Below are 57,671 nucleotides of genomic sequence, written 5' to 3' on the forward strand. Positions count from 1 at the left end.
CATCGACTTGCCGGTTTCTTCAGACACAGCGGCGAACGCGTCGAGCAGGGCGTTCTGGCCGCCGAGCAGTTCGAGCGTGGCGGTGGAGCAGGTTTCGCCGACCAGCTGGACCACGTCGCCGACCACGGCCACGATCAGATCGGACTGGGGAGCGTTGGCCACGGCTTCGTCGATCATTGCTTGATCAACGGCGGCGGAAACGCCGATTTTCGGGCGGGGCTGGCCGTCCGGATAGAACTCGCCGGTAGGGTCAGGCACGAGGTCGATGACGTTCGCGCCGCGCGAGTAGACCACTTCGCAATCGTCGGCGGTGAGCTGGGTCAGGCCGTCGAGCACGGTGGTAATCATGTCTCGAGGCTGTCCGTCTATCCGCATTCTCCCCACTCCCATGCGCAACCACATCCAATATCCTTGGCCGGATATGCAAAACGGCGCCAAAACAAAACATTCTGTCATGCCTTCGACACCGATATCGCGCAATAGATTTTTCTGTATATGCTTCTTCGCTTACTCCTGGAACACGTCGGGGTGCTTCAGATCGCCGGGAATGTCGGACAAAAGGCCTTCGAGCCCCAGGAATTCCTTCCAGAAATCGAGCGGCTGGCCGTATGGCGAAGCCTCGCGACCGTGGGCCTGGATGTTGGCCTTGGCTTCGAACACCTCTTCCTCGCTGATGCCCTCGAAGTAGCTTTCCAGACGTTCACGGTGCTCAGGCACGTAGAACAGAGAGGACACAATCTCCGTCAGACGTTCGGCACGCTCGATAGGCAAGGAATCCCAGTGGCGAAGCTCGATGAAGTTCTTCAGACGTACGTCATTGAAGTGCGTGGAGATGATGTGGTTGATCTCGTACGGGTTGAGTTCGCGGTCCGGGTACACCTCCCCCGCGTTCTCACGGAAGGCCGGGCGATGCAGTTCCTTGGGGCTTGCTCCAGAAGCCACAGCTTCAGGGGTATGGGTCAGGTCAGCGAACATAAGCGGCGTGGACAACACGTCGATGGCGTAATCCTCCCAACCATAGCGAGCATCGAACAGACCGGGCAGCACATTGGTGCGCTGGAAGTCCAGATAATCCCACATACGCTGGCGCACCAGCGGCCATGGGTTCGTCTCGCCCTCGAAATACGGGGCGTTACGGAAGAAGTAGGCCAGAATCGGGCCGATAACCGTGCCCAGACGCAACTTTTCGATGGAGTCGCGCTCATCCACATAATCAATGCTGACCTGAGTGGAGGCGGAGCAACGCATCATGCAGGGGCCAAACTGACCCACGCGGCCGAGGTAGTCGGTCATTGCATCGTAGCGATCCTTGGGGTTGACCGGCACATCCGCAAAGCTGGACTTGGGCTGGTAACCATAGTTGACCAAGCGGAAGTCGAGATCGTCAAGAATCGGGTCGAGCTCGCGACGAAACTTGGAGTACAGCGTACTTAGGTCGCTCGGCTTCTTCAAAATGCCGATTGAGGTTTCCACCTGTCCGCCGGGCTCGAGAGAAACGGCGACGCCGGGACGGCCGAGACCCACCAGATGGCCGTTCTCCCAGTATTCCTTCTCCTCGTCGTAGTACGGAGCCAGGCGTTTGAGCAATGCCTCGATGCCATTCGGCTCGTAGTAGCTTACGGCAGTGTCGTCGCTGTTGTGCACGGGCAGGTGCTCGATCTCCACACCGAAGCCACCGGTGCCACGCTGGGAGCGACCGTTCTCAAAGAACTTGAGTAGGCTTTCGACGTGCTTGGGGTTCGGCTTGGCGAGCAGGTGCGCGTAACTGATTCGGGGAGTAACCATGCTTTGTATCGTATTCGAGCCGGCCGGCGCGCGTGCCCGAAAGCCCGCAATACGCTATACGAAAAACCGATAGCAGGCTCCGGCCCGGTTTCTCGCTCTAGAGACTCCCCTCAGTCGCTGCGCGACAGCTCCCCTCACAACGGGAGCTTAGTGTATGCGCGTTCAGTCCGCGGAGGTGAAGCCCTGCGGCTCGCCGGCCTCGGCGAACTTGGCGTTGTGGGCCTTCTTGGCAGCGGCGATCATCAGCTTGATACGGTTGAGCTGATTGGCCTCGGAGGCACCCGGATCGTAATCGATGGAGACGATGTTGGCTTCCGGATGCAGGCGGCGAATCTTGCCGAACATGCCACGGCCGGTCACATGGTTGGGCAGGCAGGCGAACGGCTGCGCGCAGATCACATTCGGGCAACCCTGTTCGATAAGCTCCAGAATCTCGGCCGTCAGCAGCCAGCCCTCACCGGCCTGCACGCCGATGGAAGTGACCTCGGCAGCCTTCTTGACCAGTTCGGGCATCGGCTCGTCCTGCTTGAACTTGCCGTGCGAGGTGACCAGTGCGGCCTTGATAGGAGCGTTGTACAGGTCAAGACCCTTGCGCATCAAGGCGTAGAGCGTCTTGTTGCCGCCCATGCCGAGGTTCTTCTCGTTCCAGTCGGTGATGTAGGGGCGGGTGGTCATGAATTCCATGATGCCGGGCACTACGGCCTCGCAATCCTGGGATTCGATGACGTCGACCACGTGGTTGTTCGCGTCCGGCTGGTACTTGACGAGGATCTCGCCGACCACGCCGACTCGCACCTTGCGCGGAATATCACGCAGCGGCAGATTGTCGAAGGACTTCACGATCTCCTTGGCCAGCACGTTATACGGCAGATAGCCCTTCTTGATGCTCGGCGTCTTGGCTGCGGTCTTGGAATAGCCGTGATGCTCGATGGTCTCACGCACGATGGCGTCCCACAGCTCGTACAGCTTGTTGGCCGAACCTTTCTCCACCTCATACGGGCGTACGCGGTAGAGGCACTTCATGAGCAAGTCGCCCAGAATCAGCGCCTTGATGGCACGGTGCAGCAGGGGCAGGGTGGCCTTGAAGCCGGGGTTGTCTTCGAGGCCCTGGGTAGAAATGGCGATGACCGGAATCTGCGGGTAGCCGGCATCGACCAAGGCCTTGCGGATCAGGCCGAAGTAGTTGGTCGCACGGCACATGCCGCCGGTCTGGGTGATGGCGAGCGCTACATGTTCGGGATCGTATTTGCCTTCCAGAATCGCGTCGATGAGCTGGCCGACGACCATGATGGCCGGGTAGCAGGCGTCATTGTTCACGTATTTGAGGCCGGTTTCCACATCGCCACGGCTCGCATGCTTCAGGATGTCGAACTTGTACCCACCGGAACGAATCACCGCTTCGACCAAGGACATATGAATCGGGCTCATCTGAGGGCCAACAATCGTATAGTTCTTCTTCATGTCCTTGACGAACTTCTCACGATGCGCGTATCGGGACATGGTGGCGTTGTTGTGGCCGGACTTCTTGGCATTCTTGGCGTTCGTCACGCCGGTGGTGCCGTCCGAAGTGCCGTTCTTGTTGGCGGCTGCGGCCTGCAGGTCGCGTTCGGCGGCACGCTTGGAGGCCTCGCGCATGGCCTTGGTGAGCTTCGGATTGGCGGCCATGGTGCTGTCGAGCAGAATCTGGCGGCCGGGGGTGGGAGCGGTGGGGCCGGTCTTGCGGAAGCCGGTGGGCTTGGGACCTTGCACGGCCTTCGCAGTGCTGGCCTGAGATGCCTTGGCGGCATCGTGTACGGCCTGCGCTTCGGCGTCGACCTTCTTCTGAGCGGCTTCGACGGCGGCCTGAGCCTCGGCAAGCGCGGCCTTGGCAGCTTCCAAATCGGACTCGGCCTTGACCTTGGCTTCCTCGGCGGCGCGTTCGGCGGCGGCCTGCTGGTCTTCCATGGCCTTGGCCGCGGCGGCTTCGCGGGCCTTGTTGGCTTCGCGTTCCTCGACGGCGGCCTTGAGCGAGCGCAGTCGAATCTTGGCGGCACCCAGGTTGGAGACCTCGTCAATCTTCAGCAGCGTGTACACGTCCGCCTTGTCTGCCAGGATTTCGGCCACCTGATCGGTGGTGATGGCGTCAAGGCCACAGCCGAAGGAATTGAGCTGCACAAGTTCGAGGCCCGGGTAGGAGGCCACGAAGTGTGCGGCCGCGTACAGACGGGAGTGGTAGGCCCACTGGTTGGTGACGCGCAACGGCATCTTGGTGACCGTGCGGTCGCCTACATGGCGGAATCTGGCGGCGTTCTTGGAACGCGGGTCGGCTTCGCCTTCCGAGCGGAATTCGGTGAGGTTGAGCTTCTCCCCCGGATGCAGTTCGCAGATGGAATCCTCGGAGAGTACCACCATGCCCAGCGAGCAGATGGTTTCGGGGATGCCGTGGTTGATTTCGGGGTCGATGTGGTAGGGACGGCCGGCGAGCACGATGCCTCGGCAGTTGTGCTCTTTCATATAGGCGAGCGCGGTCAAACCTTCCTGCTGCACGTCATGCTTGAAGACCTTGTCTTCGGCATAGGCGGCCTTGACCGCGGTTTCGGCCTCTTCGCGGGTCACGTTGGCCCACGCAAACTCTTCGACGATGCGGTCAACCATGAGCTCATGGTTGGCGAGGTTGAAGTACGGGTGCATGTAGCGCACGCCGTCTTCACGCAGCTCAGGCACGTTGGCGCCGACGACGAGCGGATAGTTGGCCACAACCGGGCAGTTGTAATGATTGTCCGTGTTGGGCACGAGGTTCTCCTCGTAGCTCACGCACGGGTAGAAGATGGTCTTGATGCCCTTGTTGATCAGCCACTTGATATGGCCGTGCACCAGCTTGGCCGGGTAGCAGATGTTTTCGGAGGCGATGGATTCGATGCCGGTCTCGAACAGCTCGTGGGAGCTGCGGCCGGAGATCATCACCTTGAAGCCCAGCGTGGTGAGCAGCGTGAACCAGAACGGGTAGTTCTCGTACATATTGAGGGCGCGCGGAATGCCGATCTCGCCACGAGTGGCCTTCTTGTCGGTCAAACGGCGGTAGGCGAAGCAACGCTTGTACTTGTAGTCGTACAGGTTCGGACGGTCGGAACGCTTCTTCTTGGCGTCGCCGCCGCGTTCGCAGCGGTTGCCGGTCACGAAGCGCGAGCCGTCGGAGAATGTGGTAATGGTGAGCTTGCAGTGGTTCTGGCACAGCTTGCACACGTCACGCTCGGCGGTCATGCTCATGTTGTCGAGCGCTTCGCCGGTCAGAATGGAGCTGGCGGTGTGAGTCACACCGTCCACGACAACGACATGGGCTTCGGGCTTGGCCGGCTCGGTCTTCTTGAAGGCTGCGGCCTTGGGCTCGGACTTGGGTGCGGGCTCGGCCTCGGACTGTTCCTCGGACCCATCGGCCTTAACCACCACGTCCAAGTGGTCGGCCTCATCCTGATAGTGCATGCGGGCGGTCAGGGCGGCGCCGAACGCGCCCATGAGGCCGGCGATGTTCGGGCGGGTGACCTGACGTTCGGTGAGCAGCTCGAAGGCGCGCAGCACGGCGTCGTTGAGGAACGTACCGCCCTGGACCACCACAGTGTCGCCGAGTTCGCCGGAATCACGCAACTTGATGACCTTGTACAGGGCGTTGCGCACCACGGAGTAGCATAGGCCGGCAGCGATGTCCTCGATGGAGGCGCCTTCCTTCTGCGCCTGCTTGACCGAGGAGTTCATGAACACGGTGCAGCGCGAACCGAGGTCCACCGGATGGGTGGAAGCCAGAGCCTTTTGCGTGAATTCCTGAATCGTCAGGCCCATGGACATGGCGAAGGTCTGCAGGAACGAGCCGCAGCCGGACGAGCAGGCTTCGTTGACGGCGATCGAGTCGATGACGCCGTCAGTGATGGCCAGATATTTCATATCCTGGCCGCCGATGTCGATGACGGCGGTGACGCCGGGGCTGACCATTTCGGCCCCACGATAGTGGGCCATGGTCTCCACCACGCCCTCGTCCAGGTGCAGGCCGGTGGTGATGAGGCCTTCGCCGTAACCGGTGGCGCAGGAGCGTGCGATCCATGCGCCTTCGGGCAGCTCGGATTGGATCTTCTTGACGATGTTGATGGCGGCGGTCAGCGGGCTGCCTTCGTTGTTGGCGTAGCTGGACCAGACGATTTCACGGTCGTCATTGACGAGCGTGGCCTTGATGGTGGTGGAACCGGCGTCGATGCCCAGGAAGTGCGGGCCATGCGCGCCTTCGAGGGTGCCGATGTGGATGTGTTCCTTGTGGTGGCGCTTGTTGAAGTCCTCGCGGTCGGCCTCGGTGGGGAACAGCGGCGGCATGGTGGGCGTGTTGGAGGGCAGGTTCTTCAGCTCGTCCAGACGCTTGAGGATCTCATCGCAGGTGTGGGCCTCGAAATGGTGGCCCTGATCGTCGGAATCCATGTCGGCCTGCAATGCCGAACCGTAGGCCACATACAGGTGGGCGTCGGTCGGCACGATGAACTCGTCGACCTTGCCTTCAAGGGCACGCTGGAAGGCGGCGCGCAGTTCGGACATGAAGAACAGCGGGCCACCGAGGAAGATGACGGTACCGTGGATCGGGCGGCCAGCAGCCAGGCCGGCAATGGTCTGCGTGGCCACTGCGGTGAAGATGGAGGCGGCGAGATCAGGCTTGGCCGCGCCGTCGTTGATCAGCGGCTGCAGATCGGTTTTGGCGAACACGCCGCAACGCGAGGCGATCGGATACAGGTTCTCGTAGCTCTTGGCCATCTCGTTGAGGCCTGCGGCGTCGGTGTCAAGCAGCGTGGACATCTGGTCGATGAACGCGCCGGTGCCGCCTGCGCACGAACCATTCATACGCTGTTCGGGCGTGGGCTTCAGGTAGGTGATCTTGGCGTCCTCGCCGCCGAGCTCGATGATGACGTCGGCCTGCGGGTATTCCTTGTCGATCGCCTCGGTTTCGGCGATGACCTCCTGGATGAAGGGCACATGCAGGTTATCGGCGAGCGCCAAGCCGCCGGAACCGGTGATGGACAGGCGAATCGGCTCGTCGCCTCGACCTAGTTCCACGAGCTCTTTATGAATGTCCACGAGCAGACCGGCAACGGTGGCACGCACATTGGCATGGTGACGTCGGTAATCGGAAAATAGGGTGTCTTTCAGGGAATCGGACTGATCAAGCACCACGGCCTTGACGGTGGTGGAGCCGATATCCAATCCCACACGCAGCGGCTTCAGTTGTGAGGCGGGCGTTGCGCTCGCGTCAGTGACGATGTCAACCATGTGTTCCTCTTAATTCCGACTTCCGGGAGTGCACGCCACGAGGCATCAGAAACCGTTTCGGGACGGCTGGCAGATACCCTGCGGACGGCTTCGACCGGCTACTTCTTCTGGAATATTAGTCCGACTACCTGTCCAACATGGCACGAGGCGAAGTGATTTCGCTCACGGGAAGGCCTTTCCCCCAACAGTTCCAACGATATTGCTGAGTGCGGCATTCCAGAACTGCTACTACGAGGCCTGTTGGCCTTCGCCGGCTTCGCGGTCTTTCAAATAGATTTCGGGGATATCTCGTTCTTGATCGTGGAGCTTGGCCCAGATGACCGGTTCGCCGGCTTCCAGAGACTTGGGCACATCGAGGATGCGCTGGTTTCTGGAGCCGCGGAATTGCAGCAGCGAGTCCTTCTGGTCTCTGAGGTAGCGGCCGTCGACGAGAATGTCGATGAGATGTAGCAATTCAAGCTTGTCTGGGGTTTCTCCGGGGCGCATGAGTTCTTCCCATGTGTAGCCGGTCCACGACCAGATATCTTTGGTATGACCGAATTCCTGGCGGATACGTTGTGCGAGCGGCACCAGCACGGGAGTGTTGAGGAACGGCTCGCCGCCAAGGAACGTAATGCCTTGCACCCATGAGGCTTTCAGATCTTCGATGATTTTGTCTTCAAGTTTTTGCGTGTATTCGTGGCCGGCTTGGAAATCCCAGATGGAGGCGTTGAAGCAGTCGACGCAGTGGAAGGGGCACCCGGAGACGTAAAGGGAGTTGCGCACGCCTTCTCCGTCGGTGACAATGAAGGTTTTGTAGTCGGCGATCATCCGCTTGGACATGCGCCGGCCATCCCATTGACCGGCTTTCGGATCGTTGGCAAGACCGTTGGAGGGTACGGAGGGGCCACGCCCGGTCTCGCCGGCCGCAAAGTCATGGCGCTTGGGTTCGGGCTTGGTCGTATGCAACTCCGGCATGATTCCCTCCTTGCGGAAAGCATTAGCTCCCCTCTTTGAGGGGGAGCTGTCGTCGTAGGCGACTGAGGGGAGCTTCGGAATAGCTCCTCGGACTCCCCTCAGTCAGCTTTGCTGACAGCTCCCCTCAGAGAGGGGAGCCTACTCACGAATAACCCTACTTGGCCTCTTCGAACCACTCGCGAGTGGTGCCGTCATCCAGCGTCACACGACCGGTTTCGCCGCTCATGTGCTTGACTCGGTGGGCAATCTCCTCGTGACGGCCATGCACCATCGGGCGCTGGACCGGGCTGCCGAGGTAGCCGCAGGTGCGCTTGGTGACGTTGCACTTGTCCGGGTTGGAGTTACCGCACTCCGGGCACTTGAAGCCTTCCTCGGTCGGCTCGAAGTCGCCCTGGAAGCCACACACGAAGCAGTGGTCGATCGGGGTGTTGGTGCCCAGGTAGCCGATGCCGATATTGTAGGCGTAATCCCACACGGCTTCGAGCGCCTTCGGGTTGTCCTGCAGGCACGGGTACTCGCAGTAGTTGATGAAGCCGCCGGAGGCATAGTACGGGAAGTCCTTCTCGTAGCTGAGCTTCTCCATCGGGGTGGGCTGCAACCACACCGGGTAGTGGAAGGAGTTGGTGTAGAAGTCGTGGTCAGTCACGCCTTCGATACGGCCGAACTTTTCACGGTCCATGCGGTTGAAGCGGTCGGTCAGGGATTCAGCCGGAGTGGAGTACACGGAATAGTGGTAGCCCTCCGCTTTGCTCCACTGCTTGCACAGCTCGTTCATGCGCTTGACGATGGACAGCGCGAACTCCTTGCCTTCCGGATCCCAGCCGTGGTCGCGAATCCAGTTCTTGCCGTAGAAGACCGCAGTGGTCTCGGCAAGGCCGATGTAGCCGAGCGACACGGTGGCACGCTCGTTCTTGAACAGCTGGTCCACGTTGTCGTTGGCACCAAGACGACCAAACGCACCGAAGCGGAACAGGGTCGGGGCGTTGACCGGGGTGGCTTCCTTGCAGCGCATGATGCGGAACTGCAACGCCTGATGGGCCACTTCCATGCGCTCCTCGAACAGCTTCCAGAAGCGGGCCTTGTCGCCGTGGGATTCGATGGCGATACGCGGCACGTTGACGGTGACCACGCCGAGGTTCATACGGCCATCTTCTTCATCCTTGCCGGTCTCCGGGTTGATCCAACCCTGCAGGAAGGAGCGGCAACCCATCGGAGCCTTGAAGGAGCCTGTGATCTTGACGATGTTCTCGTAGAACACCACATCCGGGTACATGCGCTTGGTGGCGGACTCGAGGGCGAGCTGCTTCAGATCGTAGTTCGGGTCACCCGGGTCGGCGTTCACGCCGTGCTGCACAGTAAAGACGAGCTTCGGGAAGATGGCGGTGTGGTGTTCCTTGCCGAGGCCGCGGATGCGGTTGAGCAGGATTGCGCGCTGCACTTCACGAGAGAACCAGTCGGTGCCGAGACCAAAGCCGACAGTCACGAACGGGGTCTGGCCGTTGGACACGCGGTTGGAGTTGATCTGGTATTCCATGGTCTGCATGGCATCATAGATGGCCTTGCGGGTACGAATCTTGGCGAGGATTTCACGCTCCTGCTCAAGTTCGTCAACGTCGGTGTGGAACGGGGTGTCCATCGGCAGCGGTTCGCGGGAACCGAAATGCAGCTTGGCGGGCTCGTTCCTCTTGGCGCTCTCGACCTGACGACGGGCGAATTCAACCGGCATGCCGTCGGGGATGGTCTCACGAGCTTCCTCGAGGAACTTCTCGTAATCCTTCTTGGCATACTGGGCAAGATGCTCGTCGGCACGGTTGGCGGTCTGGCCACCATACTGGCTGGAGGCCACGTCCTTCATGATCTGGGTAATCTGGGTGGCCGCAATGGCGATGGACTTCGGGGAAGCCATCGGAGCGTTGCCAAGAGTGAAGCCATTGGCCAACATGTCCCAGAAGTTCGGCAAGGAGCAGTTGGACTGGGCAGTGAACGGCGAGTAGTCGGCATCGTGGAAGTGAATGTCGCCCTTCATGTGGGCGTTGGACACCGCCGGCGGCAGCATGTTGAACGCGGCGGCCTTGGACACGGCACCGGCCAGCAGATCACGCTGGGTGGAGTAGACGTTGGAATCCTTGTTCGCGTTCTCGTGAATCAGGGTCGGGTCGTGGTTGATGAAGCGGGAAACGGCCTCGTTGACATCAGTGGCCTTGGCACGCTGAATGTCCTTGTCGAGACGGTAGTTGGTGTAGGCGCGAGCCACATCGTACAGGTGGGCGTCAATGAGGGCGTGCTCCACGAGGTTCTGGATGTCCTCGATCTTGGCGGGGCCGGCGTAACGCCCCTTGATTTCGCCTTCGACTTGGTTGGCGAAACCACGGATCATGGCATCTTCTTCGGGGCCGACTTCCTTGTTCAGGTCACCGAAAGCAGACTTGACCGCAGAGATGATGTTGATGGGGTCGAAGTCGACCACACGACCATCACGCTTCTCAACGAGCACGGTGGAGGCCTTGGCGGCCACCTTGGTCTCGTTATCGGTGACGATTTCCTCCAACACCTGTGCGCCCATCGGGCACTCCTTTCCTATAAGGCGAACACTCTCCTGAGTTCCGCATTTTGGCCGCACTCGACGTGGGCCACACGAAATTACATTGATGTCGTTTTCTTGAACCTCTAGCAGAATACGGCATCCCCACCACTATATCTAGTGCTCAACAGTGGTGTGTCGAACTATTTATAGGGTTTTCGGCTATTTTCCGCCAAAACCACAAGTGTGTGATTAGCGTAACTGTTTTCTGCTCGCGTGTCGCACAGCGAGCTCACTGACGACTCTCAATCGTCAGCGCAACGCATATCTCACTCCTCTTCATGGCACCCGTTTCTTCGCCATAATGACTCCTTTCTTCTGATGCACCAGACCATCTCCATCATCGGCTGATACATCGCTTCGTACGGTTCTCGCATTCATCATCACACCGTTTTCAGGCGACGGTAAATATTTACCGTCATCAACCAACGCACTTATAGTGGAGTGCATGACTACTGCAATGGGCTACCCATCTACCGGCCGTCCACCGACCGCCGCTTCACTGGCCTCGGCTGGCTTTGAGCCGGGTCAAGGCACTTTCGCGCCTGATCAGGGCACCATCAATCTGCCGAATGAGCCTCGCCCTATCGATCAGCTGCCTGCACGCGCCGCTGAAACCAGCGCGCAAAATCCGTGGCCGGTAAGTGTGCTGAGCCAGAAGTTCTACGGTGCCGTGGAACGATGGCCGTCCGCGTGGGTCACCGGCCAGATCACGCAGATCAATACCCGTCGCGCCGGCTCGGCCTACATCACGCTGCGCGACGACTTCGAGGATATCGCCATGGAAGTCAATGGCTTCGGCAGGTTCGCGGCCGCGGCCAGCCAATTCGTTCAGGGCGACCGCGTGGTGATTCACGGCAAACCGAACCTGTGGATGAAGCGCACTTCGCTGTCGTTGCGCGGGGACACGATTCTCAAGGTCGGAGCCGGTGGCAGCCTCAAGGCCATGATCGACGAATTGCGCAAGCAGCTTAAGGGCGAGGGCCTGTTCGACGCCGATCACAAACTGCCTCTCCCGGAGTTTCCGAAGACTATTGGCCTGATTTGCGCACCTCAGGCACGTGCGGAAGGCGATGTGATCACCAATGTGAACCTTCGTTGGCCTTCCGTAACCTTCAAGGTGGTCCATGTGCATGTTCAGGGCGAGCAATGCCCGGCCGAAGTGGTTCAGGCCATTGCACAACTCGATGCCGACCCGAGCGTGGATGTGATCATCGTGGCCCGTGGCGGCGGCTCGTTTGAGGATCTCATCGGTTTCTCGGATGAGCGTGTGGTTCGTGCGGCGTATGCCTGCACCACACCATTAATCTCCTCCATCGGGCATGAGGATGACTGGACGTTGCTGGATCTGGTCGCCGATCTTAGAGCCTCCACCCCCACCGATGCGGCCAAGCGCGTGGTGCCGGATGTGCGTGAGCAGTCGCAGCTCATCGAAGGTGCCATCGACCGTATGCGACTGCGGGTCCGTTCGCGCGTGGAGAACGAGATTCGACTTATCGAGGGATATGCGAACCGGCCAAGCCTGACCCAACCGCATACCATGCTCGAACCGCATCAGCGGCTAATCGACGATTCCCTGCAGCGGCTTGACATCGGCCTGCGACGCATCGTGGACGATGCCCAGCTCACCGTCGAGCGAGCTCACGCCTCACTGACCGCACTCAGCCCGCAATCCACATTGAATCGAGGCTATGCGGTGGTGCAGTCCTCCGATGGCCACGTACTAGACGATGCTTCGCAGGTAAGCCCCGGGGATGACATCACCGTCACCTTGAAGAAGGGTGTCATTACCGCAACCACCACATCCGCAACCGCGTGACACGCCATACGCAGCCACGCATATATACCGTATATATAAGGAGAACATCATGACCGAAAACGCCACATCCACCGACAAGAACACCCCCGCCTCGTCCCTGGCGGACAAGGAACGCGAGCTCATCGCCCAGATGCCATATGAAGAGGCGCGCGACAAGCTGATTCAGGCTGTCCAGGCACTGGAAACCGGCGGCCTCAATCTTGACCAGTCGATGCGTCAATGGGAAATCGGCGAGGCCTTGGCCAAGCGCGCCCAGGGTCTGCTCAACGACGTCCGCGCCAAGCTCGACCAGGCACAAGCCGAGCAAGCCGCCAACGAAGCCACCGCAGGCACGCAGTCCAACCTCGACTGAGTTGCCTCCCGGCGCGGCATCATCGTGCAAGCTTGCGGATGATGCCGATGCGCTCCTGCATGGCGGAGCAGATGGCGTCAATCACATCAGCGGACAGCCGGCGGTTGGTGGCGAGCTGTGCCCGTATCAGTTCAGGCACCTCGTCGAGCATCCCCAAATCATAACGGTCCCAATCGTCGATAAGTCCCAACTGCCAGTAGGCGTTGTCCGCATCGCCGTAGTCGTCGAGCCAGAACGGCTTCGCCGGGTAGTCTTCGTTGGTGATGGCTTCGGGGTCCATGCCGTTCCACAGGCTGGCGCCGCTGTCAAAAATCGGGGCCGGGCGAATCTCGAATGATTCGACGTCACGGATGAGACCGAAGTTGTTGTAATGCCGGTCGGTGTTGCGCAGAAGAAAATCCAGGAACAGAAAATCGTTGGTCGCCGCATTTGCCGTATCACGACTTACGCCGAGTTGCTGACATGCGTCCAGCCATATCATCTTGCGTTCGGTGTTGTCGCCGCTTCGGAAGATGCGCATAACCTGCCCTGCGGGAATCAGCTCTTGCGTGTCTTCGAGCATTTCATCGCAGACGGAGGCCCGGATGCCCTTGGCGCGGCCGATGCGGTATTCGACATGGTCGATGCCGAACAGTCGTGCCGTCTGCCAGGCGATGCGCTCGTTGTCCGGCTCCTGACCGGTGCGCCCTCCCTTGATCAGGCTGTGGACGCCATCGGGACCGATAATCCAACGTTTCGGCAGGTCACCGGCACTGGTGACATCCGGGGTGTTCACGTTGCCGATGCGCGACGAATTACCGAAGAATAAGGCCTGCCCAAGTCGTTCGTCAAAATCGTTGTGGAAAAAGTTCAGTTTTTCCCACGTCAGATCGGGCCGGTCGAGAGGCCGCACCCAATACTGGTCCGACAGGCTGAGTCCCAAGGAACGGTCCAGCAGATCGTTCGTCGAGGCGATACCCGAACCGGCAAATACGGAACGCATGCCGTCACGGGTCATGGGAATGCCGCGAGAACGCCACCACCCGGTAATCGACTCACCGGTGGGCTCAGGTTTGCCGTCCACATACATGCCGATCGGGATTCGGGACTCGTCGTAGATCTCCCCTGCCCTCAGGGAGTATCCGCCGCGTTCGAAATACTCGAACTCCATTACCGGATGGGTACGGCACATCAGCATGCGGTTCATGGTCATGTGCGCCTCCCGTTATTCAGTCCACCGACGATATCCGCGTCATATCCCATCCTATCCGCTTTAGGACTCGTATATGCGGCCCACTGAAGCTTCAGCGCCAAATCATCAGTCAGCATCCTTTCCCGCGTCAATTACTCATCCGCGGCATCCCGCGGCTCGCACCTGAGTCCAGACTGGACTGAGTTCTGCTTCCCGGCATACGATAGTGGTGATTAGGCCACATTGGCAGCAGTTTATAGAAGGGAAATCCCATGTCAACGTTGATTCTTGTATTCCATCCGCACCTGAAGGACGGCTCGCGAGTGAACGCCCGCCTGCTTGCCGAACTCGCCGCACAAGGCGAGGACGACATCATCGTGCGCGACGAATACGCCGAATACCCGAACTTCTCCGTCAACGCCGACACGGAGCACGAGCTGCTGGAGGCCGCCGACCGCGTAATCCTTCAGTTCCCGTTCTACTGGTACTCCTCCCCCGCGCTACTCAAGGAATGGGAAGACGAGGTCATCACCGCAGGCTGGGCCTACGGTGGAGGCCACGCACTCAAGGGCAAGGAGCTCAAGCTGGTGGTCACCACTGGTTCCGACGCCTCCAAGTACCGCAGGGATGGCGAGTACAACCACACCATGGAGGAGCTGCTAAGCCCATTCGCAGTCGTGGCCTACAAGGTAGGCATGAACTATGCCGAACCATTCCTGGTGCAGGGCACCGCCACCATCAGCGATGCGGAGCTGGATCAGGCCGCCGCTGATTATGTTTCGGCGATTTTGGACTGAATAAGCTGAGGCCGGGTGCAAGTCGCACCCGGCCCTGTTGTTTTTTCGCGGGCAAGCCGCGGGGTCTCTCCCTCAGTCAGCTTCGCTGACAGCTCCCTCGTCAGAGAGAGCTTATTTTTTGGATCAGAGGGAGTTGATGGTTACTTCTTCAGCGGGACGTAGATCACGTTGTCAATGAGCTCTTGGTAGTGCTTGACGATTTGCGCGCGGCGGGTCTTCAGGCTCGGGGTCAGCATGCCGTTGGCCTCGGTGAATTCGTCGGGCAGAATCTCGAACTTACGAATCGACTCGGCGCGGGAAACGCCCTCGTTGGTGGCGTTCACCGCACGCTCCACCTCAGCGTGAACGATGGCGTTCTTGGCCAGCGAGGCCAGATCGGGTTCCGGCTTGGCACCCTGGGATTCCAGCCAATTGTTGGCATCTGCCAGATCCAGCGTGACCAGAGCGGCCACGAACGGCTTCTTATCACCAATAACCAAGCACTGGTTGACCACAGGCGAGGTCATCACGGAAGCCTCAAGCAGACCCGGCGACACATTCTTGCCACCAGCGGTGATGATGAGGTCTTTCTTACGGCCGGTGATGGAGATGAAGCCATCTTCGGAGATATCGCCCAGATCGCCGGTGTGCAGCCAGCCATCAGTGATCTGCTGGGTAGTGACCTCAGGGTTGTTGTGGTAGCCCTTGCACACCAGCGGTCCTTTGACCACCAGCTCGCCGTCCTCGGCGATGCCCGCAGTGATACCGCACATCGGCATGCCGATGGTGCCGATGCGGTTGTCTTCCGGCAAGCTCACACACACCGGGCCGCAGGTTTCGGTCATGCCATAGCCCTCAAGCACCGGCATGCCGATGCCGTTGAAGAAGTGGGAAAGCTCGGAGTCCATCGGAGCGCCGCCGGTAATGGCGAAGTCGGCGTTCGGACCGAAAATTGTGCGAATCTTCTTGTACACCACCTGCTCGTAGAAGGCGTGGGCGATACGTCCGGCAATCGGCAACTGCTCACCCTTCTGCTCGGCCTTGGACCATTCGCGCGCGTTTTCGGCGGCGCGCATGAACATCTTGCCAGCGAATCCGGTGCCGGCGCGCTGGGAGGCGGCGTTGTAGACCTTCTCGTACACACGCGGCACGGCAAGCAGCAGCGTGGGGCCGAAGGTTTCGAAGTCCTTGACCATCGTCTTCATATTGGAGCTCAAGGCCAGCGAAATCGTGCCGCCGAAGCTGAAGAATTCCATGAATCGGGCGAACACGTGGCTCAACGGCAGGAACAGCAGCAGGCGGCGGTTAGGCCATGCGCCGGCGCGCGGCATGTACTGCAGCGCGGAAAACACCAGGAAGGCGAAGTTGCGGTGGGTCAGTTCCACGCCCTTCGGGGTGCCTGTAGAGCCGGATGTGTAGACGATGGTGGCGCGGTCGTCGCCGTGGGAGGCTTCCTTGTATTCCCAGAATTCGGCATCGGTGACGCTTTCGCCATAGGTCTTGATGGCGTTCAGGCCGCCGGCCTCGATTACGAACACGTTGCGCAGGGTGGGTACCTCGCTGCGCACGGATTCGATCTTGTCGCGCTGTCCGTCATCTTCGGCGATGGTGAGCGTGACTTTGGAATCGTTGAAGATCCAGCTGACCTGGCTGGCGGAGTTGGTCTCGTACACCGGCACGGTGACCGCGCCGATGGACATGATCGCCACGTCCAGCGCCGTCCATTCCCAGCGGGTGCGTGAGACGATAGCGACTGAATCGCCCTTATTGACGCCAAGTCCGATCAGGCCCTTGGCCAGATCGATGACCATGTCACGGAATACTTGGGCACTGTACGGGTGCCAAGTGCCATCATCGCCCTTGTATTCGATCATGGCACCTTCGGGATCGCGCTTGGCGCGGTTATCGAGCAGATCGAACAGGTTGACGTCGCTGTCAATCGGTTCCTTGACGGGATTGGTGAACTGCTTGACGATACGAGTATCGTTTATGGCCTTATCAGCGATGTTTTCAGTCATACCCCCCATGTAACTCCACGGATGCTACAAAACACGCGCGAAACAACGGATTGTCCAGACCAAATGGCCCCGGCAATCCGTCTAGTTTTCCCACGACTCCATTATGCCGCTTGTTGGAATATCCCTATACCACTGCGGCGTTCTCGTACATGACAATGTACGAGAACGCCGCCAACCCTGCTTGCAGAGAACCTGTTAGAGCTGTTTAGAACTGAATGTAATCGACTTCCGTATGTTCGCCGGTTTCCAAGTATTTCGCCACATCATCAGGACCGGCGAAAACCAGTTCAACCGATTGCGCAATCATCAGATTGACACGATCCATTGGCGTAAGGTTCTCGAAATAGCCGTACACCGGGATTCCCAGCGCATGCGCATATCCGATTTCGAACATCGTGCCTGGGTCCTCGTCCATAAGATTGGCGACCACGGCCTTAGCAGCATTAATGCCACGGATATCGTCCGCAAAGCATCCTTCAGGGCCTGCTTCTTCGATCTGGCTGGCAAACCGCGGCTTGAACAGTACCTTGCCATGGTCTTCCAGTATCTTTTCCAAACGTTCCATACTTGCCGTCTGTTCAGGATCGAAGAACGGACCGGCCACATAGAAGTCATACTGCTTATCTTCACTCATGGTTTCTAGTCATAGCGCAGCCGCGTCGAACACCAGCCGTTATTTTCACTTTATGGACAAGGGGTCGTATTGTGAATATTACTACGGGATAACCGTCAATGACTACGCACGTTGCCCCCTAATTGACGCACTCCGCCACTTTCGCTCCCGCCCGCACTGCCAGCCTGTCAGCCGCGATTGACAATTTGCATGGCGCGGCCATCGTCCATTACGTTGCGCCTCATCACCGATAGATAGAGATTGAGGTACCGCCACACTTCCAAAGACAAGTGCCCGAGATCGGATTCGAACCGACGACACCCGCTTTAGGAGAGCGGTGCTCTATCCACTGAGCTACTCGGGCAACGACGTTTTATTGTACACGGCCACACGCCCAGTCGCATCATGTTCGCGTGGCAGCCTGCGTAAGCCGCATGGCAGTCTATGCAAGCCACCCGGCAGAACCCGACCCCAAGGCATGGCCGGTTTTCGTGCCGGTTTGGTGCGAACTGCTCTTGCGCATGGCGAAAAGACACCGAAAGACAAGCCGCACACGGTACAGTGGCAAATCGCACGAAAAGCAAGGTAACGACAGGCGAGCCAAAAGAAAGGGCAGTATGGCAAAGGCACGGAGCACGACCACAGGCGCAAGCGTACGAGCCCGCGCCACTTCCAAGCCACGCTCTGCCAAAGCCACGGCGCGCCCAGTATCCAAGTCCGCAGTAAGGCCACGTAAACGGCACCATCTGCTTGGTTTTCTTGCCGCGATATTCGCCCTTCTTGCCTTTGCCGGTACTGCCGCCCGCGCGCTACCTGCCGATTTGCAGGAACTGCCGTTTGTGCCGATTGCGGTATCGGCAACGCCCTGGTTCATGTTGCTTGGTTTGATCGCCCTACTGTTGGCCATCGTGTCGCGACGTATCCTTGCCGCATTGATCGCCGCTGCCACAATCGCATGCAATGGCTATTGGCAGTATCCGTTCTTCCACTCAGCCGATCCGCTTTCCCAAGCCGCGCAGAACGCCGTGGCCGTAGCCTCCCCCAACACCAGCGACGCCTATGCGCGCGTCATGACCTTCAATGTGTACAAGGGGCAGGCCGATCCGCAAGCCATCGTCGAGCTGGTCCGCGATCAGCGCGTCGAAGTGCTTGCTTTGCAGGAGACCACCGAGGATTTCGTCAAAAAACTCAACGAGGCTGGTATTGAGCACTATCTGCCGTATGCGCAGGTCTCATCGTCTGACGGCGTATTCGGTAACGGCCTCTGGTCGGCCACGCCACTTGCCGATCCGGCCGACGATGACGTGAATTCCAGCGCCTCATTCATGCCCGGCGGCACGGTGGATATGGGTGGCCAGCAGATTCGATTCATATCCGTGCACACCACTGCACCTGTACCGGGCTATTGGCGGCAGTGGAAGCGATCTCTGGATGAGTTGGGTCTGATGCGCGGGCATACGGATACACGGTATATTTTCATGGGCGATTTCAACGCCACTTACGATCACACACCATTCCGTGATTTTCTTGGCGACCGGTTCGTGGATGCCGCACGTGAATCCGGACATGGGTTTACGTTCTCATGGCCCACGAACCGTGCGACTGTGCCAATGTTCGCCGGTATTGACCACGTGGTGCTTGATCAGGGCATGAAGGCCGGGCAATGCAAGGTGGTCAAAGTCGAGGGCTCCGATCATGCGGCGTTGTTGGTGACTGTGGCGGTTGGGTGATTTCGTATTCCTCGGCCAACCGCATGCACTGGGACACGGCTTCCAGAATCGCCTCGATGCCGGACTTCTTGATTGAGCCGTCGTCCTTTAAATACTTCATCAGGCGCACTGTGGATTTGGTGCTGGCCTCGGGGTCAGGGCGAGCGCCGGGGCGGCGTCGACGATAAGCATGTGGATAGTGTTCGAACCGATATCAAGCACACCAAGTCGCGTGGTGTGCGAACGCAGATTGACCATGATCCCTATTCCTGACCTTACCTAACCCGTGATGGCCGAACAACGGGCCGGCCATCGCAATCAGCCAGCCGTGCGCCACCATGGCGAGTCGTTCGGCCGGCAACCAACACCGCGAGGCCAGCCGGGCATCACACAAACTCGACTACTGTACAACAATCACACCGGCTGCCGCGCCGTTCACAACGATTCGACGAACGTTCCGAGACGTTCCAGCCCCTCGGTCAGGGCCTCACGTGAGGCGGCATAGCTCAGGCGCACATGCGTATCCGCTGTGGCCGCACCGAAGTCGCGGCCAGGAGTCAGAGCCACATGGGCTTCATCCAGCGCGCGTTCGCAGAACGTCCAGGCATCCAGACCAGTACGGGAGATGTTGAAGTAGGCGTAGAACGCGCCATTCGGCTCCACCTCAACCGGCAAACCGATGCGCTTGAGCCCGTCAATCACAATGCGGCGACGGGCAAGCAATTCCTGACGACGAGCTTCGCATTCCGCCAAGCTTTCCGGCATGAAGCAGGCGAGCGCCGCATGTTGCGTGGGCGTGTGGGCACACAGGTAGTAGTTGGTGGCCAGATCGTCAACCGCTTCCAGCACGGTGGGGTCGTCCGGCAGAATCGCCCAGCCGAGGCGCCAGCCGGTCATGCCGAAGAACTTGGAGAAGCTGTTGCATACGATGGCATCGGGGTCGCAGGCCAGTACGGATTTGACTTCGGTGCCGTCCGGCTCACGGTCTGCCAAATCGAGGTAGGTTTCGTCCACGATGCGCCATGCGCCGCGGCTGGCGGCCAGCTTGCACACCTCGTCCAATACGGTGAAATCGATGGTGGTGCCGGTGGGGTTGGACGGCGACGTGATCATCACGGCCTTGGTCTTGCTCGTCCAGTACTGGCTGCACAGGTCGGCGGTCAGGTGGAAGCGGGTGGCGGCCGAGGTCGGAACGTCGATGACCCGGCCTTCAAAGGAGCGCACGAGTTCGCGGTTGCACGGGTAGGAGGGGTCGGCCACAATCACATCGTCACCGGGGTCCACGGTCAGCGCGGTGGCCAACAGCAGGGCGGCCGAACCGCCGGCTGTTACACAAATGCGCTTGGGGTCAATGTCAAGGTCGTGACGTTCATGGTAGAAGTCGGAGATGGCTTGGCGCAGTTCAGGTAGGCCCATGGCGGCGGTGTACGGCAGGGCCCGGCCGTCGTACTGTTCGCGCATGGCGTCGCGTACGGCGGGCGGCGCGCCGAAATCGGGCTCGCCAAGGCTTAATTTGATGACGCTGATACCTTGGGCGATCATCTTGTCTGCTTGTTCGCCGAATACCATGGCACGGAAGGGATTGGCCTCACGCGCTCGGCGGGACATGACTGGAGACGCGGCCGGAGATTGGGGCTGCTGCGCTGCTTCGTTTTCCATATTCCGGTTCTATCCGCCTCACGGGACAAGGTCTCTTCTTCTATAATCACTGTAGGTCGATTGAGTGTACCAGCCCGTATTCAAGGAGGAATAATGAGTCGATTCAATGGCAAGCGCGCCGAGTTCGAGGCCAGCGGCGAAAAAATCAACGTCGCGATTCTGGGTGCGGGCCGCATAGCTCACACCATGGCCGATACCCTGACCCAGATGGCTGAAGATTCACTGTATTCCTCATGGATTCACCCGTATGCGGTGGCGGCCCGTGATATTACGCGCGCGCAGGCTTTTGCCGACCAGTGGCATTTTGACAAGGCTTATGGATCGTATGAGGAGTTGGTGGCGGACCCGGATGTGGATCTGGTGTATATCGCCACCCCGCACAGTCTGCACGCCGAACAGGCGATCCTGTGTATGAAAGCCGGCAAGAACGTGCTGGTGGAGAAGTCGTTCACCGCGAACGCCGGGCAGGCACGTGAGGCGCTGGCCGTGGCCGAGGAAACCGGCATGCTGTGCACGGAGGCCATCTGGACGCGCTACATGCCCAGCCGCAAGCTCATCAACGAAGTTATCGAGTCCGGCGAGATCGGCGAGGTGAAAGCGGCGAGCGCCAACCTGTGCTATCCGGTGTCCGGCAAGGCACGTATGACCGATCCGTCCTGTGCCGGTGGCGCGCTGCTCGATGTGGGCGTGTATCCGCTGAACTTCCTGGATATGGCGATCGGTGCCGACCATGGCCGCACGCTGGATCATTTCGATACGTCGATGATGGCCGCCGAAACCGGTGTGGATGCACAGAATTCCACCACGTTGTATTACGATGATGGCACGATGGCCGTGTCCACCAGTTCGATGCTGGTTTCCTCCGATCGCGGCGGCTACGTGTGGGGCACCGAAGGGTATTTGGTGGTCACCAATATCAACAATCCCGAGTCCATCGATATCTACAACAACGATCACAAGCCCGTGCGCAGTGTTGCGGTGCCGTCGCAGTTGACCGGTTATGAGTATGAGGTGGCCGATGCAGCCAACGCGCTGCTGGATGGCAAGATCGAATGCGAGGCGATGCCGCACGCCGACACCATCCGCATCATGGAGCTGATGGATGCGATTCGCGACCGTTGGGGCCTGAAGTTCCCGTTTGAATCCTGATTTCAGCTCCTCTCCAGAGGGGAGCTGGAATTATTCCGCTGAATCTGCATCTCCTTCAACAATCTGCTCATACAGCCGTGCGAGGCGTTCGTCGCGCACGGCTTTCGTTAATTCGCACTCCCATACGGTAATTACACGCCAGCCAGCGGCCTCCAGTTCGGCTCGCTGCGCGATGTCTCGATTGTGATTGCGCAGTAGTTTCGCCTGCCAGAATTCCACGTTCGATTTCGGCATCGAATGTTTGGAACATCCTTCATGCATGTGCCAGAAACAGCCGTTGACAAACACGATGGTGTGGTATTTCGGCAGTACTACATCCGGGTGGCCGGGGTAACGCTTGTCGTTCTTGCGGAATCGCAAACCCTTGCGAAACAGGTAGCTGCGTACCAGCACCTCGATTTTGGTGTCTTTGCCGCGAATATGCGACATCGTGTACGAACGGGTGCCCCGCTCATACTTCTCCACCGGCTGTTTCTTGCGATTCACGCACTCCAGACTACCGTGACGTTGCGGCGAGGATGAAAGCCTGAACGAACAATCACCCATCTTGCCCGTCCGTGTCTCTTATCGCGGGCAATGATCATCTGCCGGTCGAGACTGCACGATTAGACTGAATCAAATGGATGACATGATGATTCGTAGGGCCACGGCGGCCGATATTCCCCAAATCGACGAACTGCTGCGGCAGGTGCTCGAAGTGCATCATGCCGGCCGACCGGATCTGTTCAAAGGCGGTGTCAAGAAATACACGGACGAGGAATTGAAGGCGATTCTGGCCAACGATCAGACCCCTGTGTTCGCGGCGGTTGCGCCATCTGCCAATGACGGCACTGACGTCGAACATAACGACGACTCCCCCGCCACCGACCAAGTGCAATGGCATAGCGCCAAGCGACGTCTGCTTTGCGAGATTTGCGAGAGATGAATGCGATACCAGCGTTCATGGCTATGCTCCTTAATCCAATATCAATGGATGAACCTGCACTGCCCCGTATGTCACCATCATAATATATCGAATATCAATATAAAAATATCGAAAATCACTTTCACCATTCACCCACACACATCGCGACGTGATCGACCGTTCTTGCCTTGCTCGCAGCATCCACGACCAACACGGGAAAGTCACTTTAAAAAAGCACTTTATCAATGTGGATAACTCGGAAGCTAGAACCACATACCCCCGTTCAGCTTGCCAATCAGAAACCTCATCCCATACCGTCAGATGCACCCGCACGCAACGACGCGTCAGACAACAGAAAGAAGGACCAATGAACATCTCTACGTTTACCCACAACTCCCACCCGGCAATTCGGCATACGCATTTTGTCTAGTGCGAGATTGAGAGTTATGATGACACGAAGAAAACTCATCATCAAGAAACTTCGGCAAGCGGCAAAGCAGCGAGGGCTCGATTTCTATTTGTTACGGCAAGGCAGCAGACATGAGGTTTACTGCCTGGACGGGTTGAGGATACCCATCCCCCGCCATAATGAAGTCTCAGAACGAACCACGCTGGATATCATCAACGAGAGCGAGCAGAAACTCGGAAAGGGGTGGTGGCAATGAGCAACTATGACGTGCTTGTGCAACCCGATGGCCGATATTGGTACGTTCAGGTACCAGCTATCGAACGGTCGACCCAGGCCAAAGGACTTGACGATATCGAGCCAATGGCTAAAGATCTCATCACTGTCATAAACGACGACGACAATCCGGAGCTCAAGGTGACGTTTGTGTTGCCGAAACAAGCCAAACAACACGTAACAGAAATGTTCCGGCAGCGCGAAATAGCAAAAAAAGCCAACGCACAAGCGGCTGCCGAATCCCGACTCGCCGCACGGGCCCTACGCAACGAGGGACTCACGTATCGACAAATCGGAGCTTTATTGGGGGTCTCCTACCAACGAGCATTTCAATTGGTCAACGGCAAAACAAAGCACAAAACGACAGCGTCCGAATCGCCTCAGCCAACAACTGAATCACGCTCCCCACGCACGCACCATGCCACACCGCTATCGACTCCGGTCTCGGCTTAGCGAACGGGTCCACAAAGCCCAGACTGTTTCCGCCTCCCAAGCTCAAGAGCACCGAGCAGGATCTTCTCATCCCAGCAGATTGAGGAGATCGTCCTTGGTGAGGGTGGCGATGGAGGCGGGGGCTTCGGTGAGGGCGCTGGCGCCGGTGCCGGCTTCGTCGGCGAGCAAGGAAGCGTCGGTGAACTGGCGGGCGAGCTCGCTCTTGGTATGCTGAAGCTCCAAGATGCGTTCTTCGATGGTGTCCTTGGCCACCACCTGATACACGTTGACGTCTTCGGTCTGGCCGATACGATGTGCTCGGTCGGTGGCCTGATCCTGTGCGGCGGCGTTCCACCATGGATCGGCGTGGATGACCACGCTGGCACCGGTCAGGTTCAGTCCGGTGTTGCCGGCCTTCAATGAAATCAGGAAGGCGGGCGTATCGTCCGCATTGAACTGGTCGACGAGTTCGAGACGCTTCTTTTTAGGCGTGGATCCGGTGATGGTGTAGTAGCGTAGTCCTTGCGCGTCGAAACGTTCGGCGATCAGATCAAGGAAGCTGGTGAACTGGGAGAAGATCAGCGCCTTCTTGCCTTCATTCACGCAGGTTTCCACCAGTTCGGTGATGGCGGCAAGCTTGGCCGACTGATCCTTGGCATCGGCATACAGCAGCCTTGGATCACAGCAGATCTGGCGCAACTTGGTCAGCTCGGCGAGGATGCGAATCTTCGACGTGTTGAAATCGGCTTCTTCGCTGTGTTCGAGCTGCATTCTGAGCCGCTGCTCGTGGGCCGCATACAGTTTGCGCTGTTCGCCGGCAAGCTGCACGGTCAGCGTGGTCTCCAACTTGTCCGGCAAATCGGTCAGCACTTGGGACTTCAACCTGCGCTTGATGAACACGCCCACCAACGACTGCAATTGGCGAGACACCCGGGCGGCCTCAGGATTGACCTGTGCGGCGGCCCGACCTTCGGCCGTGCTGCCATCTGCAGCCCGGGCGTTGGAGATGGGCAACTCGTAGCGCTCATGGAATCGCTTGTATGAGCCCAATAGTCCCGGCATCAGGAAGTCGAAGATGCTCCACAGTTCGGAGAGTCGGTTCTCGATCGGCGTGCCGGTCAAGGCGAAACGATGGTCGGCGGCCACGGCCTTGACCGCTTTGGCTATTTTCGTGGTGTGATTCTTGATGTACTGGGCTTCATCCAATGCCATGACATTGAAACGTTGCTCATTGGCGGTGTAATCATCGACATCCCGGCGCAGCAGGTCGTATGAGGTGATGAGCACGGTGGGTTCATCCGCCCGGAACGCACGGCCGATGGCGGTGCGGCGCTCGGCTTTGGTGCCGGCCACCACCACGGCATTGAAGCTCGGGGCGAACTTGGCGAATTCGGCGCCCCAGTTGTACACCAAGGACGCCGGGCACACGATCAATGATGGATGCGGCCCGCCATCTTCGGAATCGAAAGTAATATGACCGGTTACGGCTGATTCACTATTAACAGCATTACCGGCATCCACGCCTTGAGCGGTCGGCATGCCACTAGATTCGTTGTGGTATCGCGACAGCAACAGGGCGATAAGCTGCACGGATTTGCCCAAACCCATCTCGTCGGCCAAAATGCCGCCAAAACCCTTGTCGCACAACGTGTTCAGCCATTGGAAGCCTTCGACCTGATACGGGCGCAGAATATGCTTGAGACTATCCGGCACTTCATACGACTTAGGGTCGATGATCTTGAGATCGTCGATGTATTCGGTGAACGAAGCGTCCTTGACTACATCGGAGCCGTCATCCGGCAGCTCACCATCCAGTAGAAACGCCCGACCGCCCGGCAACTCGATCAGCCCGGAGTTGAGCTGCTGCTCGCTCAGATCAAGGTCGCTGGCCAATCGGTCCAACGTGCCGAGATTCGCGCCGCTGAGTTTGACCAGCGTGCCGTCCTTCAACTGATGGAATCGTTGACGCCGACGATACGAAGACAGCAAGGCACCCACTTCGTCCGGCGGCACTTCATCAGCGAGGGGTGATATCTCCACCAAATTGCCTTTGATGGACAATCCGACTTTGACGCTTGGCGGCTTGGGCGCGATCAGCCGGTCAAAAGCCGGTGTGGTGAAGACCTCCCCTACTTCCTTCAGTGCGGGCAATCCCTCGTCAAAAAGACGAACAATCTGCGTGGTGTCATCGCGATCGATAGTGGCCGCATCAGACACGAATTGTTTGGCGGTCTTTCGCGCGGCCGGCGTTCGGAACCCATTCACCGTCTGATGAGTGGCGGCCGCAACGCGCTTGCGCTGGTCAGGCATGGTAAAGAATTCACGCACTACATCAATCGCAAGATGCTCAGCGTCGAAATCACGCCCAATCACGCCCCGAGACAAGGGGATGGAACGCTCATCCCTAGCATGCACCGTCGGGCCATCGGGCAGCAACGGGACAATGGCATCGCCGTAGTGTGCCTTGACCTCGCATTGCACACCATGCTCATCGCGATCCAGATAAAACTGGAGACTGCATTCCGTAGGGCTTAATTCAGCCAGCTCGCGAGGAATCTCACTGGCCTCCAACAATCCGGCGCCAACCAGCTGAGGCAATAGCGTGCGTGCGAACAGGGCGATGTCATCGCCGGCGATGACCTGCCCCTCGCCATCGGGTTCAAACATGTCTCCCAGTAATCCCCGCAACGGAATCAATCGTTTCGGGCAACGGACGAATCGGCATCCTGCTGCGCTTTTACGCTGAGAGCCCGCCATCATGGCGGATACCACACCGGCCGGATTAGTGGAGGCGAGCAACAGCCATACATTCTTGCCGCCGTCAATCACGGTTTCCACCGCTGGCACTCCGGTAAGCAGGTACCCGGCATCCGGACCATACGTATTGAAATCACGCCGCGCAATGCGCATAAGAAAATCTGGCTCGCCACCATCAACCGGCACCGATGCAGACTGCCCGGAGAACCATGTGTTCAACACGAGCTGTACGCCTCTGCCCTCACGTACGGACAGCAACCGGGCCACTTCCGGTGCTGAAAGTGTCAGGTAACGGTCGATGGCGATATGCCCGTAATACCGGTCCTGCTGCTCGGCCGCACGACGCACGGCCATCGCGTCGTCAAGGAAGCCCAGCAGTGGGCGCGAATCATCGTCGAACATATCCGGCGTATGGGTAAAGGCAAGCTTCTGCCCATAATCCGTATAGTCGCCGTTCGCCATGGTAAGCACAAACTGCGGAATCGATTTCAGTACATAGCTGGACCCATTGGAAGTCGATCCGATCTTGAACTCCACGCTCCACACGCCATCGATGAAACTCAATATCGGAACAAGCTGCACCTGCCCCAAGCCCACAGTCTCACTATCGCCCTGATACCCGCCGCCGCGGGTGCCGGCACGAGAGCCGTATCCGCTATTCGTACGTCGTCCACTTGCGCCATTTCGTCCTTTTGCAGTATCGAATCGGCGCATGAGCGCATTGCGGCGACGCGCTTTGGCTTGAGCATCTTGCCTATCGACGTGCTCCATATAGTCGATCAGCGTCCGAGACGGCCTCACAGCCCCGGCACGGTACCCTTCAAAACGCTGCGGATCATCGCAGAATATGAAGGCGAGCGCAATCATGTGTTTGCACATGCCATAGCCACGGCCGTAAGCCGGGCATGAGCACTTGCCACCGACGGCTTCTCCCGTGTCGAGGTCGAATTGCACGCTGGTACGATACTTACTCGATGGGCTGGTGGCGCCACGTAGAATGCCGTCAAGCTCGGCATACCCGGTTCGATGATTTTCGCTGTATACCGGATTGATAACCATGGTGGCCGCTTTGCGCGCAATGCTACGGGCACGAGCGAGCACGGCATTCGACGATGACGATTCCACATCGTTGCGTAACGCAAGGATAGGGACGGCATGGGCTTCGGCACGCTTCGCAGCCCCGGCGAAATGACCTTCGTCCTCATCTTCGAACCATACGGAACGTCCTTGCCTGAAACGATAGGGCATAACCGCATCGGCGGCGGACAAACTGTCCGTTCCGCCAAACGTTACGGCTCTACTGCCGGCAGCGCCTGCGCCACCAAGCATTCCATCTGCCTCGCCAGAGATACCGCCTATACCGCTGCTCTTGCCGGCAAAGAGACCCCTGTCCTCATTAGTGCCATCTGTGTCATCTGCGCCATACCGATCATCGTCGTAATCGGCACCTTCGTCGCCTCCCCTTTTCCAAGGATTGCGACGGCGCAACGCATGGCCCCAGGAAACGCCGGAATCATCATCCTCATAAGGCAGGAGGTCATCGTCATCCGCATTATCGGGAACATGGCCAAATACACCATACCCTTTGCTCATGGGCGAGCCTCCTTTCCAGCGAATGCATTTCAGCCCAACACTTCCATCCTAGACGAAGCGCGCGGTAGCCTTAATGTATGGATGCAGACAAGCCGGCGCAACGCAAATCCTATGCAGGGAACACCACCCTCGAAATCTTCGAGGTGCTGTGGCGTCACAGCTACTTTGGACATGGCCTGACCGTGCGGCAAATACTCGATGAACTTGCCCGTAAACACCAGCTGGAAGATCCAAGCGAGCTGCCGACCGAGAAAACCATACGAAATCAGCTCAAAAAGCTTACCGCCACGGAATTTCTCGGCAGGCATATCGGGCATCTCACCGAAAGCGACCTTGCCGGCATCGAATGCAAGAATCCACAACCCGGCTGGTATCTTGACGCATTCCTATCCACCGCCGAAATGCGACTGCTGCTCGACAGCCTCACTTTGTCTCGCATCAGCCTCGACACCATGGACGATCTCATCGGTAAAATCCGCGAACTCGCAGGTGCCGCTGGGCAAGCAGTAGGTTACCTTGATCACGTGGCCACCTACACGCATATCAACGGCGAGTTCCTATCCACCATCGACCAACTGAATCAGGCCATTGAAGAAGGCCACGGCGTAACCTTCCAATACCGTGATTACGGCCCGGATGGCACCCTGATACCACATAAAAGCCGTACGGGTGCAGGTCGGATCACCTACATCGCCGACCCTTATCAGATGGTGTACAAGAACGGACGGTATTACCTCATCTGCCACCTGCATGGCGAGGATAATCTCCGCATTTTCGTGGTCAACCGAATCGCCAACGTCAGCGCCAAAGGCAGGAACGGCACAGTGCCACTGGAAAAACCAGCACCAGCTGATTTTGATGCAGTGAACTTCATGCGCCACCGCCCGTATCCCGTAGCCGATGCCCCGATTCGCATCCGCATGGCCGTACGAGACGAATCCATGCTCAACAACGTGTTCGAATGGTTCGACGACCCTCAAATCAAACATTCGGCGGACGGCACACAGTTCGAAGTCATCGTCGATGCTCCCGAACGCGCTGTGTTCTGGTGGGCATTGCAGTATTCCTGGGATGGCCGCGTAGTGATTCTTGAGCCCGATTCGCTCAAGCGCAAACTCTATGATGCCGGGCGTCGCATGGCCACAGCCTATGCTCCCGAATGATGCAACATCACATCGCACACCTCCTTGTCGAGTTGTTCACCAGCGAATTTCACCGGAGAACCTATCATCCCACCACCAATCACGTTCGGTAATTTTTTACCGAACAACTCGATTTCAAGCCATTCCACGAACTATGGTCCCCGCCTAGCCGTACTTGACGCTAAGGTGGAACCATCACATGCCGCGATGCACATGCAATGCAAACGCAACGATATGTAAGGAGCAACTATGAGCGAAGAGCGTACCGCATGGGGCTGGGGTCTGGCCAGCGTAGACGCAGCCGGCACCACCCTGGACGTCTGGTACCCCGAACTGAATCTCGGTGAGGCACCGGCCGAGGCCGATCGCCCGAACCACAATTTCGGTACTTTGGCTCACGATGAGGCCGACGCCCGTGGCATTCGCCGCGTGCCGGTATTCGTCGTCAGCCAGTTGGACGAGCCGATCAGCAACGCCGCGGACGCTTACCTGAAGCTCCATCTGATGAGCATGCGCATGGCCAAGCCGAACACGCTGAACCTCGACGGCATCTTCGCCCAGCTCGCCAATGTGGTGTGGACCAACTACGGCCCCTTCGCCATTGAAGACTTCATGCTGCGCAAGGCCGACGTCGAACGCGCCTCCACCGAAGCCGCTCTCGCTTTCGCCTCCCAGGCCGGACTGCCTGCCGCAGCTCCTGCCACCACCGTCAACGTGTTCGGTGTGGATAAGTTCCCGCGCATGATCGATTACGTTGTGCCCACCGGCGTGCGTATCGGCGATGCCGACCGCGTGCGCCTCGGCGCTTACTTGTCTTCCGGCACCACCGTGATGCACGCCGGATTCGTGAACTTCAATGCCGGCACGCTCGGCGTCTCCATGGTCGAAGGCCGCGTTTCGCAAGGTGTGGTCGTGGGCGACGGTTCCGATATCGGCGGCGGCGCCTCCATCATGGGCACCCTCTCCGGCGGCGGCAAGCTGCGCAACTCCATCGGCGAGCACTCGCTGCTCGGTGCCAACGCCGGTATCGGCATCTCCCTCGGCGACAACTGCACCGTCGAAGCCGGTCTGTACATCACCGCCGGCACCAAGATCACCATCTGGGACAAGGCCAAGGCCGCCGCTGGCGAACCGCTGGAAGTGGTCAAGGGTGCTGAGCTCTCCGGCAAAGACAACATTCTGTTTATCCGCAACTCGGTGAACGGCCGCATCGAAGCCCGCTACCGCAAGGTGGGAATTGAGCTCAACGCCAAGCTGCACAAGAACTGAAATTGAAATAATGGAGCGTTATCTTCGTTGCCCCTCGGTCGACGTACCTTCGTACGCCTTCCCTCGGTGCGCCTCGATACCGCACACATTATTTCAATTTCAGAACTAGCCCTGCTAGTTCTTATGCAGCCGTCGCAGCATAGCTGGTTTGCGCTGTACATATAGAAAGCGCCTCACTGGAATCTCCAGCGAAGCGCTTTCTCAAACCAACAATCACCGCTCGTCCATCGGCACGAAATCGCGCTCGACCGGACCGGTGTAGACCTGGCGTGGGCGGCCGATCTTGGTGTTCGGGTCGGCCAGCATCTCACGGTACTGCGCAATCCAACCGGGAATGCGGCCCAGCGCGAACAGCGTGGTGAACATGGCGGGATCGAAGCCGATCGCCCGATAAATCAAGCCCGTGTAGAAGTCGACGTTCGGATACAGGTTGCGCGATACGAAATATTCGTCATTCAGCGCAATATCTTCAAGCTCAGTGGCCACAGCGAACAGCGCGCGCTCGTCAGACGGCAGCTTCTGCGTATCTTCGCGCTCCATGATCTTTTCCAGATACTTCTTGGCAATCGCCGCGCGCGGATCATACGACTTGTATACACGGTGGCCAAGGCCGGAGATCTTCTGGCCATCCTCCTTGGCATCACGCACGAACTCGGCCACAGACTTGCCGGAATCACGAATCGCCTTCAATTGTCGTAGTACGGCCTCATTCGCGCCACCGTGCAACGGTCCGGACAGGGCATTGACACCAGCGGCCACCGCCGAATACAGATTGGCGTGGGCGGAACCGGCGATACGCACCACCGAGGTCGAGCAGTTCTGCTCATGATCGGCATGAATAATCAACAAACGACCCAAAGCATGCACATACAACGGATCAGATTCGAACGGCTCGTACGGCACAGCGAAGCACATGCGCAGGAAGTCGTCCACATAGCCACGCGCGTAATCGGGGTACAGCATCGGCTCATCGCGACGACGGCGGAAGATGTACGACACAATCGTGCGGGCCTTGGCCATGATGATCTTGGCGGCCTCATCGAGCTGGTCGGTGTCGGAGATATCGGTGGTGTCCGGGTAGAATGTGGCCAGCGCATTGATGGCGGAGGCAAGCACGCTCATCGGATGAGCGGAGCGCGGGAACGAACCCATGAAGGTACGGAAGTCTTCGCCAACCATCGTCTTGTGATTGATGTCCGCGCAGAACTGCTCATACTCAGCCCTGCTCGGCAGCTCGCCATGGCGCAGCAACCACGCCACTTCCAGAAAATCGGAGTTCTCGCACAACTGCTCGATGGGGTAGCCACGGTAGCGCAGAATCGAATGCTTGCCGTCGATGTAGGTGATTTTCGATTCGCACTGTGCAGTGGTGAGGAATCCGGGGTCGAGCGTTACCCAGCCGTCATTACGCAGCTTGGAAACGACGATGCCATCCGCCCCCGCACTAGCCTTCACCACGGGCAGGTTGAACTTGTTCGAATCGACATCAAGTTGTGCCGTTGCCATTCGCGCACCTTCCTCTTCATGAACCACTTACCCCAAACATTAACGTTCACGCGTTCGCGAACACTAGTGTTTCGGTACTCTATGTCTTCTGTGTTACCGCTGGCGAATGCCGGTCGATACACGAAAGCCGAAGTGCGCTCATGCTATCAAAGCAAACGCACTTCGGCTTGTTACGTCTCGAATTCGCGGGAAAACCACGAACATATAGACGGTTGATGAGATGCCGATCGCCCATCACAGGCCAATCAGGCACCCGCCATACGCCAAACGCCAATCAGAGGTTGGTGCGATCGGTGAAGATGATCGGGCCGTTCTCGGTGATGGCGATGGTGTGCTCGGAGTGGGCGCCGCGCGAGCCGTCGGAGGCGCGCAAGGTCCAGCCGTCCTTCGGATCCTGGAAGATCTCGTCGGTGGTCTTGAGGAACCACGGTTCGATGGCGATGACCAGGCCTTCGCGCAGCTTGTAGCCGTGGTGGGCGCGACCGTCGTTCGGCACGTGCGGGTCGCCGTGCATGATGTGGCCCACGCCGTGACCGCCGAACTCGAGGTTGATCGGGTAGCCGTATTCGCGCGCGACGTCGCCGATGGTGTTGGAGATGTCGCCGAGACGGTTGCCGGGCTTGGCTACGTCGATGGCGGCGGCGAGCGCTTCCTCAGTGCACTTGATGATGCGCAGGTCTTCGGGGTCCGGGTCTTTGCCGACCACGAAGCTGACGGCGGAATCGGCCACCCAGCCGTCCACGGAGATGGCGAGATCGAGGGAGACGAGGTCGCCGTCCTTCAGGCTGTAATCGTACGGCACACCGTGCAGCACGGCGTTGTTGACGGAGGTGCAGATGTAGTGGGCGAACGGGCCGGTGCCGAAGTCAGGAGCGTAGTCAACATAGCAGGACTCGGCGCCCTTGCGGTCCACGATCTTCTTGTGGACGAACTCGTCGATTTCAAGCAGATTGGTGCCCACCTTGGTGGTCTCCTGCAGTTCCTTCAGAATGCCGCCGACGAAACGGCCGGCAGGCTTCATCTCCTCGATTTCACGAGGGGTCTTCAATTCGATCATGAGGTTCTTTCTACCTTGTTGAGACTTGTTCTCAACTCTAGACCAGCCCGGGGTCAACCGCCAGCGATCACCAACGGCGGCGGCCATAAGAAAGCGCCCGGCAGGTTCACAACCTGCACGGGCGCCTTGCATCGATTACTTGAGCATCACTTCCTGCGCTTGCCAAAAGTGAACGCGCGAATCACTGAAGTAATCCCCATCACCACCATGGCACATCCGCCGAAGATAATCATGAATACGGCGGAGCTCAGCGGGCTCATCAGCACCACGAAGCCGGCGATAATCGAGATGATGGCATAGGCGATGGCCCAGCCGGAGCGCGGGATGCGCCATGATTCGACTAGAGCCATCACGCCTTCCATAATCCAACCGAAACCGACCATCAGGGTGATGAGTAATGCCAAGGTCTGACCGGTCATACCGTAGTTTCGTACGACTACGACGCCTCCGAAGGTCAGCAGAATGCCGACGAACACGTCCAGCACACGCCAGCCGCCCGGCAGACCCGGCTCCACGAGAGCGCTGACGATGCGCACCACGCCGGAAATCACGAAATACACGCCGAGCAACAATGCGGCCAAAGCCAGCGTCTTGTTCGGCACCAACAACAGCGCAGCGCCCAAGGCGATGGCAGCCACGCCCACCACGCCGTAAATGATGCGAATCTTGGTCTTGGCCTTTTCCGGCAGCCATTCCTCGATCAGGTGGAATGGACTGAAATTGCCGGCATACCCGTTGGTCTGCTGCCAGCCGGGTTGACTTTGATCGCCCCATGGACCATTCGGCTGCCCGTCCGCTTGGCTATTCGATTGGCCGTCCGCCTGATACCGCCGATCGTCCGGACCCCATGCTGGCTGGCCGTTCGGGCCATAGTTCGGATTGTAGGCGTACGGGCCGTAGTACGGGTTCTGGTTCGGTCCGCCTTGTGGCTGGCCGTTCTGCGCCTGCTGATTCTGAGTGTCTTGCGCTCCCGGCGCACCTTGCGGAGGATATTGGCCGCCATGATTGCTGTCATACGCGCCATACTGCGGTTGGCCCGGTTGGCCCGCCGGATTCGGCTGGCTCGGCTGGCTCTGGTTGGGCTGGCCCGTCTGGTCATTCCACTGGCCCTCGTTTGGATTGCTCATCGTAACTCCTTAACTCAAGGTCCATATTCAGGTTCCACATACCATGTTAGGCAAGTTACCTAATTTGAACCATCACCACAGTTAGGCAATCCATCTAGTTCACTGATAGCGCAATGCCCATAACGCAATATCTGCATCACCAGCGCTTCTCCCCCGCCGCGATTAGGCTTAGGGCCATGACCAACGAAACCGAAACGCTGACGTCGGGCATCGACCCGGCATCGTTCTCCTCCGTCATCAAGCCGACCAACGACCTGTTCCGCTACGTGAATGGCCCATGGATCGACACCTACCGACTGCCCGACGATCGTTCGCGCTACGGCTCCTTTGACAAGCTCGCCGAAGACGCCGAAAACCAGGTGCGCGACATCCTCGACGCCGATGACTGCCCGGCCACCAAGTCGCAGGCTCTGTACCATTCGTTCCTGAACACCGACGCCATCGAGGCCGCCGGTCTTGACCCGATCCGCGACGAGCTTGACCTCATCGATTCCGCCATCGACAAGGCCGCTCTCACGCGCGTGCTCGGCACCATCAACCCAGCCGGCGGCCCCGACCTGTTCGGCTTGGCCGTTTACGGCGATCCCGGCGACCCGGACCGCAATATCGCCCACCTTGAGCAGGCCGGCCTTTGTCTGCCGGACGAAGCCTACTATCGCGAGGATCACTACGCTCCCGTGCGCGAAGCGTACGTGGCGATGGTCGCCACCCAGCTGGTGAACGCCGGATACGCACCCGCCGCCGAGTCCAACGGTGGCGATGAACTGCCGGCCGACACCGGCGATGACGAGGGCAACGCTCCCGCCACGGTTCCCAGCGAAGCCGCGCTTGATATGGCCCACCACTTCCTTGGCGTGGAAACGAAGATCGCCGCCAACCATTGGGACAATGTGTCCACGCGCGATTCGGTGAAGACCTACAACCCCACCGATTACGCCGATTTGGCCGCCACGCTGAAGCACTTCGATCTCGGTTCCTGGATCGACGCCTGGCAGACCGCCTATGACGCCACCGCAGCCGCCAAGGCTCAGCCGATCGATTTCAAGTCTGTGTTCGCGCGCGTCATTGTGCACGAGCCGAGCTTCCTCACTGGTCTTGATGCGTTCTGGGCCGGGGCTGATCTGGCCGACCTTAAGCTGTGGGCCCGTGTTCACATGATTCTGGGCTTCGCCTCCTCCCTGTCTCGCGACTTCGACACCACCAACTTTGACTTCTACGGCAAGGTGCTCTCCGGTGCCAAGAAGCAGCGCGATCGTTGGAAGCGCGCGGTGAGCCTGGTCAACGGCGTTTGTGGTGAAGATGTGGGCCGCGAATACGTGCGCCTGCACTTCCCCGAAAGCTCGAAACGCCGCATGGAAGAGCTGGTCGCCAATCTGATTGACGCCTACCGCGTGTCCATCACCAATTCCGATTGGCTGGGCGAGGATACCAAGGCCAAGGCTCTGGAGAAGATCTCCAAGTTCACGCCGAAGATCGGCTACACCAACCATTGGCGCGATTATTCGGCGCTGAGTGTCTCCGCGGATGCGCTACCCGCCGAGAACGCCAAGGCCGCGAACCTGTACGAGACCTGCTATCAGCTGGCCAAGGTCGGCAAGTCGGTCGACAAGGACGAATGGCTGATGAATCCGCAGACGGTGAACGCCTACTACGAGCCAAGCATGAACGTCATCGTGTTCCCGGCCGCGATTCTGCAGCCCCCGTTCTTCGACCCGAAGGCCGAGGATGCGGCGAACTACGGCGGCATCGGCGCAGTGATCGGCCACGAGATCGGCCATGGCTTCGACGATCAGGGTTCGCAGTACGACGGCGACGGCAAGCTCAACAACTGGTGGACCGATGAGGATCGCAAGAACTTCGAGGCCCGTACCAGCGCATTGATCGCCCAGTACAACAGCTTTGTGCCGCTGCAGCTGGTCGAGAAGTACGCTGACGAGCCTGATAAGGCGCCGCACGTGAACGGCGCGCTGACCATCGGCGAGAACATCGGCGATTTGGGCGGCGTGAACATCGCGATCAAGGCGTATGCGTTCGCGCTTGGCAAGGCGGCAGGTAAGTCCGACGCCGAAGAAGACGGCTCCCCCGCCGCCATCAAGGCACTGCTCGATATCGCCCCCGAAATGGACGGATTCACCGGCCTGCAGCGCTTCTTCCTGAGCTACGCCTCCATCTGGCGCACCAAGAACCGCGACGAGCTGGCCGAACAGTACCTGCAGATCGACCCGCATTCTCCGGCCGAATTCCGCACCAACGGCATCGCCAGCAACGTGGACCTCTTCTACGATGCCTTTGGCGTGACCGAAGGCGACGCCATGTGGCTCGCACCCAAGGACCGTGTACGCATCTGGTAATCCCCGTTATGTAAGAGAAAACCGCTGTGCTTGCCTCGATTACAGGCGAACACAGCGGTTTTTCATGATGTATAGTTGGCACTCAGAATTCGGATTCGCCGGGATCGGAAGATTCGGCGAAACCGTCGACGTAGGTTTGTTGGGCTGCGGACTGTGGCTGATTAGCGCCAGCGTCCGGTTGCGACATGACGGCATCGGCCATGGACGCAGCCGCCGACTCGGTTGATGGCGACGGTGATTGGCCGGAATCGGAGGTGACCCCAAATTCGACGGGGCCAGATTCCGACGAGGTCGCATACGGGTCCATACCCACACCGGATGCGGCACCGCCCGCGCCATATTGCATTGGCCTAACGTACGGCGACGATGCTCGTTGCCCGTTTCCGCCATCCATACCTTCGGCGGCACCGTTGGCATTGCCGTTACCGTTGCCACCATTGCCTCCGTTACCATTACCGACACGCTGTGGCTTGATCAGCGACGTGGTGCCGAAGGTCAGGTCATGCCCAATGTTGGTAGCTTCGAGAACAGTTCTGCTGCGCGGTTCGCCTTGCTCATTGGTCCACTGCTCGGTGATGAGTGAACCGACCACAATGATGCGGTCACCGCGGCGAACCGAACTGGCGGCGTTCACGGCCAAAGCACGGAACGCTTTGACGCCCACCCATGCGGTTCCGTAATCCTCCCATTGTCTGGTAGTCGGGTTGAGTCGACTGCGAGTGCTGCCCATGCGGAATGTCAGCACGCGGAAACTCTCAGTTCCGCCTAGTGTCGGATCACCGGCCACAAAGCCGGTGACGGTCACTGCTGCTTGTTGATTTGCCATGATCGGTCCTTTCCTCGGCCTGCTGGCCTGTTGTTTGGATGTGGACCGCCGGAGCCTGTCTCCGGCTTCATTGCCGGCTTGCACGCCCCAGCGGTACCTCCACTGTGAGGCATGGCATTTGAAGCGCACAAGGGCAACTGGCAAATGTGGATACTGTGACGCAGTTGAAATTTTAAGAATGTGGATAAGTTTCGGTTATCCACAACAAAGCGCCATTCTGCGACTGGGCAGAATGGCGCTTGATGCGATTAACGCCGAGGCTGAGTAAGTGGGACTCAGCTGAGGGCGGCGAAGCGCTCGGCGAGCGCGTCGGCGGCTTCGGCGGCGGGCACGGCGACCTTGTTTTCGCCGTTGCGGTCGCGCAGTTCGATGGTGCCGTCGTTGACGTAATCGCGGCCGACCACGGCGACCAGCGGCACGCCGATCAGCTCGGCATCCTTGAACTTGACGCCCGGAGACACCTTCTTGCGGTCATCGTAAATAACCTCAAGGCCTTTGGCTTCAAGCTCGGCGACCAGCTTCTCGGCACCTTCAAACGCCGCAGCGTCCTTGCCGGTGGCCACCACGTGCACGGCAGCCGGGGCAATCACGGACGGCCAAGCCAAGCCGGCTTCGTCGTGGTGCGTTTCGGCGATGCAGGCCAGCACGCGGGAAACACCGATGCCATAGCAGCCCATCCACACCGGCACGGCCTTGCCGTTCTGGTCGAGCACCTTCAGGTCCAGCGCCTTGGAGTACTTGAGACCCAGCTGGAACACCTGACCGATTTCCACACCACGCTCGAAGCTCAACGGACCGGAACCATCCGGGCTCATGTCGCCGTGGCGAACCTCAACGGCTTCCACCACGCCGTCGGCCTTGAAGTCACGGCCGTACACCAGGTTGTAGTAGTCGACCTCATTCTCATCGGCACCAGTGAACCAAGCGGAACCCTTGACCACGTGCGCGTCGACCAGGTAGCGAACCGGGTTCTTCACGCCAGCAGCCTCGGCCTGCGGGCCAAGCACCATCGGTCCGATGTAGCCGGGCACCAGTTCGGGGTGCTGCTTCAGGTCTTCCTCAGTGGCCTCCTCAAGCTCGGCGGGAGCGAACTGGGCTTCCAGTCGCTTCATATCCACCGTACGGTCGCCGGGCACGCCGACGACAATCACTTCACGCCACGGCTCGTCATGCTCTTCATCCTCAGGGTGCTTGACGGTGATCACCACGTTCTTGAGGATGTCGGAAGCCTGCCATTCACGGCCATCAGTACGCGGGTGGTCGGCGTTGGCACGCTCGATCATGTTGTCGATGGTCTTGGCATCCGGGGTGGCTTCCTTGGAAGCGGCGGGAGTGGTGGAAGCATCGATTTCCGGCAGCTCCGGCGTGCTCAGCGCTTCGACATTCCACGCCTTGCCGGAAGGTGCCAGCGCGAAGGTATCTTCGCCGATCGGCATCGGAGCCAGGAACTCCTCGGATGCGGAGCCACCCATCGGGCCGGACATGGCGAACACAGGTACGTACTTCAGGTCGAGACGCTGGAAGATGCGCTCGTAAGCGCCGCGCTCGTCATAGTAGGCCTTGCGCATGCCTTCTTCATCAATGGTGAAGGAGTAGGCGTCCTTCATGATGAATTCGCGGCCACGGATCAGGCCGGCGCGCGGGCGGAACTCGTCGCGGTACTTGGTCTGGATCTGGTACAGGGTTACGGGCAGGTCCTTGTAAGAGGAGTACATGTCCTTGACCAGAAGGGTGAACATCTCCTCGTGGGTGGGAGCCAGCAGGTAATCGGCCTCGTGGCGATCCTTCAAACGGAAGATGTTATCGCCGTACTCCTCCCAGCGATGGGTGGCCTCGTAGGGTTCGCGCGGCAGCAGGGCCGGGAAGTGTACTTCCTGGGCACCGATGCCGTTGATCTCCTCGCGGATGATGGCCTCGATCTTGTTCAGTACGCGCAGACCGAGCGGCAGCCAGGTCCAGATACCGGGTGCGGCCTTGCGAATATAGCCGGCGCGCTGCAGCAGCTTGGCCGAATCGACATCGGCATCAGCGGGGTCCTCGCGCAGGGTGCGCAGGAACATGGTTGACATACGAAGGGTATTGGAAGTCATGTGTTCCAAGATATTCGCGTGAACCGACAAGCCCGCCTGCTATTCGCACTATTCCGGTCTTCATCTTGGTATTCGGACTCACTCGCGCAACAATGACGGCTAGAAGGATAGGAGGGCACGATGACGCAGCCGAACCAGCCATCAGTCGCGCAAGAGCGATTCGGATGTTCGTCGGGACGGCTGACCGCATCACAGGTTATTGAGACATGCGCCACCATCCTTGCCGGTGTAATACTTCTCGGCCTCGCATGGACCAACCCGCAACCGTATGCCCCAGTGGATCTTATCGCCGGCCTGTCCGGAGCGGCCGCGCTGATTGTAGGTGTGCGTTTGCTGCAAGCACCGTTGATCTACGGCACGGTGATTCTTATCGTCAGCACGGTGACTGCGCTGTGGCCATGGCGGGCCGAATTCTCCCGCCACTACTGGTGGGTGTGGCTTGCTTTGGGCGGCATCATTCTGATTGTGGCAGCCGCGCGCTATGAGGCGAGCCTCAAATCGATGAGGACGATCGCCGCGCGTATTGGCGATCTGCGCTAAATCGCGCGGGCGACTTCGTGCGGATGATAGTGCGAGAGATCCGAACTAATCACGATGACGGTTTCCGGTCCGCCCCACAAAGCACGCAACACATCGCCACCTCTTGTGGCGTGGCGTCGCCCGCGTTCAACGGCACAATAGTGAGGTCTGGGCCGAGCACGGTTTGCAGGAACGGAATTTGTACTTCCACGGCATGCTCCTGCGTATGTGTGGGGTCATTGACGATCATTGCGGGAGCCGGTGCCCCCGGACGAGCCTGTGTACCGGAACGAAGCGGCTCATCGGAAGCCGATTCCAAGCCTAAAGCTTTACGCTCAGCAACAACATCTACCGGCACCGTGCCCAGCGGCGTTTCAAACGCCGCTGCGGTAGAGCAAGCAACGCCTCACACGGCCACACGGTGAGTCGGCCCCACAATTACCGCACGAGTCACGCTTCCCCGACCTCGTTCGAGCAAAGCATAGGCAAGCGCGGCCGCCGTGCCGGAATACACATAACCGGCACGCGGCACGATTACAGCCTTTGGCACTCCCGCTGGAAGCGTGGGCTCCAACTGTTGCAGAACCTCTCGACTGTAATCCAATTGATGGGTAATGAGTTGCTTGAGCGCTGTGCGGTCAGCGGGGTAGAACGAACCAGCCACCGCTGGCGGACGTATTGCGCCAGTGATTTTGCCGCTGCCGTCTGCCGCGCTTGCTGCATCTGACGCACTAGCCACACTAACCGTATCGATTTGCACACCGGCTCGGGCGGCCTCGCGAACCTCATTGTTTCCACGAAATATCTCGGATAGCACCATAACTACCACCGCTTATTCCACCGCTTATTCCATGGTAGCCGTTCAGTTCCTCAATGAAGACAAGTTCGCAGTGTCTTCTTCGGCTTCAAGGGGCCGATTCCGCCTCTTGGAGACATCTACTTGCGTTTCGAGGGGCTGGTCATCCGCTCAATCGCACATAGAAACGGCTTCATACCAACGTCATTCCGCCGTTTTTAAGCGTTGTCTACTTGGACATCAGCCCCTTGAAACGGAAGTAGATGTCCCGAAAACTCAAAATCCGCCCCTCGAAGTGCAGAAACACTCAAATTAGCGGTCGCTCGATATATCGACCGTCAAAATAACGCGTCCTGGGCGAAGTCATCATCGGGATTGGCACCAAATTCGTCCGGCTCAGCAGGTTTGAACGCGGTTGCACCTTCATCGGCCAACTGGTCGGAGGCCGAGGCCGAGGCTTCGCGCAGGTCGCCGTCGAGCACCACGGCATCGGGCGAGACGAGGAACATGCGTTCGTTGACGCCAGCCAAATACAGTCCACCCAGCGATTCGACTCGTGACAGCGCCACATATCCCATGCCCGGCGCGAAGGTGCGCTTCAGGTCCATAACCGCACGGTCGAGCGTCATGCCTTGCGATTTGTGGATGGTGATGCCCCATGCGCAGCGCAGTGGCACTTGAGAGACGGAGGCGAGCACGGTGTCGCCGTCCATCATTTCCCATGTGGCCTGTTTCATGGTGACGATGTTGCCGTTTTCGAATTCCACGATCGGCCAGCCGCCCTTGTTCTCCTGGGCGAAGCCGCGCACGGTGCCGAGCGAGCCGTTGACGTACTGGCGATCGGTGTCGTTGCGCAGGGCCATGACAGCCGCGCCCTCCTTGAGCACCAGTCGCTCGGGGGCCAGCATGTTCTTCTTGAGCCGGTCGACCAGATTGGCGGGACCCGCGGTTTCGGCGTGGAACTCGTGCGGCTCAAGCATGATCTGGTTCAGGCGCATGTCGTTGAGATTGTCGGCCTGCCGGTTCACCGGGAATAGGTGGACGGCGACCTGGCCGGGCTCGGGCAGTTTGCCCAGACGGGTGACGAGCACGTCACGGTCGGACTGGGTCACGTCGCCTTCGCGAATGTCGGTGAGCACGGTCAGCAGTTCGCCGGTGTCCTGACGGTGCTGTTCGGTCAGATAGCAGATTACCGGGTTAAGTTCAGGCCATACCAATGATTCGGTGATGAAACCTTCCGGGTTAAGCCCGGCACGGGCATACCGTTCGCGGCTGGCGATGAATTCGGGGGTGGGGGCGATGAGGTCGCGGTTGCGCCCGGACACCGAAACCGGCGGCAGTTGGAAGAAGTCGCCGGACAGCACGACCTGGATGCCTCCGAACGGGCGTGGGTCGCGACGCACTTCGCGGCAGACTTGGTCGACCATGTCGAACAGCCATGCGTGCAGCATGGAAACCTCGTCGATGACGAGGATGTCCGTAGCCTGAATCTTGCGTTTGCGCCGGGATTTGATGAGTTTGAGCAGACTCGGGCTCAGGGCGGTGGCCACGCCGACGCCACTCCACGAATGGATGGTTTGGCCGTTGATATGCGTGGAGGCGATGCCTGTGGACGCGGTGACTGCCACACTGGCGCCGTCGGCCCGAGCCTGGCGGATGAACTCGTTCAAGACATAGGTCTTACCGGCACCGGGCGCACCGGTCAGGAACACGTTCGCGCCGGCGTTCAGAATGGCCAAGGCTTCGGTTTGGCGCATATCAACCTCTCTAGACTCCCCTCAGGGAAGGGAGCCAAGTACGGCGGACTACTTATTGAGGATGCTGGTCGAGACGATGTCGGCGGCGATGGCCTTGGAGGCGGCATCGTCCGGGCCGGGGGCGGGGGCCATGAAGGCCTTACGGTAGTAGCGCAGCTCGTCCAAGGATTCGATGATGTCGGCGAGGGCGCGGTGGCCGCCGTTCTTTGGCGGACGGTTCTCGTAGACGGCCGGGTACCAGCGGCGGGCGAGCTCCTTCAGGGTGCTCACATCCACGCTGCGGTAATGCAGGTGGCTCATGAGGTCCGGCATGTAGTGGTCGAGAAACTTCTTGTCGGAGCCGATGGTGTTGCCGGCGAGCAGCGGGCGCACGCCTTCCGGAGTGAAGCGCAGCACATAATCGGTGACCTTCTGCTCAGCTTCTTCGAGGCTCAGTCCATGCCCCCATTCGTTGATCAAACCAGAACGGGTGTGCATGTTGCGCACGAAGTCGTTCATATGGTCCACAGCCTTCTGACTCGGCTTGATAACGAAATCCACACCTTCATCCAGCACATTCAAATCGAAATCAGTGGGCACTACGGACACTTCGACCAGTTCGTCACCGCCGAAGATATCCAAGCCCGTCATTTCGCAGTCAATCCAAATCAGGCGCGAATCCTTTGCGCTGTAAGTTTCTGCATCATGGCTGTCGACCATGGTAAGCCTCTTTTCGTCATGTCACCCGTTATTACAAGAACAGTTCAGACTATACCCCAGCGCATACAAGCTATCTCGAGCCACATACGCGAAAAGGGCCTGCATAAGCAGACCCTTTTCACAAGGAATCAACCCCTAACTAGCGCAAGCTAGCGGGCATCAACCGATCAGTTGTTGTGGAAGCCGGAGTAGTTCGGGGCTTCGGCGGTCATCACGATATCGTGCGGGTGCGATTCGCGCAGACCGGCATCGGTGATGCGGATGAACTTGCCACGCTCCGGCATCTCGGCGATGTTGTGGGCGCCGATGTAGAACATGGACTGGTGCAGGCCACCGAGCATCTGGTAGAGCACGGCGTTCAGCGGGCCGCGATACGGCACTTCGCCTTCCACGCCTTCCGGCACGACCTTATCGCTGGAGGTCACGTCGGCCTGGAAGTAGCGGTCCTTGGAGTAGGACTTCTTGCCGCGCGGGGCCATGGCACCGAGGGAGCCCATGCCACGGTACAGCTTGTACTGCTTGCCGTGTAGGAGCACCTTCTCGCCCGGGGCTTCCTCGCAGCCGGCGAGCGCGCCGCCGAGCATCACGGAGGAGGCGCCAGCCACGAGGGCCTTGGCGATGTCACCGGAATAGTGGATGCCACCGTCGGCGATGCAGGGGATGCCCGCCGCACGGCAGGCCTGGGCGGCCTCGTACACGGCGGTGAGCTGCGGGACACCGACACCGGCAACGATACGGGTGGTGCAGATGGAGCCGGGGCCAATACCGACCTTGACGGCGTCCGCGCCAGCCTCGATCATGGCCTGGGCACCGGAGCGGGTGCCGACGTTGCCGCCGATGATCTGCACGCCGTCGAAGGCGGAGTCGTGCTTCAGGCGGGAAATCATGTCGAGCGCCAGACGGGCCTCACCGTTGGCGGTGTCGACCACGAGCACGTCCACGCCGGCCTCCATCAGAGCGGAGGCACGCTGCCAGGCGTCGCCGAGGAAGCCGACACCGGCGGCCACGCGCAGACGGCCCTGCTCATCCTTGGTGGCGTCCGGGTACTGCTCGGTCTTGACGAAGTCCTTGACGGTGATCAGACCGGTCAGGCGGCCTTCGTCGTCGACCAGCGGCAGCTTTTCGACCTTGTGCTGGGCGAGCAGACGGTGGGCGTCGTCCTTGGAGATGTTGGACGGGCCAGTGACCAGGTTCTCCTTGGTCATGACATCCTTGACCTTCAGGGTGTCGTAATCATCGGAGGCGATGAAGCGCATGTCACGGTTGGTGATGATGCCGACGAGCTTGTTGTCCTTGTCCACAACCGGCAGACCGGAGATGTGGAACTTGCCGCACAGCTTGTCGAGATCGGCCAGCGTGACCTCGGGGCTGACGGTCAGCGGGTCGGTGATCATACCGGACTCGGAACGCTTGACCACGTCGACCTGAGCGGCCTGGTCGTCGATGGACAGGTTGCGGTGCAGCACGCCGATGCCGCCGTTACGGGCCATGGCGATGGCCATCTCGGACTCGGTCACAGTATCCATGGCAGCGGAGAGGACCGGGGCCTTCATCACGATCTCGCGGGTCAGATGAGTGCTGGTGTCCACTTCGGAAGGAATGACATCCGTCTCGTTCGGCAGCAGCAACACATCATCATAGGCAAGGCCGAGCTTGGCGAAAATCGGGGGAAGGGGAGCATACGCCGACTGGGCGTTCAATTCATCAAGGTTTGTAGCCATGTAAACACTATATGAAAATGCGCTGACCTTCACGACACACGCTTGTGAGCGCTCACTTATCCGCTGCCGGGTCCTGCACCTCACCCACCTGCGAGTCCCGCGAATCCGCAGGCGAATCAGTCATCGAATCCGCTGCCTGAGAGCCAATCGAATCCCGGCTCCCCCCTACTGCAGACTGCGATTTAGACACTGAATACTGCGCGTTCTTTCGTGCGGATTCGAGCGTCAGGTTCTCGGCTTGGATCTCGGGAATACGATGCCGCAGATAGGGGTACATCGTGGCTATGGTCAGCACCACCACGGCGATGGCCATGCCCACGGCCACATGCTGCGCTTCGAAGAACAGAATCGTCAGCGAACCGAATGCGATCAGCGCGGCCCATCCCCACAGGATCAGCACGGCGCCACGCACCGAATGCCCGATCTTCAGCATGCGATGGTGCAGGTGCATACGGTCCGGATGCATGGGCGACTGGCCTTTGGCCAAACGCCGCACAATCGCCAGACACATGTCGAGCACAGGCAGGAACAACACCAGAACCGGCAGCAGAATTGGTATGAACACCGGCAGATAGATGCTGGCATGAATCGAGGCCGGGTCAAGACGTCCGGTCATCACAATCGAAGCGCAGGTGATGAGATAGCCAAGCAGCATCGAACCGGAATCGCCCATGAACAGTTTGGCGGGATGCCAATTATGCAGCAGGAAGCCCACGCAGATACCCACCATCATCACGTCGATCAGCGTGGCCAACGAAGCATAACTCGGGGAAGACCGGGCGATGATATACGAATAGGCGGCGAACGCTATGCCACCAATCGCCACGATACCGGCCGCCAGACCATCGAGGCCATCAACGAAATTGACCGCGTTGATCGAGGCGACGATCAGGAATGCGGTGATCGCCATGGACAGACTCGGCGAGGCGGTAATCAGCGAATCGCCCAAAGGCAGTGAGATGATCTGCAATCCGCCCCAGGCCACGAATACGGAAATCAGCAGCTGACCGGCGAGTTTCAGCATCCAATCGAGATCCCACAGGTCATCGGCCATGCCTAGCAGACTGATCATGATGCCGCCGGCAAGAATCACCCACATCTGATGATTGCCGTTGAACAATCCCGAGAGAAAAGGCAGCCGACTGGCGAACACGGTAGCCACGGCAAAACCGATAAGCATGCCAAGGCCGCCCATGCGCGGCGTGGGAATGGTGTGCACGTCTCGGGCACGCACCTCGCCAACCGCACCGATTTCGATGGCGACGTGGCGAATCAGCGGAGTCACCAGCCAGGTGACGCCACCGGCGATGGCGGCAATCAGTAAGTAGATTCTCATGCGCCAAGTCCCCCGCCGTTGAGGTGGAGGGCCTTGCGAATCACGTTTTGGGCGATGACGCCTTCACGCAGGATCTCGATGCCGTCGCGCGCATACGGATCGGCTTTGACGACGGTGCTGGAGACATGGCCTTGGGTGGGACCGCCGTCCAGATACAGGTCGACTTCGCTGCCGAACGCATCAACCGCCTCCTGGACGGTCTGTGCGCTTTCGTCGCCGGAACGGTTGGCGCTGGACGCGGCCAGCGGACCAGTGGCCTTGAGAATCGCGAGGCACAGCGCCGAATTGGGGATGCGGATGCCCTGCGTGCCGGGGCGACCATCGGCGGTGTCGGCCAAAGTCTCCAACGTGCAGTCGGGCCGGGCTACGGCAATCGGCGAGAACGCGCCGGGCAGGAACGCCGCCGACAAACGATTCAGTGGAGACGGCAGGTCTAGACTGAGCTCATCAAGCTGGTCGGTGGATGCGAGCAGTACCTGCAACGCCTTATAGCGCGGGCGACGCTTGAGCCGGTAGATACGGTCGATAGCGGCCTTATTACGCGGATCGCACGCCACTCCATATACCGTATCCGTTGGAATGACGACCAATCCACCATCCCGGATGACACGCGCCGCCTGTGCCAGCGATTCATCCGTGACCTTCAGCGTTGTTCCGCCCTCCACGCTCACGCCACCTCCGTTCGCCTGTGTATTCACAATCTACCATTGCACCATTGCGCCCCGACTTGCATAGTTCATCATCGCTCGTTTGCCGTACTGCCGTTTTCCGATTCGCCCCACACGCACAGACCGTAGATACAATGAGTCCATCCATGCTCTTTCGCGAAATTACAGGAGTGTTCAATAAGCGAAATCACGGACGCGGACGCCTCCGCCCTGCAGCATTACGCGCAGTAGCACGTACCATAGTGGCACATATCAATGTTCCCGCTGGCGTACGTCGCCATGAAGCAAACGCCTCAAGCGTTTGTAGACGACATCCGTCAGCGGGAACATTGGCACTGCAAGGCGTTACGCGCCGAGATATGCCTTGCGAACCTTCTCATCGTGCAGCAAGTCCGAAGCCTTGCCTTCCATCGTTATCTTGCCGGTTTCCAGCACGTAAGCGCGGTCGGCTATAGACAAGGCCATTCTCGCGTTCTGTTCCACCAGCAGCACGGTGATGCCGCGCTGGCGCAGCGTGACGATGATGTCGAAGATTCCCTTGACCAGCAACGGAGACAAGCCCATCGACGGCTCATCCATGAGAATGGTCTTCGGGTGACTCATCAGGGCACGCCCCATGGCCACCATCTGCTGCTCGCCGCCGGAAAGCGTGCCAGCCAGCTGGCGACGGCGTTCCTTAAGACGCGGGAAATAGTCGAACACCATCTCAAGATCCTTGCCGAGGCCGGACTGGTCCTTGAGGCTGAATGCGCCCATCTCCAGGTTCTCCTGCACGCTCATGCGGGTGAACACATGGCGGCCTTCCGGCACATGTGCCATACCTAGGGTGACGATCTTGTTGGCATGTGTTTTCAGCAGATCATGCCCGTCATAGGTGATGCTGCCGGATTTTGCCGGTACCAGACCGGTGATGGTATGCAGAGTGGTGGTCTTGCCGGCACCGTTGGCTCCGATCAGGGAGACGATTTCGCCGTCATCCACATGCATGCTGATGCCTTTGACCGCGTCAATCGCGCCATAAGAGACACACAGATCCTTGATTTCCAGCATCAGCGTGCTCCTTCTTCTTGAATCGTCTTGGCGATGCTCGGTTCCGGTTCAGCCTTGGATGTGGAATCGCCGTCGGCGTCATCATTGTTGTCGCTGCCCAGATAGGCGGAGATGACCTGCGGATTGTTGGCGATTTGCTCAGGCGTGCCGGAGGCGATGGTACGGCCGTAATCGAGCACCTGGATGCGCTGGCAGACGCTCATCACGAGGCTCATGTCGTGTTCGATCAACAGGATGGCGATGCCGAAACGGTCACGAATCGTGTTGATGCAGTGCAACAGATCCTCGGTTTCGGTGGGGTTCATGCCGGCGGCCGGTTCATCAAGCAGCAGCAGTTTCATGCCGGTGGCCAGTGCACGCGCGATTTCGAGCTTGCGCTGCTGGCCGTAGGGCAGGTTGGCCGCCTGGGTGGTGGCCAGTCCCTCGAGGTTGAAGATGCGCAGCAGGTCGATGGCCTTCTCATGCATCTCGTTCTCCTGCTTCCAGAAGCCCGGGGTACGGAAGATGGCGCTACCCATACGGTAGGTGAACGACTCGTCGAAGGCGACGAGCACGTTCTCCTCAACGGTGAGCTGCTTGAACAGTCGGATGTTCTGGAAGGTACGGGCGATACCGGCACGCACGACCTGATAGGTCTTCTTGCCGTTCATCCGGACGCCATCCAGCCAGAATTCGCCTTCAGTGGGCTTGTACACGCCGGTCAGCAGGTTGAACACCGTGGTCTTGCCAGCGCCATTCGGGCCGATCAGACCGATGAGTTCACCCTTGTTGATGGTCATGTTGAAGTCGGATACGGCCTTCAGACCACCGAAGGTGATGCCGAGATGCTCGGCTTTGAGGATGGGTTGACTGTTATCGCTCATGGTCAGGCCTCCTTCGTTGCGGTCTCGGGGGTCTCCGGCTCGGCATCCGCCTTGGCGGCGGATTTTGCGCCTTTACCAGCCGTTCCGCGGAGTAGCATGCGGTTGACCAGCCTCGGCAGCGAGAACTCCCACGAACCGAAGATGCCTTGCGGGCGGAAGATCATGACCAGCACCAGCACCACCGAGTAGGCGAGCATGCGGTAATCGGCGAAGGCACGCAACAGCTCGGGCAGGATGGTCAGGCCGATGGCGGAAACGATCGAACCGGTGAGCGAGCCCATGCCGCCGAACACCACCATGATCACGTAGTTAATGGAGTTGAGCCAGCCGGCCATGGTCGGGTTCAACGAGCCGATGTACTGGGCGAAGATACCGCCGGCGATGCCTGCGAAGAACGCGGAAATCGCGAACACCAACACCTTGAGATACGTGGTGTTCAGACCCGATGCGCCGGCCGCGATCTCATCATCACGAATGGCCTTGACGGCACGGCCGTACCGGGAGCGACTGAACATGAAGAGCACGACCACGGTGACCACCATGATCCAGAACACGACATACAGGTTGGCGGTGCGGTCAATGCCGATCAGTGCCTGTCCGGCGGCTCCCTTGTCGAGGCCCATTCCACCGGCGACCTTGAGGTTCTGGATGATCACGCGAATGATCTCGCCGAAGCCCAGCGTGATGATGGCCAGGTAGTCGCCGTGCAAACGCAGCGCCGGGATACCGATCAGAATGCCGAATACGCAAGCCACGATGCCGCCAAGTAGCGTGGTGATCAGGAAACGGGTGGTGGGATCGACGCCGATGCCAGCGGCCACCATGTACTTGGAGGCCAGCGCAGCCACGTAGGCACCGATGGCCTCGAACCCGCAGCAGCCCAACGTCAGCTGTCCGAGCACGCCGATGGTGAGGTTCAGCGAGGTGGTCATGATAATGGCGATGCACGCGGTCATCATGATGCCCTTGATGTAGGAATCAGCCAAGCCGGATTCGCACAGCGCCATCACAACGCCGAATGCGGCAAGGACGCCGATGAAGCACACCAGATAGGACTGTTTGGTGGAAAGCATTGTCTTCTTCATCGGATCAGACCTTCTCCCCTTCGTTCTTGCCCATGATGCCGGACGGTTTGACGAGCAACACAATGATCAGGATGGCGAACACGATGGCATCGGAGAATGCCGAGGTGATGATGCCGCCCGTAATGGTACCGATATAGGCCTTGGTGAGGCTTTCGATCAGTCCGATGGCCAGACCACCGATCATGGCACCGGGAATGGAACCAATGCCGCCGAGCACGGCGGCGACGAATGCCTTAAGACCCAGCATGGCGCCCATCATCGGGGAGACTTGTGGGTAGGCGGCGCAGTACATCAGCGAGGCGACTGCGGCCAAGCCGGAGCCGATGGCGAAGGTCAGGGCAATGGTGGAATTCACATTAATGCCCATGAGCACGGCGGCTTCCTTGTCTTCGGAAACGGCGCGCATGGCCTTGCCTTGGCGAGTGAATTTGACGAACAGTTGCAGACCGGCCATGATGACCAGGCCGATGACGATGGTCAGCAGGGTGTCACCCGGCAGTTTCAGCTTGCCGAACGCGATGGATGGCAGGTGGAAGATAGTCGGCACGGTCTGGAAGTCGGCGCCGAAGACGGCTTGGGAACCGTTCTCCAGCAACAGCGACATGGCGATGGCGGTAATCAGGGCCGTCATGGAATTGCCCTTTTCACGCACCGGCTTGTACGCGGCCTTTTCGACGATGACACCGACGGCCACACAAACCAGAACGGCGGGAATGACCGCCACCCAGGCGGGCAGTCCCATAGCGACGATTGCGGGAATGGTGAGCATCAGCACATAGGCACCGACCATGATGAAATCGCCGTGGGCGAAGTTAATCAGTCGAATAATGCCGTAGACCATGGTGTAGCCCAATGCCACCAGCGCGTACACGCTGCCTATTTTCAGGCCATTGAACAACTGGCTGACAAACATGATGATTTGATCCATCACTGCTCCCCCTTTCTTGTAAGTATCTCGATTGTTGTCTGCGATGAATGCGCAGAATTATTGGTATATCCATTGCGAATAATGTGGCACCGTACGACGCGACGCGATGCCCCATGAAAACACGAAAGGGAGAGGGACGGCGAACCGGCCACTCTCCTGTTCATGCGGACATCATGTTATGACATCGGAATCATGCGGCGATAATTCATGGAATTCACTTGGGCTGCACGGTGGTGTTGTACACCGGCTTGCCGTCCTTCATTTCCAGCACGATGACGGACTTGGTCGGGGAACCGGACTTGTCCATCGTGAACTTGCCGGTCACACCGTCGAAGTTCATGCCGGTCACGGCGTTGCGCACATCCTCACGAGTGGCGTTCTTGCCGGCCTTCTCTATGGCCTGCTTGAGCATGTAGATGGTGTCGTAACCCAGAGCGGCGAAGGTGTTTGGCTCGGCGTTGTTCTTCTCCTTGTAGGACTTGATGAAGTCCTGCACCTTGGTGTTGGTGTTGTCGTCGGCGGAGTAGTGGGTGGTGTAGTAGGTCTTGTTGTACTGAGACTTGTCACCGGTGAGCTTGAGGCCATCGTAGCCGTCAGGGCCCATCACGTAGCCTTCGAAGCCCACGGAGCGAGCCTGCGGAATGATGTACGGGCCAGCCACGGAGTAGTAGTACGGCGCGTAGAGCAGCTCGGCGCCGGAAGCCTGAATCTTCTGCAGCTGGGCGGAGTACTCGGTATCGTCAGCGGAAGAGGAGCTCTCCTTGTCCACCACTTCGAGGCCAAGCTTCTCGGCGGCCTTGGCGAAGGCCTCGCCCACGCCGGAGGAGTACGGGTCACCGGTGCCGTACAGTACGGCGACCTTCTTGACCTTCAGGTTCTCGGCAGCGAAACGAGCGGCCACCTCACCCTGGTAGGAGTCCTTGAAGCACGTGCGGAACAGGTAGTTGCCTGTTTCGATGGAGTCGGAGGTAGCGGCCGGGGCGATGGTGACCAACTTGGCCTGATCGGCCAGCGGAGCCACGGCGGCAGTGGTTGCGGAGATGGTCGGACCTGCCACGGCGAGCACATTGTTGTCGCCGGACAGCTTGTTGAAGGCATTGGAAGCCTCGGTGGCATCGCCCTTATCGTCCATGGACTCGAGCTTGACCTTCTTGCCGTTGATGCCGCCCTTGGCGTTGATCTCGGACACGGCCAGCTCGAAGCCCTTGACCTCGGCCTCGCCGTAAGCGGCGGCGGTACCGGAGTTGGTGGTCACGGTGCCGATGGTGATGGAGTCGCCGGAGGCCTTGGCGTTGGAGCTGGAGGAATCATCCATGCTACCGCCGGAGCAGCCCGCAAGGGACAGCGCCATTACCGCGGCCGTACTGGCCGCAATGAACTTAGTGGAAAACTTCACGTTCATCCTCTTCCTTCTTCCTTGGTATTTCAACATCGTTCAACTCAATCGTCGCGCGGGATATGCGCGTGAGACGTCCATCCACATACAACGGAATCGCATCGCGGCTCGTGGCCGTCATCTTACGTCTCTCTCAATCATTCGATGTTCATCGCGGACTGTTATACCCAGACCGACTTTGAAGCCGCAATAACCTGCTCTTATTATGAGACGGCGTAATTGCGGAAAATGAGAAGAAGATTCCGGGAAAACGCGGAAAAAAGACAGGAAAAGCCTGAAATTTTTAGAAAATATCAGGAAACCGCGAACAGATAGCGATCCCGGCCGGTCCAATCCTTGCCGGTGTGGGCCGCGGTAAATCCGATGGCCTTGGCATAGGCCACCAGACGCTCACCTTGAGTGAGATCATGCTCCATGACCAATACGCCGCCAGGCTTGAGCAGTCGGTACGCGCGTTCGATAATGCGCTCAGGGATGAGCGTGCCGTCCGCCGAACCGCCGTACAGGGCCAGTTCAGGGTCCCAGTCGCGTACTTCCGGCTGTTCGGGAATGTCGGTTTGCGGCACGTAGGGCGGGTTGGTGATGACGATGTCGACGGTGCCGTCCAATTGGGCCAATGTGGCGAAGGACGTAGCATCCGCGATTTCCAGATGGTAATTCGAGGCAATGGATGGGTACTTTTTCGCGGTTACCGCCAGATTACGCCGGGTCCATTCGGCGGTGTTCGGCGACAGCTCCACCGCCCACACCTGGCTGCCGGGAACCTCGCTGACAACGGACAGCCCAATCGCGCCGGAGCCGGCGCACAGATCGACCACACGAGGATGGATCATGCCGTTTCTTGTCAGCCAGTCAAGACCGGCCTGCACCACGGTTTCGGTTTCCGGACGCGGAATGAACACGCCAGGGCCGACCTTCAGGTCGAGATAGCGGAACGGCGCATGGCCGGTGATGTATTGCAACGGCTCGCGCTTGGCACGGCGGGCAAGCATGGATTGGAAGCGGGCAAACCGTTCGGCTGTGCCAAGCTCCTCCCCCATCAACAGAGCTTTGTCGACATCGCGCAACTCAACACCTGCCGCCTCGGCAAGGAGCAGTTTGGCATCATGCTCAGGCGTCTCAATACCAGCCTCACGCAATTGCACGGCGGCATCACGAATCACATCGGCAGCAGCCATCACATCCCTATCTTCCGGTGCCTTAATTATCACATAATGTAAGGGTTTGGCCGGTAAATGCGATGCTCGACCGTAGGCTTGACCGAACGGCCTAGAGTGTGTCGAGCATTGTATCTACCGGCCAAACCCGCTCACGCTACTATCACTGCTGGTTGGCCAGACGGTCGGCTTCGTCGGCTTGGATGTCGGAATCGATGACGGCCTGCAGGTCGCCGTCGAGCACGGCGTCAAGGTTGTAGGCCTTGTAATTCGTGCGATGGTCGACGATACGGTTTTCCGGGAAGTTGTATGTACGGATTCGCTCGGAGCGATCAAGCGAACGTACCTGCGAGTGACGCATGTCGGCGGCCTCGGCGGCCTCCTGCTCATGCTTCATGGCCAGCAGGCGGGACTTCAGCACGCGCAACGCGGCGGCACGGTTCTGAATCTGCGACTTCTCATCCTGCATGTTCACTGTGATGCCGGTGGGCAGGTGGGTCATGCGCACGGCGGAATACGTGGTGTTCACGGACTGGCCGCCGGGGCCGGAGCTCATGAAGATGTCGATTTTCAGGTCTTTCGGATCGATCTCAATCTCGTCGTCATCCTCGTCGGCCTCGGGGAACACGATGACGCCCGCGGCGGAAGTCTGGATACGGCCCTGCGATTCGGTGACGGGGATGCGCTGCACACGGTGTACGCCGCCCTCGTATTTCATCGAAGCCCACACGCCGTCTTCGGGAGCGGGCGTGCCCTTGGCGCGGATGGCAATCTGCACGTCCTTGACGCCGCCGAGCTCGGTGGTGTTCTCGGACTGCACGTTCACGCTCCAGCCACGCTTCTCGGCGTAACGGGTGTACATGCGCAGCAGGTCGCCGGCGAACAGTGCGGCTTCTTCGCCGCCGGTGCCAGCCTTGATTTCCATGATGGTGTCGCGCGCATCATCCGGGTCACGCGGGATCAGCGCGGTGCGCAGCTTCTCTTCGACACCGGGCAGTTCGGCCTCAAGACGCTTGGCTTCCTCGGCGAAGTCGGCGTCCTCGCCGGCCATCTCCTGAGCGGCTGCCAGATCGTCCTTCACCTGCAACCAGGTTTTGTAGGCACCCACGATGGCACCCAGTTCGGCGTGACGACGGCCCAGCTTGCGCAGCTTGTCCGGGTTGGACACGACTTCGGGGCTCGCCATCTGCTCTTCGATGGACTGGTACTCCTCAAGCGCGGTTGCCGCCGCCGGGAACTGTTCGTCTGCCATAACACACTTTCTTCTGTATGGTGCTGTTCTGTTCGATTATTCGATTGCGCAGGTCAATGCTGCAACACAACTTGTCAAAGAATACAAAAACGCCAGTCCTCGATCGGGTATGCCGGAGCATGCCGAATCGAATCGGACTGGCGTGAAGTATGCTACTTGCTCTTCTTGCCGTAGCGCTTCTCGAAGCGAGCAACGCGGCCACCGGTGTCGAGAATCTTCTGCTTGCCGGTGTAGAACGGGTGGCACTGAGAGCACACGTCAACGAACATGTGATCTTCCTTGCCAGCGGTGCGGGTCACGAAGGTGTTGCCGCACGAGCACGTCACCTCAACGGGGTGGTAATCAGGATGGATACCCTGCTGCATTTTACGTCTCCTATGGATTCGGGGGACCCGGGTCGTCATGCCCCTATGGCAAGACGTGAACCGGAACCTAAGGGATTGTACGCGCCTATCTGGACGTGAAGACGCGCTGCGCCGCCGCAGGAGACGACGCAAAAGAGTGGGGCCGCAGGGGCTTGAACCCTGGACCGGGCGATTATGAGTCGCATGCTCTAACCGACTGAGCTACGGCCCCACGTTCGCTGCGCAAAACAGCCAACTTGCAAAGTGTAGCATGAACCCACCAACGACGGCACACGCGCCATGCACCCATGCCATGCACCCGCCAGCAACAAGCAGCATCTCCCGGTGCTACTTCTCCCCCATGTACCCCAACGGGTTCTCGATGAACCGCCGCAAGCCCATTTCGGCCGCGCCATATAGCGAGGGATGCAGCGCCATCGGCGGCACAAACACGCGGATTCTCGCATTCGGGTATCCCAGAATTTCCGAACGCAGCCGGCCTTCAAGCACGGTGGCCAGCTCGTCGCCGAAGTGCGTCCACAGTCCGCCCAACAGTACCGTATCGACGTCCACCAGATTCACGGCGGAAGCGATGGCGGAAACCAGCGCATCGGCGGCCTGATCGACCACTTTGGCCACATCCGAATCCCCGGCGCGCCAACGCTGGAGGAACGTATCGATGGCCTCGCTGCTGGTGGCATCCCCATCTTCGGCAATGCCGGCAGCCTCGACCAAAGCGCGACGGCCCGCAAACGCCTCAAGGCACCCGTGGCGCCCGCAGCTGCACAACGGCCCATCCATCGCCACGGACAGATGGCCGATCTCGCCGGCGAATCCGTGCGAGCCCATCGCCACTTCGCCGTCACGCACCACCGCGCCGCCGATGCCGATATCGGTAGACAGGTAAATAAAGGAATCCGTGCGATCCACCACATTCAGGAAGGACGCACGTTCGGTGGCATACCCCGGAATCTGAGCGATGGCGGCCATCTTCGCTTCGTTACCGGCCACCACATCCAGCCGGCGTACCACGTTGAACCGGGTGAGGTTGACGTTTTCCCAACCCAGATTGCGGGCCACCAACAGCCACATGTCGTCGGTGACGATGCCCGGCAGCGCAAGCCCGGCTCCCACCACTTTGCAGCCACGTCGTTTGAGTCGGCTTTCCAACGGGAAGGTCATCGCATCGAGCTTGGCGAAGATCTCGTACGGGTCAGTGCCGGTCATATCCTCACTCACCCACTCCTGACCGAGAGTGTCGCCGTTCAGATCGAGCGCCAGGCAACCGTAGCCATCGGTGTTGATCTGCAGGCCGATGCCGGCGATGGACCCGCCATGAATCTCCAGCGGCGTGCTGGGCCGCCCATATGTGGTGGAGACGACCGGCTCGCCTTCCTGCACCACGCCACTATCGATAAGCATCGAGGCCAACAGCGAAAGCGTGGCCTTGGTCAGCCCCGTTTCCTTGGCCAGGTCGGCCCTGCTTATGGGTTTCTCCGCGCGCAACAAAGTGTCGAGAACCACCGACAAATTATGGTTGCGCAGATCCTCCTGATTGATCCTGCGTAGACTTGCCATTGGCTCCTACCTCCTCGCACCCTAAGCTTTGAGCGTCTTGTGGACGCTCTCATCCATAGATCACACCATGGTATTGTGCGTCAAACGATTGAATCGGACCGCACCTTCGCGTGTTTCCGTTTGCAATCGAACGTTGATACAGTATAGTTTAATCGTCTAACTTATTGGCTATGGCGCGCCGAAACTTGCAAGCGCGACCCTCATCGAGGAGGAATGCATGACGAGAGTACTGGTTGCCGGCGTAGATACGTCAACCCAATCAACAAAGGTCCGCATCACGGACGCCGCCACCGGCGAACAGGTTCGTTTCGGCCAGGCCAAGCACCCGGATGGCACCTCGGTCAACCCGGAATTCTGGTGGGAGGCCTTCACCAAGGCCGCCGAGCAGGCCGGCGGGCTCGACGATGTCGCGGCCCTCGCGGTTGGCGGCCAGCAGCATGGCATGGTCATTCTCGACAAGCAGGGCAACGTGATTCGCGATGCGATGCTCTGGAATGACATCAGTTCCGCCCCGCAGTCCGCCGCCCTGATCGACAAGCTCGGTGCAGCTCCGGCCGAGGGCGACGAACCGGACGACGTGACCGCCCGCGGCAAGCAGCGCTGGGTCAAGGCCGTCGGTTCCTCCCCCGCCAACTCCAACAGCACCACCCCTGCCAACACCACTGCCATGGTCATCACCCTGATGATCGGCTCGTTTGTGGCCATTCTCAACTAGACGCTGATGATTCCCGCACTGCCCACGTTGATGCATGAATTCGATGTGCCCGGCAGCACCGTGCAATGGCTGACCACCGGATTCATGCTCACCAACGGCATCATGATCCCGATCGCCGCGTTCCTCATCGAGACCTTCACCACGCGCCAGCCGTTCCTGTACGCGATGGGCATATTTGCAGAATGATCTTGGCGTTAATGCACTG

At 59.3% G+C, this 57,671-nt stretch carries 40 protein-coding genes, 2 tRNA genes and 5 pseudogenes (1 of these 47 only partly in view); 13 read left to right on the plus strand and 34 right to left on the minus strand.

Features of this window, described 5'->3' with window-relative positions:
* The 5 genes and pseudogenes from FYJ31_RS06345 to nrdD all read right to left on the minus strand — a co-directional run.
* Positions 1 to 369, minus strand: a pseudogene (locus FYJ31_RS06345) (glycoside hydrolase family 3 C-terminal domain-containing protein); its annotated part reaches 45 nt to the left of the window's first position; the annotation flags it as partial.
* 138 nt (positions 370 to 507) lie between these two features.
* Complete coding sequence (locus tag FYJ31_RS06355) at positions 508 to 1,785, minus strand: glutamate-cysteine ligase family protein (RefSeq protein ID WP_154536299.1); 1,278 nt, start codon at positions 1,783 to 1,785, stop codon at positions 508 to 510.
* Between the two features lie 162 nt (positions 1,786 to 1,947).
* Positions 1,948 to 7,062 carry an acyl-CoA dehydratase activase-related protein gene (locus FYJ31_RS06360; RefSeq protein ID WP_154536300.1) on the minus strand — a complete coding sequence of 1,705 codons (5,115 nt, stop codon included), beginning with the start codon at positions 7,060 to 7,062 and terminating at the stop codon, positions 1,948 to 1,950.
* Positions 7,063 to 7,290: 228 nt separating this feature from the next.
* Positions 7,291 to 8,019, minus strand: coding sequence for an anaerobic ribonucleoside-triphosphate reductase activating protein (gene nrdG, locus FYJ31_RS06365; protein WP_154536301.1), 729 nt, complete (start codon positions 8,017 to 8,019; stop codon positions 7,291 to 7,293).
* Between the two features lie 154 nt (positions 8,020 to 8,173).
* Positions 8,174 to 10,582, minus strand: coding sequence for an anaerobic ribonucleoside-triphosphate reductase (nrdD, locus tag FYJ31_RS06370; RefSeq protein WP_012577012.1), 2,409 nt, complete (start codon positions 10,580 to 10,582; stop codon positions 8,174 to 8,176).
* Positions 10,583 to 11,048: 466 nt separating this feature from the next.
* Between nrdD and xseA the strand changes: the two genes are divergently transcribed.
* Positions 11,049 to 12,419 carry an exodeoxyribonuclease VII large subunit gene (xseA, locus tag FYJ31_RS06375; protein WP_041981736.1) on the plus strand — a complete coding sequence of 457 codons (1,371 nt, stop codon included), beginning with the start codon at positions 11,049 to 11,051 and terminating at the stop codon, positions 12,417 to 12,419.
* A 49-nt stretch (positions 12,420 to 12,468) separates the two neighbouring features.
* Positions 12,469 to 12,771, plus strand: coding sequence for an exodeoxyribonuclease VII small subunit (locus FYJ31_RS06380; protein WP_032744730.1), 303 nt, complete (start codon positions 12,469 to 12,471; stop codon positions 12,769 to 12,771).
* A 19-nt stretch (positions 12,772 to 12,790) separates the two neighbouring features.
* On the opposite strand, the gene FYJ31_RS06385 is transcribed toward FYJ31_RS06380, so the two are convergent.
* Positions 12,791 to 13,963: a hypothetical protein gene (locus FYJ31_RS06385; RefSeq protein ID WP_154536302.1), complete on the minus strand. Its 1,173-nt coding sequence runs from the start codon at positions 13,961 to 13,963 to the stop codon at positions 12,791 to 12,793.
* Positions 13,964 to 14,214: 251 nt separating this feature from the next.
* On the opposite strand from FYJ31_RS06385, the gene FYJ31_RS06390 reads away from it, so the two are divergent.
* Entirely contained in the window at positions 14,215 to 14,739 is a 525-nt protein-coding gene (locus tag FYJ31_RS06390) for an NAD(P)H-dependent oxidoreductase (protein ID WP_154050921.1), read from the plus strand.
* Between the two features lie 140 nt (positions 14,740 to 14,879).
* Here FYJ31_RS06390 and FYJ31_RS06395 read toward each other — a convergent pair whose 3' ends face one another.
* The 3 genes from FYJ31_RS06395 to FYJ31_RS06405 form a co-directional block, all read right to left on the minus strand.
* Entirely contained in the window at positions 14,880 to 16,736 is a 1,857-nt protein-coding gene (locus tag FYJ31_RS06395) for an AMP-dependent synthetase/ligase (RefSeq protein WP_195839457.1), read from the minus strand.
* A gap of 205 nt (positions 16,737 to 16,941) precedes the next feature.
* The gene (locus FYJ31_RS06400) at positions 16,942 to 17,370 is read right to left on the minus strand and encodes a nucleoside 2-deoxyribosyltransferase (protein ID WP_012577006.1); all 429 of its coding nucleotides are present in this window, start codon (positions 17,368 to 17,370) and stop codon (positions 16,942 to 16,944) included.
* Between the two features lie 270 nt (positions 17,371 to 17,640).
* Positions 17,641 to 17,713: transfer RNA gene (locus tag FYJ31_RS06405), tRNA-Arg, on the minus strand.
* Positions 17,714 to 17,966: 253 nt separating this feature from the next.
* Here FYJ31_RS06405 and FYJ31_RS06410 point away from each other — a divergent pair.
* Positions 17,967 to 19,079, plus strand: coding sequence for an endonuclease/exonuclease/phosphatase family protein (locus FYJ31_RS06410; protein ID WP_154536304.1), 1,113 nt, complete (start codon positions 17,967 to 17,969; stop codon positions 19,077 to 19,079).
* Here FYJ31_RS06410 and FYJ31_RS06415 read toward each other — a convergent pair.
* A pseudogene (locus FYJ31_RS06415) lies at positions 19,072 to 19,316 on the minus strand (Ppx/GppA family phosphatase); the annotation flags it as partial. The gene FYJ31_RS06410 and the pseudogene FYJ31_RS06415 sit on opposite strands and share 8 nt — an antisense overlap.
* A gap of 177 nt (positions 19,317 to 19,493) precedes the next feature.
* Entirely contained in the window at positions 19,494 to 20,717 is a 1,224-nt protein-coding gene (locus tag FYJ31_RS06420) for a pyridoxal phosphate-dependent aminotransferase (protein WP_154536305.1), read from the minus strand.
* Between the two features lie 93 nt (positions 20,718 to 20,810).
* On the opposite strand from FYJ31_RS06420, the gene FYJ31_RS06425 reads away from it, so the two are divergent.
* Positions 20,811 to 21,866 carry a Gfo/Idh/MocA family protein gene (locus tag FYJ31_RS06425; RefSeq protein ID WP_154536306.1) on the plus strand — a complete coding sequence of 352 codons (1,056 nt, stop codon included), beginning with the start codon at positions 20,811 to 20,813 and terminating at the stop codon, positions 21,864 to 21,866.
* A 30-nt stretch (positions 21,867 to 21,896) separates the two neighbouring features.
* On the opposite strand, the gene FYJ31_RS06430 is transcribed toward FYJ31_RS06425, so the two are convergent.
* Entirely contained in the window at positions 21,897 to 22,352 is a 456-nt protein-coding gene (locus tag FYJ31_RS06430) for a very short patch repair endonuclease (protein WP_014484642.1), read from the minus strand.
* Between the two features lie 133 nt (positions 22,353 to 22,485).
* Between FYJ31_RS06430 and FYJ31_RS06435 the strand changes: the two are divergent.
* Positions 22,486 to 22,740: pseudogene (locus FYJ31_RS06435) on the plus strand (hypothetical protein); the annotation flags it as partial.
* Positions 22,741 to 23,431: 691 nt separating this feature from the next.
* Positions 23,432 to 23,905 carry a hypothetical protein gene (locus FYJ31_RS06440; RefSeq protein ID WP_154536308.1) on the plus strand — a complete coding sequence of 158 codons (474 nt, stop codon included), beginning with the start codon at positions 23,432 to 23,434 and terminating at the stop codon, positions 23,903 to 23,905.
* 66 nt (positions 23,906 to 23,971) lie between these two features.
* Here the strand turns inward: FYJ31_RS06440 and FYJ31_RS06445 are convergent, their stop codons facing one another.
* Positions 23,972 to 28,234 carry a DEAD/DEAH box helicase gene (locus tag FYJ31_RS06445; protein WP_154536309.1) on the minus strand — a complete coding sequence of 1,421 codons (4,263 nt, stop codon included), beginning with the start codon at positions 28,232 to 28,234 and terminating at the stop codon, positions 23,972 to 23,974.
* Positions 28,235 to 28,311: 77 nt separating this feature from the next.
* Between FYJ31_RS06445 and FYJ31_RS06450 the strand changes: the two genes are divergently transcribed.
* The gene (locus tag FYJ31_RS06450) at positions 28,312 to 29,397 is read left to right on the plus strand and encodes a WYL domain-containing protein (RefSeq protein WP_032744739.1); all 1,086 of its coding nucleotides are present in this window, start codon (positions 28,312 to 28,314) and stop codon (positions 29,395 to 29,397) included.
* Positions 29,398 to 29,625: 228 nt separating this feature from the next.
* Complete coding sequence (gene dapD, locus FYJ31_RS06455; RefSeq protein WP_154536310.1) at positions 29,626 to 30,645, plus strand: 2,3,4,5-tetrahydropyridine-2,6-dicarboxylate N-succinyltransferase; 1,020 nt, start codon at positions 29,626 to 29,628, stop codon at positions 30,643 to 30,645.
* A 213-nt stretch (positions 30,646 to 30,858) separates the two neighbouring features.
* Here dapD and FYJ31_RS06460 read toward each other — a convergent pair whose 3' ends face one another.
* The 3 genes from FYJ31_RS06460 to FYJ31_RS06470 all read right to left on the minus strand — a co-directional run bounded on the left by FYJ31_RS06460 (position 30,859) and on the right by FYJ31_RS06470 (position 34,335).
* On the minus strand, positions 30,859 to 32,151 hold the full coding sequence (locus FYJ31_RS06460) for a citrate synthase (RefSeq protein WP_144099666.1): 1,293 nt from the start codon (positions 32,149 to 32,151) through the stop codon (positions 30,859 to 30,861).
* Positions 32,152 to 32,425: 274 nt separating this feature from the next.
* On the minus strand, positions 32,426 to 33,208 hold the full coding sequence (gene map / locus FYJ31_RS06465) for a type I methionyl aminopeptidase (RefSeq protein ID WP_154536311.1): 783 nt from the start codon (positions 33,206 to 33,208) through the stop codon (positions 32,426 to 32,428).
* A gap of 146 nt (positions 33,209 to 33,354) precedes the next feature.
* Positions 33,355 to 34,335, minus strand: coding sequence for a DUF308 domain-containing protein (locus FYJ31_RS06470; protein ID WP_154536312.1), 981 nt, complete (start codon positions 34,333 to 34,335; stop codon positions 33,355 to 33,357).
* A 176-nt stretch (positions 34,336 to 34,511) separates the two neighbouring features.
* Between FYJ31_RS06470 and FYJ31_RS06475 the strand changes: the two genes are divergently transcribed.
* On the plus strand, positions 34,512 to 36,686 hold the full coding sequence (locus tag FYJ31_RS06475) for a M13 family metallopeptidase (RefSeq protein ID WP_195839459.1): 2,175 nt from the start codon (positions 34,512 to 34,514) through the stop codon (positions 36,684 to 36,686).
* Between the two features lie 82 nt (positions 36,687 to 36,768).
* Here the strand turns inward: FYJ31_RS06475 and FYJ31_RS06480 are convergent, their stop codons facing one another.
* Positions 36,769 to 37,512 (minus strand): single-stranded DNA-binding protein, encoded by a 744-nt coding sequence (locus tag FYJ31_RS06480; RefSeq protein WP_154536314.1) that lies wholly within the window; start codon positions 37,510 to 37,512, stop codon positions 36,769 to 36,771.
* A 275-nt stretch (positions 37,513 to 37,787) separates the two neighbouring features.
* Positions 37,788 to 39,602 (minus strand): proline--tRNA ligase, encoded by a 1,815-nt coding sequence (locus FYJ31_RS06485; RefSeq protein WP_195839460.1) that lies wholly within the window; start codon positions 39,600 to 39,602, stop codon positions 37,788 to 37,790.
* Positions 39,603 to 39,722: 120 nt separating this feature from the next.
* Between FYJ31_RS06485 and FYJ31_RS06495 the strand changes: the two genes are divergently transcribed.
* Positions 39,723 to 40,142 carry an SCO7613 C-terminal domain-containing membrane protein gene (locus FYJ31_RS06495; RefSeq protein WP_154536316.1) on the plus strand — a complete coding sequence of 140 codons (420 nt, stop codon included), beginning with the start codon at positions 39,723 to 39,725 and terminating at the stop codon, positions 40,140 to 40,142.
* A gap of 49 nt (positions 40,143 to 40,191) precedes the next feature.
* On the opposite strand, the pseudogene amrB reads toward FYJ31_RS06495, so the two are convergent.
* The 16 genes and pseudogenes from amrB to FYJ31_RS06575 all read right to left on the minus strand — a co-directional run bounded on the left by amrB (position 40,192) and on the right by FYJ31_RS06575 (position 56,751).
* A pseudogene (gene amrB / locus FYJ31_RS06500) lies at positions 40,192 to 40,941 on the minus strand (AmmeMemoRadiSam system protein B).
* Positions 40,942 to 41,255: 314 nt separating this feature from the next.
* On the minus strand, positions 41,256 to 42,674 hold the full coding sequence (locus FYJ31_RS06505; RefSeq protein WP_065436289.1) for a DEAD/DEAH box helicase: 1,419 nt from the start codon (positions 42,672 to 42,674) through the stop codon (positions 41,256 to 41,258).
* Between the two features lie 48 nt (positions 42,675 to 42,722).
* Positions 42,723 to 43,373, minus strand: coding sequence for an oligoribonuclease (gene orn / locus FYJ31_RS06510; RefSeq protein ID WP_077424660.1), 651 nt, complete (start codon positions 43,371 to 43,373; stop codon positions 42,723 to 42,725).
* 167 nt (positions 43,374 to 43,540) lie between these two features.
* Complete coding sequence (gene guaB / locus FYJ31_RS06515; protein ID WP_012576987.1) at positions 43,541 to 45,094, minus strand: IMP dehydrogenase; 1,554 nt, start codon at positions 45,092 to 45,094, stop codon at positions 43,541 to 43,543.
* Between the two features lie 52 nt (positions 45,095 to 45,146).
* Positions 45,147 to 46,430, minus strand: a complete 1,284-nt coding sequence (locus tag FYJ31_RS06520) for a glycosyltransferase family 4 protein (RefSeq protein WP_012576986.1) — start codon at positions 46,428 to 46,430, stop codon at positions 45,147 to 45,149.
* On the minus strand, positions 46,427 to 47,101 hold the full coding sequence (locus tag FYJ31_RS06525) for an L-threonylcarbamoyladenylate synthase (RefSeq protein WP_014484639.1): 675 nt from the start codon (positions 47,099 to 47,101) through the stop codon (positions 46,427 to 46,429). Before FYJ31_RS06525 ends, FYJ31_RS06520 begins: the two co-directional genes overlap by 4 nt.
* 342 nt (positions 47,102 to 47,443) lie before the next feature.
* Complete coding sequence (locus FYJ31_RS06530) at positions 47,444 to 48,148, minus strand: ABC transporter ATP-binding protein (protein ID WP_012576984.1); 705 nt, start codon at positions 48,146 to 48,148, stop codon at positions 47,444 to 47,446.
* Positions 48,148 to 49,011 carry an ABC transporter ATP-binding protein gene (locus tag FYJ31_RS06535; protein ID WP_012576983.1) on the minus strand — a complete coding sequence of 288 codons (864 nt, stop codon included), beginning with the start codon at positions 49,009 to 49,011 and terminating at the stop codon, positions 48,148 to 48,150. Before FYJ31_RS06535 ends, FYJ31_RS06530 begins: the two co-directional genes overlap by 1 nt.
* Before the next feature lie 2 nt (positions 49,012 to 49,013).
* On the minus strand, positions 49,014 to 50,096 hold the full coding sequence (locus FYJ31_RS06540) for a branched-chain amino acid ABC transporter permease (RefSeq protein WP_032743983.1): 1,083 nt from the start codon (positions 50,094 to 50,096) through the stop codon (positions 49,014 to 49,016).
* A gap of 4 nt (positions 50,097 to 50,100) precedes the next feature.
* Positions 50,101 to 51,024, minus strand: coding sequence for a branched-chain amino acid ABC transporter permease (locus FYJ31_RS06545; protein WP_012576981.1), 924 nt, complete (start codon positions 51,022 to 51,024; stop codon positions 50,101 to 50,103).
* 214 nt (positions 51,025 to 51,238) lie between these two features.
* Positions 51,239 to 52,426 carry an ABC transporter substrate-binding protein gene (locus tag FYJ31_RS06550; protein ID WP_032743986.1) on the minus strand — a complete coding sequence of 396 codons (1,188 nt, stop codon included), beginning with the start codon at positions 52,424 to 52,426 and terminating at the stop codon, positions 51,239 to 51,241.
* 287 nt (positions 52,427 to 52,713) lie between these two features.
* On the minus strand, positions 52,714 to 53,598 hold the full coding sequence (gene prmC, locus FYJ31_RS06555) for a peptide chain release factor N(5)-glutamine methyltransferase (RefSeq protein WP_154536317.1): 885 nt from the start codon (positions 53,596 to 53,598) through the stop codon (positions 52,714 to 52,716).
* Positions 53,599 to 53,740: 142 nt separating this feature from the next.
* Positions 53,741 to 54,829 (minus strand): peptide chain release factor 1, encoded by a 1,089-nt coding sequence (gene prfA, locus FYJ31_RS06560; RefSeq protein WP_012576978.1) that lies wholly within the window; start codon positions 54,827 to 54,829, stop codon positions 53,741 to 53,743.
* 152 nt (positions 54,830 to 54,981) lie between these two features.
* Positions 54,982 to 55,194 carry a 50S ribosomal protein L31 gene (gene rpmE, locus FYJ31_RS06565; protein WP_003830110.1) on the minus strand — a complete coding sequence of 71 codons (213 nt, stop codon included), beginning with the start codon at positions 55,192 to 55,194 and terminating at the stop codon, positions 54,982 to 54,984.
* Between the two features lie 137 nt (positions 55,195 to 55,331).
* A tRNA-Ile gene (locus tag FYJ31_RS06570) sits at positions 55,332 to 55,405 on the minus strand.
* A 116-nt stretch (positions 55,406 to 55,521) separates the two neighbouring features.
* Positions 55,522 to 56,751 (minus strand): ROK family protein, encoded by a 1,230-nt coding sequence (locus FYJ31_RS06575; RefSeq protein WP_060620671.1) that lies wholly within the window; start codon positions 56,749 to 56,751, stop codon positions 55,522 to 55,524.
* A 217-nt stretch (positions 56,752 to 56,968) separates the two neighbouring features.
* On the opposite strand from FYJ31_RS06575, the pseudogene FYJ31_RS06580 reads away from it, so the two are divergent.
* Positions 56,969 to 57,400 (plus strand): annotated as a pseudogene (locus FYJ31_RS06580) (FGGY family carbohydrate kinase); the annotation flags it as partial.
* Positions 57,401 to 57,472: 72 nt separating this feature from the next.
* Positions 57,473 to 57,652: a multidrug efflux MFS transporter gene (locus FYJ31_RS06585; RefSeq protein ID WP_143724398.1), complete on the plus strand. Its 180-nt coding sequence runs from the start codon at positions 57,473 to 57,475 to the stop codon at positions 57,650 to 57,652.
* Positions 57,653 to 57,671: the final 19 nt, after the last annotated feature.

Origin of the sequence: Bifidobacterium sp. WCA-178-WT-4B (assembly GCF_009696495.1) — a bacterium.
In the GTDB taxonomy this organism is placed as follows: Bacteria; Actinomycetota; Actinomycetes; order Actinomycetales; family Bifidobacteriaceae; genus Bifidobacterium; species Bifidobacterium infantis.

Bases quoted from the DNA above. Each gene is read 5' to 3' on its own strand.
- FYJ31_RS06355 (WP_154536299.1), bottom strand. From the start codon at position 1,785: ATGGTTACTCCCCGAATCAGTTACGCGCACCTGCTCGCCAAGCCGAAC.
- FYJ31_RS06360 (WP_154536300.1), bottom strand. From the start codon at position 7,062: ATGGTTGACATCGTCACTGACGCGAGCGCAACGCCCGCCTCACAACTG.
- nrdG (WP_154536301.1), bottom strand. From the start codon at position 8,019: ATGCCGGAGTTGCATACGACCAAGCCCGAACCCAAGCGCCATGACTTT.
- nrdD (WP_012577012.1), bottom strand. From the start codon at position 10,582: ATGGGCGCACAGGTGTTGGAGGAAATCGTCACCGATAACGAGACCAAG.
- xseA (WP_041981736.1), top strand. From the start codon at position 11,049: ATGACTACTGCAATGGGCTACCCATCTACCGGCCGTCCACCGACCGCC.
- FYJ31_RS06380 (WP_032744730.1), top strand. From the start codon at position 12,469: ATGACCGAAAACGCCACATCCACCGACAAGAACACCCCCGCCTCGTCC.
- FYJ31_RS06385 (WP_154536302.1), bottom strand. From the start codon at position 13,963: ATGACCATGAACCGCATGCTGATGTGCCGTACCCATCCGGTAATGGAG.
- FYJ31_RS06390 (WP_154050921.1), top strand. From the start codon at position 14,215: ATGTCAACGTTGATTCTTGTATTCCATCCGCACCTGAAGGACGGCTCG.
- FYJ31_RS06395 (WP_195839457.1), bottom strand. From the start codon at position 16,736: ATGACTGAAAACATCGCTGATAAGGCCATAAACGATACTCGTATCGTC.
- FYJ31_RS06400 (WP_012577006.1), bottom strand. From the start codon at position 17,370: ATGAGTGAAGATAAGCAGTATGACTTCTATGTGGCCGGTCCGTTCTTC.
- FYJ31_RS06410 (WP_154536304.1), top strand. From the start codon at position 17,967: ATGGCAAAGGCACGGAGCACGACCACAGGCGCAAGCGTACGAGCCCGC.
- FYJ31_RS06420 (WP_154536305.1), bottom strand. From the start codon at position 20,717: ATGGAAAACGAAGCAGCGCAGCAGCCCCAATCTCCGGCCGCGTCTCCA.
- FYJ31_RS06425 (WP_154536306.1), top strand. From the start codon at position 20,811: ATGAGTCGATTCAATGGCAAGCGCGCCGAGTTCGAGGCCAGCGGCGAA.
- FYJ31_RS06440 (WP_154536308.1), top strand. From the start codon at position 23,432: ATGAGCAACTATGACGTGCTTGTGCAACCCGATGGCCGATATTGGTAC.
- FYJ31_RS06445 (WP_154536309.1), bottom strand. From the start codon at position 28,234: ATGAGCAAAGGGTATGGTGTATTTGGCCATGTTCCCGATAATGCGGAT.
- FYJ31_RS06450 (WP_032744739.1), top strand. From the start codon at position 28,312: ATGGATGCAGACAAGCCGGCGCAACGCAAATCCTATGCAGGGAACACC.
- dapD (WP_154536310.1), top strand. From the start codon at position 29,626: ATGAGCGAAGAGCGTACCGCATGGGGCTGGGGTCTGGCCAGCGTAGAC.
- FYJ31_RS06460 (WP_144099666.1), bottom strand. From the start codon at position 32,151: ATGGCAACGGCACAACTTGATGTCGATTCGAACAAGTTCAACCTGCCC.
- map (WP_154536311.1), bottom strand. From the start codon at position 33,208: ATGATCGAATTGAAGACCCCTCGTGAAATCGAGGAGATGAAGCCTGCC.
- FYJ31_RS06470 (WP_154536312.1), bottom strand. From the start codon at position 34,335: ATGAGCAATCCAAACGAGGGCCAGTGGAATGACCAGACGGGCCAGCCC.
- FYJ31_RS06475 (WP_195839459.1), top strand. From the start codon at position 34,512: ATGACCAACGAAACCGAAACGCTGACGTCGGGCATCGACCCGGCATCG.
- FYJ31_RS06480 (WP_154536314.1), bottom strand. From the start codon at position 37,512: ATGGCAAATCAACAAGCAGCAGTGACCGTCACCGGCTTTGTGGCCGGT.
- FYJ31_RS06485 (WP_195839460.1), bottom strand. From the start codon at position 39,602: ATGACTTCCAATACCCTTCGTATGTCAACCATGTTCCTGCGCACCCTG.
- FYJ31_RS06495 (WP_154536316.1), top strand. From the start codon at position 39,723: ATGACGCAGCCGAACCAGCCATCAGTCGCGCAAGAGCGATTCGGATGT.
- FYJ31_RS06505 (WP_065436289.1), bottom strand. From the start codon at position 42,674: ATGCGCCAAACCGAAGCCTTGGCCATTCTGAACGCCGGCGCGAACGTG.
- orn (WP_077424660.1), bottom strand. From the start codon at position 43,373: ATGGTCGACAGCCATGATGCAGAAACTTACAGCGCAAAGGATTCGCGC.
- guaB (WP_012576987.1), bottom strand. From the start codon at position 45,094: ATGGCTACAAACCTTGATGAATTGAACGCCCAGTCGGCGTATGCTCCC.
- FYJ31_RS06520 (WP_012576986.1), bottom strand. From the start codon at position 46,430: ATGAGAATCTACTTACTGATTGCCGCCATCGCCGGTGGCGTCACCTGG.
- FYJ31_RS06530 (WP_012576984.1), bottom strand. From the start codon at position 48,148: ATGCTGGAAATCAAGGATCTGTGTGTCTCTTATGGCGCGATTGACGCG.
- FYJ31_RS06535 (WP_012576983.1), bottom strand. From the start codon at position 49,011: ATGAGCGATAACAGTCAACCCATCCTCAAAGCCGAGCATCTCGGCATC.
- FYJ31_RS06540 (WP_032743983.1), bottom strand. From the start codon at position 50,096: ATGAAGAAGACAATGCTTTCCACCAAACAGTCCTATCTGGTGTGCTTC.
- FYJ31_RS06545 (WP_012576981.1), bottom strand. From the start codon at position 51,024: ATGGATCAAATCATCATGTTTGTCAGCCAGTTGTTCAATGGCCTGAAA.
- FYJ31_RS06550 (WP_032743986.1), bottom strand. From the start codon at position 52,426: ATGAACGTGAAGTTTTCCACTAAGTTCATTGCGGCCAGTACGGCCGCG.
- prmC (WP_154536317.1), bottom strand. From the start codon at position 53,598: ATGGCTGCTGCCGATGTGATTCGTGATGCCGCCGTGCAATTGCGTGAG.
- prfA (WP_012576978.1), bottom strand. From the start codon at position 54,829: ATGGCAGACGAACAGTTCCCGGCGGCGGCAACCGCGCTTGAGGAGTAC.
- rpmE (WP_003830110.1), bottom strand. From the start codon at position 55,194: ATGCAGCAGGGTATCCATCCTGATTACCACCCCGTTGAGGTGACGTGC.
- FYJ31_RS06575 (WP_060620671.1), bottom strand. From the start codon at position 56,751: ATGGCAAGTCTACGCAGGATCAATCAGGAGGATCTGCGCAACCATAAT.
- FYJ31_RS06585 (WP_143724398.1), top strand. From the start codon at position 57,473: ATGATTCCCGCACTGCCCACGTTGATGCATGAATTCGATGTGCCCGGC.